Raw genomic sequence first — 57671 nt, 5'->3', positions numbered from 1 at the left:
CGTATTTAATATAAAACCTATTATAAGCCGACTGAGCAGATATTCCAAGTCTTATCATAAATCCATTGATGCCGAAGTATATGCCTTCTCTTCTAGCACCTGTTCTTAGTTCATCTTCATCAACAACATCAGAAATAAATACATCGAGGAGGAGTATTCCAGAAAGACCTATACCAAGAAAAGCTGTTGAAAGAACAGCAGATGTAAAAGTATTTGAGAACCAAAGCGGTATAAGTGCAACTGCATAAAACAGTGATGATATTATCAATTGTTATATTTAGATCCTTTTTTATTAGCAATCATACTCCAAAATCCTATGACAATCAATGCTACAACAAATGTAGAGCCAAGGAGCAACGATACTTTAAATCCACGAATACATAACAAAACTTATAATAAAGCAAAAGGATTATGAAAAGAAAAAAGCAAAATTAAAAGACTTAAAAACTTTTAGTAACCAATAAAAGTGGTTTAAAACTATATCACTTAAGAGAGGACATAAAACTACCTGAGCCACCTGAAGGGGTAGTATACAGGCATTTAGGTATTATGGAGCATAATGTATGCGATATATTGGTGCAAAGGATGAAAGGACGCAAGATGAGCTGGCCAGAAAAAGGAGTAAACAATTTGTCAAAGATGTTAGCATTAAAAGTAAGTGGGAAGCTTTATAATGTAATAGCCACGTACTTTAACGGAATATTACCAGAAGAAAAATTAAAAGAAATAAAAGAAGAAATTAAACTATCGGCAGCAGATTTAAATATATAGCCCAAAAAATCGAAAATATACCATGAACATAAGGGTAGAATGCCATTTGAAGGATGCTCAATGAAAAATTGTAGAAAAGTAATAAGAGAAATGCTAAGGAACAGGTGTATAAGTGAATTAAAAAATTATATAAATGAGGAAAATTACTAAAGAAGTTACAAGACGTATGAAGAATAATGCAAAAGAAATTGCATGAAAACTTATAACATACTAAACATTAGATGGATGATATTGACATAAAAGAATTTGCCAACAACTACTTGACACTAACAAAAATCAATAATGTGTTTCAATGTGTATTAATTTATGATATAATACCTTTTGTAGGGGGTATTTTTTATGAAGAGGATTGATAAGGTTTACGATAAGCTGAGAGAAATTTGTTTAAAACAATTAAAAAATGAAGGAAAAATATCAGGATGTTCTGCTATAGACTTAGCTAATGCACTTAACATACAGAGAACAAATGCGTCTAGTGATTTAAACAAGTTATTTAAGAATGGAAAAATAAATAAAATTGAAGGGAAACCTGTTCTATATAGTATAAAATTTGATGATTTGAATAAAAATGATGAGCTAATAGATAAAGATGTATTCAATAAGATAATAGGTTATAATTTAAGTCTTAAAAATGCTGTTCAACAAGCTAAAGCAGCCATAATGTATCCTCCACATGGCCTTCATACACTTATCTTGGGAGAGACAGGTACAGGTAAGTCAATGTTTGCTGAGATAATGTATGAATACGCTAAAGAGATAGGAAGGCTTAAGGCAAATGCACCGTTTATAACGTTTAATTGCGCAGATTATGCAAATAATCCGCAGCTTCTTATGGCACAGCTATTTGGAGTGAAAAAAGGGGCGTACACTGGTGCGGATAGAGACAAAGTTGGAATAGTAGAAAAAGCGGATAAAGGGATATTATTTCTCGATGAAGTCCATAGGCTGCCACCAGAAGGGCAAGAAATGTTGTTTTACTTAATCGACAAAGGGATGTTTAGACACTTAGGCGAAACAGATATACAGCATAAGGTAGATGTTCTTATAATATGTGCGACAACTGAAAATGTAGAATCCATACTTCTAAAGACATTTACTAGGCGTATTCCAATGGTGATAAATCTTCCATCATTGAAGGAAAGGACATATGATGAAAGATATGATATTATTAAAAGCTTTATAATAGAAGAAGCATCTGTCATTAAAAATGATATCCTTGTTACACCAAATGCCCTAAAAGCACTTTTATTGTATGATTGTCCAAATAATATTGGTCAATTAAAAAGTGACATTAAATTATGCTCCGCTAAAGCGTATCTTGGATTCATGATGAACAGGGATAATGATGTATGTATACACACAGAGGACCTTCCGCAGTATATAAGAAGAGGTCTTTTTAAGTATAAGGAAGAAAAAAATGATATAGATAAATTTATTAAAGATGATAAAATAAGATTTTCCACAGAACAAAAAACTGTTATTACATCGGATAACAGCAAGACATTTAATTTTTATGAAGCTCTAGAAGAAAAGAGAAGGTCTTTAGAGGAAAAGGGCATAAGTGAAAATGATATAAAGCTTATTATGAGTCTCGATATTGAAACATATTTAAAAAGATATATTAACGAAGCAAAAAGATATAATTTGGAAGAGCTTTATAAAGTTGTTGACAAAAGGATTGTCGATATTGTGGATAATTTTCTGAATCATGCAAGAAAAATATTAAAGAGGGATTTCAGTGAAAAAACTCTGTATGGACTTTCTATGCACGTTGCAAGCTCCATTGAGAGGATATTAAGCGGAAAGAAAATAGAAAATCATCAATTAGATGATATAAAAAGGATATACAGGGACGAATTTAAAGTTTCTAAGGAATTAAAAGATTCAATTGAGAAAGAGTTTAACATTGTCATACCAGAAGATGAAGTAGGTTTTATAACGATGTTTCTCTGCCTTGATATAAGGCAAGAAAAAGATGACGAAAAAGTAACTGTAATAGTTGCAATGCATGGAGAATCGACAGCTACGTCTATAACAGATGTTTCAAATAGATTGTTGGGAGAAAATTTTGTCATTGGGTACAATATGCCCCTCGATCAAAAACCTGAAATTGCGTTTAATAATTTATGCGATTTAATTAGGAAGACAAATAAAGGTAAAGGTGTACTGCTGCTTGTAGATATGGGCTCATTAGTATTCTTTGGAGACATGGTCTACGAGAAAACAGGTATTCCAGTCAAGACGGTTGAAATGGCATCTACACCTATGGTGTTAGAAGCCGGAAGAAAAGCCTTATTAAATGCAACTCTTGATGAAGTATACGATTCTGCGTTAAATCTAAGTCCGTATATAGGAAGAATATATAAGGATAATTTTGAGATACAAAATGGTTTTAAAAATGACGTCATAATAACTGCTTGTATAACAGGCGAAGGTACTGCTTTAAAATTGAAATCTATTTTAGAAAAAAAACTTGATTTAAAATCAGCAGGAATTGATATCATACCTCTAAATATAGAGGATAAAAGAGAGTTTAAACGAAAACTGCAAAATATAAAAAGGGAGAAAAACATATTAGCTGTAGTAAGTGCTTTTGACCCAGGCGATGATACACTTAAATACATTTCAACTACTGATATATTTGACAATCGAAAATTATGTTCTTTAAAGGCTATGATTGATTCAAGAGACGCACTGGACACCATAAACAACATGAAAGAGATAATCGCAGAAAACGTAGATATTGATGCAGATAAATACATCAATGCTTTTAAAGAATTTTACCTAAACATCGCGGAAAACAAAGTAAGTCTCGACAACGATAAAATAATCGGGTTAATACTGCATCTGGCTTGTGCAATAGAACGTGTATTAAAAGGTGGAGAATTAATACGGATAAAAAATTGCAAATCAATCATAGAAGACAACGCATCAAAATACGAAATGATAAAAAATTCCATAAAACCTGTAAACGAAGCATTTAACGTGACTTTATCAGATGACGAATACGTTAGCATAATGATGATAGTTTTTTCACTTTAATACACATAAGTGTATTGATTACGGTTACAAGCGATACAGATTAATACACATAAACATTAATAAGTGAAAAGGCTTACTGATATTGCAATAACATACCTAATTTTAATTTGGCATGATTTTTGCATGAATAAAAAGCAAAGAAATCATTATTGAAATATTTTTGATAGTGATTTTGACTTAAGAAACATTACTTTTCTAAGAAAGCGAGGGATAATATATGGATGACGAAATCAGCTTGGTATCGATGACAATCATTGCAAACTCAGGAGATGCACGTTCTTTTGCATTTCAAGCATTAAATGAAGCTAAAGCAGGAAATTTTGAGAAAGCGGAAGAATTATTATCTAAATCAGAAGAAGTAGCACATGTAGCTCACAAAGCTCAAACTGAGTTGCTATTTAAGGAGGCTAACGGCGAGAAACAAGAAATTAATGTATTGCTTGTGCATGCGCAAGACCATTTTATGACAAGTATGCTTGCGTACGAACTTATTAAAGAAATTATATTCCTTTACAAAAAACTATATAGTTATGAAAAGGTAAAGTAATTAACTATTCAAAAATATCATGATAAATATGTTTATAGATGACAAATATTAAAAAATTTGTAAGTTAGTAAAAAGGAGGAGAAAAGTATGAAAATTTTATTAGTATGCGCTGGCGGGATGTCAACAAGCATTTTAATGAAAAAGATGGAGAGCTATTGGAAGCAGGCTGGGGAAGAACTTGATATTAAGGCAGTAGGATTGGGAGAGTATCAAGATGTATATCAAAATTATGATATAATTCTAGTTGGTCCTCAAGTATCATATCGTTTACAAGAAATAAAAGAAAATACAGGTTTGCCATGTGCTGCAATTCCATCATTTGATTATGCTGTTGGAAACTGCCCTAATATTATGAAGTTAGCTAAAGACCTATATTCAAAAAAATAGATTAAATTTGAAGCAAAAAAAGAAAAAGACATGCACAATATAAAATTATCATAAAAAACGTAAAATGGTTATTAAAAGCTTGTTTTATAAGGATACCTCCTATGTCTCCTATGTGTTAATATAACACATTATATATTAAATGTCAAAATTGGAGGTTAATCGGTTTGTGTCAAGTAGTTGTTGGCAAATTTTTTTCTTCAAATTTTATCCGCATAATGTTTAATGTATTGTGAATTTTCGTGCAATTGTTTTTACTCCATTCTTATCTTCATATTGCGCCTTTTATATGACTTTTAATTCACTTAAACATTTGTATCTGAGTATTTCTCTTATTGCTTTTCGACTGTTTGTCATTGCACAACCTTCAAACGGCATACCGCCTCTTTGTATGCGATATGTTTTTGCTTTTTTCTGCTTTTTGTTTACATCCGCTGCTGATAGTTTTATTTCTTCTTTTATCTCTGTTAATTTTTCTTTTGATATTATAACATTGAAGTATGTTTCTACTACACTATAAAGTTTTCCACTTGTCTTTAAGGCTAATATCTTTGCTAAATTGTTTGCACCTTTTTCTGTCCAACTCATTTTTCCTGCATTCATTCTGCTTGCTAATGTGTCAAATATATTGTTTTCCATTGTTCCTAAATGTTTGTATTCTATTCCTTCTGGGGCTTCTGGTATTTTTATTTCTTCTCTCTTTTGGTATGGTTTTATCCCTTCTTTATTGGCTACTAAATAGCTATATAGTTTTTCTAATTTCTTCATTTGCTTTTCATCATCTTTTTGCTCTATCATTAATTTTGCTATGTATTCTAGGCTTTCTTCTGCTTTTCCTTCATCTAGCATTTTCATTAATTTGCGGGCATCTTTTTTGTTCTCTACATTCCTTATTACTGCTTGGCTTTTATGAAATGGATCTAATTGAAAATATACTCCTTCTTCTCCCAAGCTTTCTTTAATCCAACTTGCTCCATCCCCATTTATTATCTTTATTTCTATTTCGTCTATGTTGTATTCTTTTGCTATCGTTGCATCTACTAATTCTTTAAATTCTTTGCTGCTTGCAAATCCTGCACATGCTATTTTATTATGTGTTATATATTCATTACTTCCTGGGCTTCTTTTTACCCATCCGTCGTATGCTACTGCTAATTTTATTTCTTTCTTCCCTCTGCTTTTTTTGCCTTTTGGTCTATCTTTGCCTTGCATAGATAACCATAATCCATCCATTTCTTGAAATAACATTTTTGTTTCTTTTTCTCCTCTTAATTTGTTTTCTTTGAATAGTTTTATATCTTGTTTTTCTAATTCCGCTATTTTCTCTCCAATCTTTTGTATTATATTCCATGCAGTTGTATGGCTTATGCTTTGATTTGTTAATGATTCTATATTTTTCGCTGCTTCTCTATATGATATTTCTGTTACATTTTCTACAACTTTTTCAATAAGATTTGTTGATATATGCCCTATTGTATCCATTTTTAAATACTCATCTAAAAGATAAACATATTCCTTTTTACCTTCACTATTTATATGTCCATAAATTCTTTTATCAAATTCAACAGTGCCCATAATTGTCTTTACGTTTGTATGCTTTTTACCTTTACACCTATATTCTTTTTTGTCCCTTTTTTCTAGTAGCATATCATCTATTTTCATAAGGATTTGAGCCATTATTTTACAAGCTTCTTCGCAGACTAATTTGTAAATTTCTACTTCTAAATCCTTGAAATTTATTTCATTTTCGTTTAAACTTATTTCTAGCATGTAATCACCTCTATAACGCTTTTTTGTTTTTTCTATTTAAACATTATAGCGGATGATTCATGTGAATGGAAGGTATCTTTTGGATGCCTTCCTTTTTCTATTTTTTACCGCCTACTAAAATTATACACTAAGGGTTAATCCTTTATAAATATAGTAAAACCCGTGTTTAAATTATTATAGGGTTTTACAAATGCAAAAATAAATTATATGAAAAGGAGTGGTATAATGGAACATTTATTAGAAAGCAAATTTATGATTAAACTTCAGGACTTTGGCCAAAAGCTAGGACGAAATAAGTTTTTAACTGCATTACAAGGTGCCATGATGTCGTTAACGGGTATTATCATGGTTGGTGCTATATTCCAAATTCTTTCTGCGGTAGGCAGCGAAAGCATGTTAAACCTTTTTAGCACAAAGAGTAAAATTTATTCAATTCTCTATCTACCGTATCAATTCACAATGAATTCTTTATCATTGTGGGTTGTTGCAATACTAGCATATAATTATGCTAAAAATTTAAAAATGAAATCCCCTATAATGAATGCTGTTGATGCATTGGTAAGCTTTCTATTGGTATCTGGAACTTTAATTACAAATAAACAAGGAATTACAGGCATTGATATGACTTATCTTGGTGCTCAAGGCATGTTTATTGGTTTTGCGGTTGTGTTTATATCTGTGCATATTGAAAAATTCTGTGCTGATAAGAATATTCGCATAAAAATGCCTGATGTTGTACCTCAATTCCTACAAGACGGTTTTGCATCAATTTTACCATTATTATTTAGTGTTATTTTCTTCTTGACAGTTTCTACGATTGTTTCAGCAGCTACTGGAGGAGCTTACAATGTGCCTTCTGGATTTATGAAAGTATTAGGAATTCCATTAAATGTTTTGATTTCAGTTCCAGGTATGTTTATCCTCGGCATTTTTGCCGCATTGTTATGGTGCTTTGGAATTCATGGCAGCATGATTGTATTCTCAGTAGTTTTTCCTTTACTTATTCAGGCAGCAGTTTCAAATGCTGCGTTACATCAAGCTGGTAAACCATTGGTATTCTATCCTGTTGTATTATTTGGTGCAATATCAATTGCTGGTGGTACAGGCAATACTTTACCGCTTGTGCTAATGGGATTAAAATCAAAATCGAAACAAATCTGTGCTGTTTCAAAAATTGCCCTTGTTCCTGGATGGTTTAATATTAACGAACCTGTTACATTTGGTATGCCAATAATGTACAATCCTATTCTTTGCATTCCATATGTATTAAATATCCCTGTTGTTATGCTTTGCACATATCTTGGGTATAAATTTGGCTTCTTACAACCTCAATGGATACCTATATTTTCTTTGCTTCCGATGGGGTTTGGCAATTATCTGGGGACATTAAGATGGCAAAATGCAATTTGGGATTATTTAATGTTGATTCCTTCTGCGATTGTTTGGTATCCATTCTTTAAGATTTATGAGAGGCAATTAGTTGCTAAAGAAAAAGCTGCTGCTTTAGAAGAAGCAAAATACGAATAGGAAGAAATAACTTTAAATAAAAGATAGGAGGATTGTTATAATGAAAGGTTTTCCTAAGAATTTTTTATGGGGTGGCGCAACTGCTGCCAATCAGTATGAAGGTGGATGGAATGAAGGAGGGAAGGGCATCAACACAGCAGACGTTATGACAGCAGGTTCTATTACGGTTCCTCGTCGAGTGACTTATAGAAATGTAAAAACTGGTGAAACGGGTTCAGAGGTTGCTTTTGGAGATGTAAAATTCCCTAAAGATTGTATTCCTGCAGTAATTGATGGTGAATACTATCCAAGCCATGTTGCAAGTGATTTTTATCATCGATATAAAGAAGACATCGCATATATGGGCGAAATGGGCTTTAAGACCTTTCGTTTAAGTATGAATTGGGCACGTATTTTCCCAAATGGCGATGATGCAGAGCCTAATAAAGAGGGTTTGAAATTTTATGACGCAGTTTTTGATGAATGTGCAAAATATGGCATTGAACCACTTGTGACATTATCACATTTTGAGACACCTATTCAATTAACAATTAAATATGGCGGCTGGTCAAATAGAAAATGTATAGATTTATTTGAAAATTATGCAAAAACTGTTTTTAAACATTATGAAGGAAAAGTAAAGTACTGGCTAACCTTTAACGAAATTAATTGTATGGAGTTCGCACCGTTTGTTGCAGGTGGATTGTCTGATCCATCACCTCAAAACAAAGCACAAGCAGCTCACAATCAATTTGTTGCAAGTGCAAAGGCTGTAAAAGCTGCACATGAAATTAATGAAAATATAAAAGTAGGACAAATGCTGGCGTATCCGCCAATTTATGCTTATACATGTGATCCTAATGATCAATTAAAGGTTATGGAAATGACTCAGACAACATTATTCTATTCAGATGTACAGACAGGCGGACATTATCCAGCTTATCGGTTGAAAAAATATGAAAGAGAAGGTATTGTACTGGATACAGAACCTGAAGATTTTGAGCTTATTGAAAGGTATACAGCCGATTTTTTAAGTTTCTCTTGTTATGGTTCGACTACAGTTACAACACATGAAGAAGTTGACAAAAGCGGCGGTAATTTTATGATGGGAGTAAAAAACCCATATTTAGAGACAAATGCATGGGGATGGGCTACTGATCCAGCATGTTTAAGAATTGCATTAAATACTTTATATGATCGTTACCATAAACCTTTATGGATTGTAGAAAATGGCATTGGATGGGATGATAAAAAAGAGAAAGATGGAAGCATACATGATACTTACCGTATCGATTATTTGCGCAAAAATATTAAATCAATGAGAGATGCTATAAATATTGATGGTGTTGATTTGATGGGATATACGATGTGGGGATGCATTGACTTGGTTTCTGCTTCAACTGGAGAAATGAAGAAACGGTATGGATTTGTTTATGTTGATCGTGATGATTTGGGAAATGGAACATTGGAAAGAAGCAAGAAAGATAGTTTCTATTGGTACAAAAAGGTGATTGAAACAAATGGGGAAGATTTAGATTAATTGGAAAAGCTGATTATTGTATATTTATATTGAGAAAGGAGATTTACAATGAATCACTCAAAATTAAAACCATTTCCAAAAGACTTTTTATGGGGAGCATCCACATCAGCATATCAAGTAGAAGGGGCATGGAATGAAGACGGAAAAGGACCATCTGTCATTGATATGGGAAAGCATCCTGAGGGAACATCAGATTTTAAAGTAGCTAGTGATCATTATCATCGATATAAAAAAGATATAGCTTTATTTGCAGAAATGGGTCTTAAAGCTTATCGCTTTTCTATTGCATGGACAAGAATTTATCCGAAAGGCACAGGGGAAATAAATGAAAAAGGTATTGCATTCTATAACGATTTAATTAATGAATTGCTATCACATAATATTGAACCTATTGTCACAATGTACCACTTTGATTTGCCATATGCATTGCAAGAAAAGGGCGGTTGGTCAAATAGAGATACGATAGATGCTTATGAGAACTACGCTAAAACTTTATTTAAATATTTTGGCGATCGCGTCAAATATTGGTTAACAATTAATGAACAAAATATGATGATTTTATACGGAGCAGTTCTTGGAACTGTTGATTCTAAAATAGAAAATCCACAAAAAGAATTGTATCAGCAGAACCACCATATGCTTTTGGCCCAGGCAAAAGCGATGAAACTATGCCATGAAATGTGTCCAAATGCAAAAATTGGTCCTGCGCCAAATATCATATCAATCTATCCCGCTAGTTCTAAGCCTGAAGATGTATTAGCTGCTTCAAACTTCTCGTCAATTCGCAACTGGCTGTACTTAGATGCAGCTGTGTTTGGGCGATACAATAGTATAGCATGGAACTATATGGAGGAGAAAGGATATACACCGATAATTCAAGAAGGAGATATGGAAATCTTAAAAAGTGGAAAGCCTGACTTTATCGCATTTAACTATTACTCAACATCAACTGTAGCTGAGAGTAAGAATGATCCTTCCGATAAAAATTCCACAGGAGATCAGCAGATTGCAATTGGAGAACCTGGAGTATACAGAGGAGTTTCTAATCCGTATTTAGAAAAAACAGAATTCGGATGGGAAATTGATCCTATAGGTTTTCGCAGTACATTGCGAGAATTAAATGAAAGATATAATTTGCCTTTATTAGTAACAGAAAATGGCTTAGGTGCTTATGACAAGTTAGAGGAAGGCGATGTAGTAAATGATGATTACAGGATTGATTTCTTACGTAAGCATATAGAACAAGCTAAGCTAGCGATTACTGATGGTGTAAACTTAATAGGATATTGTCCTTGGTCAGCTATTGACCTTGTCAGCACACATCAAGGATTTAGCAAGCGTTATGGCTTTATCTATGTCAATAGAGACGAATTTGATTTAAAGGACTTAAGAAGGATAAAGAAAAAGAGTTTTTATTGGTACAAAAATGTTATAGAATCTAATGGAGATAAGCTATAATTATTTGTAAACTTAAATAATTAATAAATAGAAAGAGGAGATGTATAATGAAAATATTGTTAATGTGCGCAGCAGGTATGTCAACAAGTTTACTTGTAAATAAGATGAAAAAATATGCTAGAGAAAGTGGATATGCTGATAACAATAGATAGTGAACCTATTGAAAATTTAGAAAAATATGTTGATAATTATGATGTATTTTTGTTAGGACCACAAGTCAAATACAAAGAAAAATGGGCAAAAAAGATAATAGAGTCTAAAGGTAAAAAATGTACAACTATACCAATACAAGTATATGGTTTGGTTGATGGTAAAAAAACATTGGAACTTGCTTTGCAGCTTTTAAAATGAATGGAGGCGTAAATATGGATTTTGAACAAATTGTATTTACAATAATTTCGCATGCAGGTAATGCTAGGAGTTTATGTTTTGAGGCATTAAAATGTGCAAGAGAAGGAAATATACTTGGAGCTGAAAATTATATAAAAAATGCAAGTGAAGAACTACTAGAAGCTCACCATATACAAACAGATATGATACAAAAAGAAGCATCTGGCGATAAACAAGAAGTTACACTTTTATTGATGCACGCAGAAGATCATCTAATGACAGCAATTCTTGCTAAAGAATTGATTACAGAGATGATTGAAATTTATAAAACACTAAATAATAAGAAGGAGAATTCTTTAAATGCCTAAAAAGGGTTTAAAAATATCTACAATAGGAGGAGGTTCTAGCTATACACCTGAATTAATAGAGGGTTTTATAAAAAGATATGATGAATTACCCGTAAAAGATTTATATTTAGTGGATATAGAAGAGGGGAAAGAGAAACTAGAGATAGTAGGAAATCTTGCAAAGCGCATGGTTGAAAAAGCAGGCGTGGATATAAATATTCATTTAACTCTAGATAGGCGTGAAGCAATAAAAGATGCAGACTTTGTAACTACACAGTTTAGGGTTGGACTTTTAGATGCACGAATCAGAGATGAGAAAATACCTTTAAAATATGATGTAATAGGACAGGAGACGACAGGTCCCGGCGGATTTGCAAAGGCTCAGAGGACAATACCGGTCATACTTGATATATGTGAAGACATAGAAGAACTATCTCCAGATGCATGGCTTATTAACTTTACAAATCCTTCAGGTATAATTACAGAAACGGTTTTAAAACATACAAATGTAAAAGCAATTGGACTTTGCAATGTTCCAATAGGTATGGTATATGGCGTTGCAGAAATGTTAGATGTAGATGTAGAAAGAGTATCGATAGATTTTGCAGGGCTTAATCATCTTGTATGGGGTACACATGTGTATTTAGATGGTGAAGACATCACAGAAAAATTAATAGACAGTTTTGCTGGAGGTAAGTCAATGTCGATGAAAAATGTGCCTGACTTACCATGGGAGCCAGAGTTTATTAAATCGCTTGGCATGTATCCGTGTCCATATCATAGGTATTATTATTTAACTGATAAAATGTTGGAAGAAGAAAAGAAAGATGCAGCGACGGTAGGGACAAGAGGTGAACAGGTAAAAAAACTTGAAAAAGAATTATTTGAATTATATAAAGATCCGAACCTCAATATAAAGCCGCCACAACTTGAAAAAAGAGGCGGTGCACATTACTCTGATGCTGCGTGTTCGCTTATAAGTTCTATATACAACAACAAAAAAGATATACAAGTAGTTAACGTAAAAAACAATGGAACAATTTTAGATCTGCCTGATGATGTAGTAATAGAAACAAATGCGGTGATAGATAGAAATGGTGCACATCCAATAAATATAGGTCATGTGCCGACAAAGATAAGAGGATTAATGCAGTCTGTTAAGGCGTATGAGGAATTAACAATCGAAGCTGGTGTGACAGGCGATTACTATACTGCACTTCAAGCTTTAACAATACATCCTTTAGTTCCATCATTAACCGTAGCTAAAAAAATACTCGATGATATTATTAGAGAGAACATATATTACTTGCCGCAATATAAATGAAATAAGTAAATTTTAATTCAATACTCAATATGACTCTTACAAATAAATACCTCGAAGGCATAGGTTACAAGAGTTTATCAAAAAGATATCTAATTGTACATTAAATCTTAATGAACTGCTGTATACCGAACGGTACGTACGGTGGTGTGAGAGGACGCTGAATGAAATAATTATTCAGCTCCTACTCGATAATTTCATAATTACAAAAACTTTTCTTTTCATAATTTCTATACAACAAGTATCCTAATAATGAGGAATAGTGCAGTGCCTCTAACATAAAAACGAAGAATAATGCTATATTATTGCACAAAATCCCAACCGGTGGCATCCATACAAATATAAATGCGAGGACAAAAGGAATAGTGCAAAGAGGATAATATGGAATTCTCCTTTCCCATTTATGTCTTGTATTGTTGGAAATCTGACCTATTTCTTAAGAAAAATATTGTCATAAGATTGCCCGAAGGAATTATACCTGCCATAGCCAATTCTTTTATATCACTTTTGCCAGTTGCAGCTGTTATATTGTTAATATGGTTTATTCAAGTATCAATTGGCTCTGATATTACTAAATTTTTACAAATAATTTTTAGCCTTTTAGTATTTGGATTAAACACAATATGGGGATTATGTATTCATGTATTAATAATGTGTTTATTATGGACAGTAGGGATTCATGAACGACTTTATTGGATTCTGTTGTAGAGGTGTGCTTTTATTTGATAAAATATAATCAAATAAAAAAATTCAATAATGTTTTAATAAAAGAACTATTAAGGAGCTAATAAAATGAATATAGGAGTATCAATATATTCAAATGAAGAATTTACTTTAGAGAATAATATGAAATATATAAGATTAGCAAAAGAAAATGGTGTAGAAAAAGTATTTACATCACTCAATATGCTAGAAATAAATTATAAAGAAAAATTAAAAAAAATAAAAAAGCTAATAAAGTATATAAAATCATTTAATATGCAAATAACAGTAGATATATCTCCTAAAATTTTAAATATTGTTGGTTCGACTTATGATAATTTATCTGCATTTTACGAATTAGGATTTGATTACCTCAGGCTCGATTATGGATTTTTACCAAATGAAATTGCTATAATGACTAAAAATAAATTTAATATTGGAATTGAATTAAATGCAAGTACTATAAAGAAAGAATTAATCGAGGATTTAATAAAGAAAGGAGCAAATATAAGAAATCTAAGAACATGTCATAATTTTTATCCAAAACCATATACTGGTCTGTCATATAGGTTTTTCGTAGAACAGACAAAGATGATTAAAGGATATGGATTAAAGGTATCTGCATTCATACCGTCGCAGAAAGGCAAAAGAGGACCAATATATGAAGGTTTACCAACAATCGAGAATCATAGAAATTTAAATCCTGAAATAGCTGCAAAATATTTTATATATTCTGGATTAGTTGATGATATATATTTTGGGGATGCATATGCTCACGAAGATGAAATAAAATCAGTGACTTCGATTGATAAAAATGTAATTGAATTAAAGATTATTACTTACGATTGCTTGTCTGAAATTGAAAAAAATATAATATTTAATACCATTCATACGAATAGACTCGATGCATCTGAATATGTAGTAAGATCAAAAGAATCAAGAATGTGTTTTAAAAATACTTCAGAAATATATGCTCATAATTGCATAGGAAGAGAAAAATACAGTGTTACTATAGACAATAATGGCTTTAAGAGATACTCGGGTGAACTAAATATATGTATGTCGAATATGTCAAAGGATAATAGAGTTAATGTAGTTGGTTATATACCTGATGATGAGCATATTCTGGTTGATTTAATTAAACCAGGAACAAAATTTAGGTTTAAAAAAATTTGAAAGATTAAGCATTTTATATTTTTAATGGAGTATAAGAAAAAAATTCGACAATTTAGACTAGAAGAAGTTCTAAACGAGAAAAATGCTGATTAATAAGTATATGATTTAGTTATTAAGCGGTTTGAGTTTACTTATGAATTGGTGTGGAAATTGATGAAAGTATTTATAAAATATGAATGTGGTGAAGATATTAGGTTTCCGAGAGAAATATTCATAGAAGCTATTACAACAGGAATTGTTGAGGATGGTGGAATTAAATAGATATTGATGATGTTGTAGGTATTTGTAAAGTAGATATAAAAGTAGATATAATAAGATGTTAACAAATGGCATAAAAAAAGCTTCTTGAAAACATCTAAAAAGAAGGTGTAGTTATATATAGTAAGCAAAACCGATAAAGGTGAGAAAATTTGCATAGAATACTTGACAAGCTTACAATATTATTATATAATCAAATTAAATAAATTAAATAAATTTTTATGAGCGATGGCGCCCTAAAACGTTGGTATGTTTTAAGGCGTTTTTATTTTATCTATTACGAAAAAAAACTACAAAAAAATTTAAATAATAAGAAGGATTTTTACAAAATGTGTCGAATATCTATTATATAGATAAAATGTTTACAAAATGTAAAGGGTGGTATATATGCAAGACATTTTAATGGCCATTAAAGAACTTGGACCATCTTACAAACCATCAGAAGAAAAGATTGCAAAATACATCATGGAAAATGTTGCAACTGTGACAGAACTAACGATTAATGAGCTTGCAAAGGCTTGTGATACAAGTGAAGCAAGCATAGTCAGATTTTGCAGGACAATTGGGCTAAAAGGGTTTCAAGAGCTAAAAATTCGCATAGCAGCATCTTTATCCAAACAGGCAAAAAAGCTTGATGGCGGTATTACAGATGACGATAATATTGCAGATGTTATTCAAAAAATAGCGAATTTTAACAAACAGGCAATTGATAGTACTATCTCTTTGCTTGACGTTGATAGTATTAATGATGCTGTTGAGGCATTGTCAAATGCAAAGAAAATAGACTTTTATGGTGTTGCTGCATCGGGTATTGTTGCATATGATGCAATGCTCAAATTCCTGAGGATTAATATACCATGTACAGCATATCAAGATACACATGTTCAACTAACATCGGCAGCAAACTTAGAGAAAGGTGATGTAGCATTTGGGATTTCATATTCTGGCTGCACTAAAGAAATAGTAGAGGCAATAAAAGTAGCTAAAAATTCAGGTGCAACAACTATTAGTTTGAGCAAACTTGGACAATTTCCTCTTATTAAAGTAGCAGATATTAATCTCTTTGTATCATCTGAAGAAGCGATGTTTAGGTCTGCTGCCATGGCGTCAAGAATTGCACAATTAAGTGTTATTGACATACTATTTATACTTGTCGCAAGGAAAAAATACAATGATGTTGTAAAATATCTTGAGAATACCAGCGAAGTACTATCAATGCGAAAGACATATAAGTAAATTTACTTTCTTCCATGAAAGGGCTGATGTAATGAATCTTGAAAAATTAATAACTGAGGGTAGAAACCCAGATACTATGGATATTGATAAACTTGATACCATAGATATGCTAAAAAAGATAAATAATGAAGATAAAAAAGTTGCAATAGCTGTAGAAAAAGTAGTACCTGATATTGCTAAGGCAGTCGATGGTATTGTTGAGAGGATGAAAAGAGGGGGACGGCTTATATATATAGGGGCTGGTACAAGCGGGAGGCTCGGTATTTTAGATGCATCTGAATGTCCACCAACATATGGCACAGATCCTAATCTTGTTGTTGGAATAATAGCAGGTGGAGATAAAGCTATTAGAAATGCAGTGGAAGGTGCCGAAGATAACAAAGACGCTGGAAAGCAGGATTTGATAAACATAAATTTAACTGCAAATGATTCAGTTGTTGGAATAGCCGCAAGTGGAAGAACGCCATATGTAATAGGCGCTTTAGAGTATTGCAAAATGGTTGGCACATTTACAATAGGTTTATCGTGTAATCCAGAGGCAGGTTTTTCAGATGTAGTTGATGTTATGATAACACCTGTTGTAGGGCCAGAGGTGATAATGGGATCAACGAGAATGAAGGCAGGTACAGCACAGAAGCTAGTTTTAAATATGCTATCAACATGTACAATGATTAAACTTGGCAAAGTTTATAGCAATTTGATGGTGGATGTACAGGCAAATAATGAAAAATTATTAGAAAGGGCAAAAAGAATTGTTAAACTTGCAACAGGAGAGGATGATGAAATAATAAAAAAAACTTTACAAAAAACACACTACAATGTTAAACTTACAATTTTAATGATAGTAACTGGTCTTGATATGATGAAAGCCCAGGAACTTTTAAAATTGTCAGATGGATATATAGCTAAGGCAATTAAACTTAGTGAAAGGTGGTGATTTGAAAGATAATGTTGGTTTTTAAGTTTAATTGAGTTGTTAATGGATGTAAAGTTTTACTATATTTAATCATGTCAATAACCGGATATCCGGTTAAATAATATAAGGGGGTTTAAAAATGAAGTTAAAAAAAATATTAGCAATTCTATTAGCTATGGCGATGATAGCATCAATACTTGCAGGTTGCTCAAAGACATCAGAAAACTCGCAGGGGGGTACAACATCGACAAAGAAGGACATTGTTAAGGTATGGACATTTCCAGTAGAAAAAGATTATGTGCAAAACTTTGAAAAAATAAAGGCAGATTTTGAAAGCAAAAATCCTAATATAGAGATACAGAGAGAAGACCTATCATGGGCAGAAGGTGTAACAAAATTTGATACAGCTATAAATGCAGGTGACCCACCAGATTTAATGTTTGTAGTACCATCAGCAAAATATGTTCAAACAGGTCTTGCTGTTCCCATTGATAAATACATAGACAAAAAAGCACTAAGTGATTATTATCCAACAGGGTTAGAATACATGAAAGTCGGAGGTAAACTTTACGGATTACCACTTTACATGAAAATCCATACGATTGCTGGAAATAAAAAGCTTCTTGAAGAAGCTGGCATTGATTGGAAGAAGATTCAAGAAAATGGATGGACATGGGATGAATTTAAAGAAGCTGCTAAAAAAGGAACGAAAATAAATGCAGATGGAAAGAAGCAATATGGGTTTGTATTCCATGGTGCTGGTACTGATATTACAGAACTATTAGATCATATGAATGCAAATAATGGTTTGCCATATATAATGGACAAGAATGGTAAATTCATGTATACAGATCCTAAATTCTTAGAGACATTGAAATTTATAAAATCAATGATAGATGAAGGAATTATGCCGAAAGAATCGAATCAGATCACACCACAGAAGAGAATGGAGTATTTCTACACAGAGCAGGCAATGATAATTGGAAAAGCAATGCCATATTATGAAGTTGTTATAGGTGATAACAATAAAAAAGTACAAGATAAGACAGCACCTGCCGGACAAAAAGAAGTTGATTTTGTATTACTTCCCGAGCCACATGCACAAGGACAAAAAGCTGTTACTATTGGTGGTGTTGATGGCTATTCAATGTACAAACAAAAGAACTACAGCGGCCCTGTAAGTCAAGAACAGCATTTAAAGAACGTAGCAAAAGTACTTGTTGCCCTGACATCAGGCGAAGCAGGTGTATCTGCGAAAGTCCTCTGCTTACCACAAGTTACTAAATCAGGTGACGCAATGTGGAAAGATAAATACACGATGAAACCAGAAAATAAGGCAGAAGTTGATAGATTATTTAAGAATGTATTACCACCTGTACAAATCGATCCAGCAAAAGCACAAAAAGCTCAAAAATTATATGATCAGGTAATTAAGGCAGAATATCCAGCATTACTAGGCGGTGATATTACACCAGATAAGATGTATCAAGATGTAAAGAATGCTGCACAGGAAATGTTAGGCGAATGATATTAATAGCTTAAGGGCGTAAGCCCTTAAGCTGAATATTAATATAAGGGGAGTTTATTATGCAAAATATTATTAGATATCCCGCGAAATCGGAAAAAGTTAAGCAATTTATAATAGACTATGGATGGTGCTATATTTTTATTGCGCTTCCAGTTTTATTATTTCTTACATTTACACTATATCCTCTATTAAGAGCTTTTATTATGAGCTTTCAACAATATCAGGTAATGGGATCACAATGGATTGGATTTGAAAATTATGCGCGAATATTAAGAAGCAAATTGTTTTTAAAGGCGCTTTATAATACATTTATTTATACTGTAGGTACAGTACCGGTTAATATTATGATATCATTAGGACTTGCACTTTTAATATTTCAACTTGGCAAAAAGGCACAGACATTTTTTAAGGCATCATTTTATCTTCCCGCAGTTGCCTCAGGTGTTACAATGTCTTTAGTATGGCTAATTATGTATGATCCTACACCAGACGGATTATTAAACAAAGTTATTCACTTATTTGGCATGCCAAATATTAATTGGCTTGGAAGAATGGATATCGCGTTATTTTCATTAATGCTTATGACATTTATAGGTGGCCATGGTAGTGGAATAATTCTATATCTCGCTTCACTTGGAGGTATTCCAAAAACGATATATGAAGCAGCAGAAATAGATGCCGCAAGCACATGGTCAAAATTTAGAAATATAACATGGCCATTATTAAAGCCAACTACATTATATATGTTTGTAACAGGGATAATTGGATCATCTCAAGTATTTATGACAGCATATCTTATGACAAGTGGTGGACCGAACCATGCTACAACAACAATAGCATATCTTATATATCAAGATGCATTTGAATATTTTGACTTTGGCTTTGCAGCGGCAGAGTCTTTCGTATTGGCAATAATTATTGTTGGTGTTTCAATCTTGCAGTTTAAATATCTTGGCTCTGACGTTGAGTATTAGGAGGAATTTTTATGAATACTTCTGTTGAATTAATTAAAAAAGATAATGAAATTCCTATATTTAAAGAGAAAAAGGGTACTTCTTTTTACGTGAAAAGAACATTGATATATACTTTGTTAATATTGTGGTCAATATTTACAATATTTCCTCTATATTGGATGATTACATCATCTTTTATGGATCCAAATTTATCAGCTAACATGACATTTAGTATTATACCGAAAGAATTCACCTTAGCCTCATATAAATACTTTTTTACATTCAACAAGTATGTTATGAGATGGCTTTTTAATTCACTTTTTATAGCATCGGTTATTACTCTATCGAATGTATTATTTGCATCTATGGCAGGTTACGCATTTTCTAAACTCAGATTTCCAGGAAGAAATACTATATTTTGGATATTGATGTGTGCAATAATGATACCGGGACAAGTAACTTTGATACCATTATATGTTCTTGTTGTAAATGTATTTAATTTGTCTGATACGTATTTTGCAATTATTTTACCGAGCCTTGTTTCTATATACAATATATTTCTTATGAAACAATACATGACATCAATACCTTCTACATTGATTGATGCAGCAAGAATTGATGCATGTACGGAATTTGGAATATATAGAAAAGTCATATTACCACTTGCAAAACCTGGTTTAGCAGTAATGGGTATTTTTACATTTGTTGGACAATGGAATGATTTTTTCTGGCCATTTCTTGTTACAAAGACAAGTGCAATGAGGACAATACAGGTTGGTCTTACATCATTTAAGTTTGCGGACAGTACACAATATGGACCAATGATGGCAGGCGCTGTGATTGCATCAATACCAATGTTTATACTATTCTTTGCATTACAAAAGTATTTCTTACAAGGTATTACTATTGGAGCAATAAAGGGATGAGGAGGACAAATATATGGCTAAGATCATATTTGAACATGTAACAAAAGAATTTATTGATGAAAAAAGAGGGAAAGTTAAAGCTGTTAATGATGCTAATTTTACAATAAATGATAAAGAGTTTATGGTATTTGTAGGGCCATCAGGTTGCGGTAAGACTACATCGTTGAGGATGATAGCAGGTCTTGAAAAACAGACAATGGGGAATATATATATAGGTGATAGACTTGTGAATAACTTGCATCCAAAGGAAAGGGATATTGCGATGGTATTCCAGGATTATGCATTGTATCCCCACATGACAGTTTATGAAAACTTATCATTTGGATTGAAGAATTTAAAAGTGCCTAAAAAGGAAATCGACGAGAAAGTAAAAAAAGCGTCAGAAATACTTGGTATTGGGGATCTACTTGACCGCAAGCCGAGAGAACTATCAGGTGGACAAAGGCAAAGGGTCGCTGTTGGCCGTGCCATAGTCAGGAATCCTAAGGTTTTTCTCTTCGACGAGCCATTATCAAATCTTGATGCAAAGTTAAGGGTACAAATGAGGGTAGAAATTGCGGAGCTTCACAAAAAGCTTCAGACAACAATAGTCTATGTAACACATGATCAAGTTGAAGCGATGACACTGGGACAACGAATTGTTGTTATGAATAAAGGTGTAATACAGCAAATTGCAACACCTGACGAACTTTATAATAGACCTGTAAATATATTTGTTGCAGGATTTATCGGTGCACCATCTATGAATTTTATAAATTGCAAGATAGATGATGGTAAAATAGTAATAAATAACACAGTATTAAATTTACCTGATAAATACAAAAAAATAATATCAAACATAAATAGAAAAGAATTAATTCTTGGCATAAGGCCTGAAGATATTTACGATGCAAATTTAGTACAGAATGTAAAAAACAGAGCAGAAATTGATGCATATGTGAAAGTTGTAGAGAAGTTGGGTTCTGAAAATCTCTTATACTTTGATAAATATGGTACAACTATTACGGCAAAAGTTGATCCACAAAGCAGAATTACTTCTGGTGACGACGCGAAAATAGTATTTAATATGGATAAGATATATTTGTTTGATAAAGCTACTGGAAATACATTGTTGTAAAACTATATCATGTATTTAAAATTCATAAAAAATATTAGGTATGGAGGAATAAAGATTGAATAGTCTTAGCAATGTACTTGTAAAAAGCGGCCATGATATTTATGAAAATATAATTAATGTAGTTTTAATAAGTATTATGTGGTTTATATTGATATCTCCGGCAATATTTTTATTTACACCATATATTGCACCATTTTATCTCATATTAACAGCAGTACCATCATTTGCAGGTGTAATGTATGCATTAAAGCAAAGGATAGATAGAAAACCATTTAAATATAGTATGTTTTTTACCGGGATAAAGAAATTTTATTTTAGAGCTTTTCTTTACAGTATATTGCTATTTTTCTTTGTTATGATACCCGTGTCATCATGGTGGTATTATTTCAAGGTAAGGACAATTTTCGCATTTATTATTGCAGTTATCCAAACATATCTCTTTTTGTTTATCATTCTATCACAAATATACTTTTTACCATGCCTTATTAATGAAGACAAAAAAATGATTGTGACTATAAATACATCAGTCAAACTGTTTCTTGATAACGGCTTGTATACAGTTGGTTCGCTTGTACAAATTATAACGGTTAGTGCATTGTTATTAATAACAATTGTAAGTGTGCCATTATTATTCGCTGGAATGCTTTCGATATTCCTTTTAAATTTATATAATAATCTGCTTTTGAAGTATAAAGACAATAACGAAGAATAATCTTTTACAAATTTATTTTAAGTGAAAGTAGGAAATTAATATGGAGATAGTCAGATTTGAAGATAAATATATACCCGGAATTGTATCATTATGGAATAAAAGTATAGATGAAGACTTCGTTTACAAGCCCTTCACAAATGAAAGTTTTTTAGATAAATTTATAAGAAATCCTAATTTTGATTATGAAAGTACATTTGTTGCTATTTTGAATTGTGAAATTGTAGGCTTTGCAAATGGTATCTATAGAAAGACATATCTACCAGGCGAGACTTTTGATACAATTCCCGGATATGTTACTATGGTGCTTGTTAAGAAAGAACTGCAAAACAAAGGGATTGGAAAGAGCTTATTGAAAAAAGTTGAAGATTATCTTGCCGGTAAAGGCAAAAAGGAAATTCATATAGATTTCTTTAATCCGATTAATCTTGAATGGTATATTCCAGGTACAAATAAACATGACCATCCAAATGCTCCAGGCGTCGATGTTCATGGTAAAGGCTATGGCTTTTTTAAGAATATGGGATATATTGAAAGGACTAAAGAAGTTTCAATGTATCTAAACCTTGAAAAGTTCTCAATAAAAGATGAAATAATTGAGAAATATAAAATACTTAATGAAAAAAACATTACGATTGAGTACTATGATAGTAAAAAACATTATGGTCTTGAGGAATTCTTTGATAACTTAAAAAATGAATACTGGAGAAAAGAAATAAATGATAACCTCGCTTTACCAAAGCCGTATCCTGTATTAGTAGCAGTTAATAATAAAAAAGTAATCGGTTTTACAGGACCTATTGAAGTCCAGGAAAGCGGTAGAGGCAAATTTACAGGAATTGGTGTAGATCCCAACTATCAAGGTTATGGTATAGGAAAAGCCTTATTCTTTAAACTTTGTGAGAGTTTTAAAAATGAAGGTGCGTCATTTATGTCAATATTTACAGGTATTGAAAATTATGCAAGAAGAATGTATGATGCAGCTGGTTTTAAAATAGTAAGGCAATGGGCTTTATTTAAAAAGAAGTTTGATACAAAATACAAAGAAATGGGAGATATGAAGAATGGATAGAAAAATACACATTATGGCAATTGGTGCACATGCGGGTGACATGGAGCTTACATGTGGTGGCGTTTTGACTAAATATGCTATGGAAGGGCATATGATTACACTTCTTCATATGACAGCAGGTGAAAAAGGACATCCTAAATTGACAGATGATGAATATAGAAAGCAAAAAATAGGAGAGGCAAATGCTTTTGCCGAAAAAATAGGTGGAAAAGCTATAGTTCTTGATTACAAAGATGGCGAATTGCCTGATAATGATGATGTAAAGTTTCAAGTATGTGATATAATAAGGGATAAAAAACCTGATATCATAATAACGCATTGGAAAAACAGCATGCATAAGGATCACGCGACAACGTACAGGATAGTACAGGATGCATATTTTTATGCTGCAATTAAATCTTTCAAAAGAAAACTTCCGGCTCATTTTGTACAAGGGTTATATTTTGCAGAGAATTGGGAAGATCCATATGAATTTAAACCATATGTTTATGTTGATATTTCAAAGTCATTTGATAAATGGATAGATGCATTAAGATCTTATGAATTTGTAGTAAAAAGCCCTTCCTTTAAATATCTCGATTATTATAGTGCATTAAGTGTTGTAAGAGGTGCTGAATCGAGGAAAACTTATGCTGAAGCATTTGCTGTAGATCCACTTGGAATGAAGCAAGTATATGACTATTTTCCGGTAAGATGATATTACCGAAATCATGATTGAATATGATGCATTTATAAATTTTTATGCTTAATCAGAGAAAGGAATGAAAGTTATTATGAAGTTCGATGAAAAAAAGCTCGATAATGCCTTCAGTTTGATAGATAAGGGGATAGAGAATGGAGTTTTCTCATGTGCGGCAGCAGCTGTTGGCGACATCAATGGAACAGTAAAGATTAAAATTGCAGGTAACAAACGCATTGTGCCATATAAAGAACCTTTGCAAAGATATTCCTTGTTTGACCTTGCGTCATTGACAAAAGTTGTTGCGACAAATACACTGCTTATGAGAATGTTAGAAATGGGTTTAATATCTATGCATGATAAGATTTGTGAATACCTTCCGGATTTCAATAGTGATGGAAAAGAGGATATAACTATATTTAATCTTGTGACACATACATCAGGCCTGCCTGCATATGTACCTTTTTACAAAATTTGTTCTGATTTTGAAAGCTCAATAAAGTATATATGTGAAGAAGTAAAATTAAACAAAGTAGGCGTTGTTGAATACAGCGACCTTAATTTTATCTTGCTCGGAAAAATAATCGAGATAGTTTTAGGAGGGCGTCTCGATAAATTAAGCAAAGAATATATATTTAATCCACTTAATATGCAGCATACATCTTATAATCCTAAAATAGGAGATTTTGTTCCAACTGAGAAATATAAAGATTCTGATGATATTATTTGTGGTGTCTGCCATGATGAAAACGCGAGGTTTTTTGGAGGAATATCCGGTCATGCGGGGTTATTTTCTACGATTGATGATATGATAAAATTTGCTGAAATGCTATTAAATAAAGGGAAGGCAAATGGAGAAGTATTCTTGTCATATCCAACATATGTGAGGATGATAAAAGATTATACTAAAGGAAATAGCGAAAGTAGAGGCTTAGGATGGTGCATAAAGGGAAATACAAGTGCAGGTGGTGATTTGTTTTCAGAAGAAGCTTTCGGACATACAGGTTTTACGGGAACCTCGTTATGGGTTGACCCGTTTTATGGTGTATATATAATACTTTTAACAAACAGAGTGCATCCAACAAGGAATAATATAAAAATTTTAAGGTTTCGTAGAATTTTTCATAATGCAGTTATGGCTTCTCTTTATGAAGAATAAATTGAGTCTCGAAAGGAATGAAATGTTTTGGTTAAATGTGGTATAGATGTTATTGAAGAATATTCGAATATATTTGGAAATAAAAGAATTGGACTTATTACAGGACCTTCTGGTGTTGACAGGAATTTAAATTCTACCATTGATATCATAAATAAGAATTTTAATTTAACTGCATTATATTCACCTGAACACGGTGTAAGGGGTAACTTCCAGGCAGGAGAAAAAGTAGGGGATTATATAGATGAAAGAACGGGTATTAAAGTGTTTAGCCTTTATGGTAATAATAAAAAACCAACTAAGGAAATGCTTCAAGACATAGATATCATGGTAATTGATGTCCAGGATGTTGGCTCAAGATATTATACTTTTCTTTATACAATGGCATATGCGATGGAAGCCTGTAAGGAAAATGATAAGACATTTGTTGTTCTTGATAGGCCAAATCCAATTGGAGGGTCTAAGGTAGAAGGCAATATTCTAAATACGAAGTTTAGTTCATTTGTAGGATTATACCCTATAACACAGCGATATGGGCTTACAATAGGTGAGATAGCAAAGTTTTTTAATGAAGAGTTTAACATAGGATGCGAACTTAATGTTGTTAAGTTAGAAGGTTGGAAAAGGGATATGTACTATGATGAAACAGGACTTCTTTGGGTTAATCCATCACCAAATATTCCGCTGATTGATTCAGCTGTTTTATACAATGGAACATGCCTTTTTGAGGGGACAAATATATCAGAAGGAAGGGGGACAACAAAGCCGTTCGAGATGATTGGTGCACCATGGTTGGATGGTTATAAACTTTCAGATGTAATGAATGAAATGGGCCTTGAAGGCGTTATCTTTAGACCCGTGTATTTTGTTCCGTCATTTTCAAAACATAGCGGTCAATTATGTGGTGGCGTACAGATACATGTTAAAAATAAGAGAACCTTAAATTCAGTTGAAATAGGTGTAAAATTGCTTTATGAAGTTATAAAAATCAGTAAAGATAATTTTAAATGGGTGAAAACATCTAAAGAAGGTGGGCAATATATTATAGATCACCTTGCAGGAACTGATGAATTAAGAAAAATGAAGTATTCGGCAGAAGAACTTCTTGATAAGTGGAATAGTGACAGTAAAGAATTTTCAAAACTAAAAGTTAAATATCATTTATATTTAAATAAATAATCTTATATAATTTATAATAATTTATATTATTGAGGGAACATATTTGTTTTTAATAGTTGAGAATTAACAAGGAGATGAATTTAATTGATTGATTTAAATGATATGACAATTGATGAGAAAATTGGACAGATGTTGATGGTTGGATTTCCAAGCAATGTATATGATGATCATATTAATGATTTAGTTATAAATTGTAAGATAGGCAATGTAATACTTTTTTCAAGAAATGTAAATGGGAAGTATCAATTAGCAAAGTTAAACAGCGATATACAAGATAATGTTATTAGAAATACAAAGATTCCAGCTTTTATTGCTATCGATCAAGAAGGCGGGATGGTTACAAGGATTTATAAAGATGCAACATATTTACCTGGAAATATGGCAATTGCGGCAACAGATGATAAAAAATATGCATATTTAATAGGAAAAATAGCAGGAGAAGAATTAAGAGCTCTTGGTATAAACATAAATTTTGCACCTGTATTAGATGTCAACAATAATCCTCGTAATCCGGTAATTGGTGTTAGGTCATATGGTGAAGATCCTAAGAAGGTAGCAGAATTTGGTGTGAATTATATAAAGGGTTTACAAGAAAAGGAGGTTATTGCAACAGCTAAGCATTTTCCAGGGCATGGAGATACATCTGTTGACTCACATCTTGACCTCCCTATTGTATCACATAATAAAGATAGATTATTCAATATTGAACTATATCCGTTTATAAATGCTATAAAAAATGGAATTGATGCTATTATGTCGGCACATATATTGTTTCCAGCTTTTGATGATAAAAAATTACCTGCGACATTATCATATAATATACTTAAAAAACTATTAAGAGATAAGCTTCGTTTCAATGGTTTAATCATGACTGATTGTATGGAAATGAATGCAATAGCAAAATATTATGGAACAGCAAAGGCGGCAGCTATGGCTATTCAGGCAGGTGCAGATATTGTATTAGTATCGCACACAAAAGATTTGCAAATTGGTGCATTTAGTGAGATAAAAAGAGCTATTGAATCTGGTGATATTTCTTTAGATAGGATAGATGAATCTGTTACACGAATATTAAATATGAAAGAGAAATATCATCTCTTTCAAAAATCTCATCCAGATCAAGATAAACTTGAAAATACGGTTGGATGTATTGAACATGTAGAAATTGCCAAAGATGTAAGTAGAAAAAGCATAACACTTGTGAAAGACGAACTCAAGCAAATACCTATAAGAGAAACAAATATTTTATCAATATCACCTGAACCCGTTGTATTATCAGGGATAGACGACAGACTTACTGAGAGAATATCTTTTGCAAAAGCATGTTCAAAGCGATTTGGAGGTGCTGATATTACTATACCTGTTAATCCCGATGATGATGTTATTAATAATATAATGGATTTAACAACTGATAAAAAATTAATAATAATTGGCACATATAATGCGAATTTAAATATTGGTCAATGTAAGCTCATTAAATCCATTATGAAAATAAATAAAAACATTATTGTAGTTGCTTTAAGAAATCCATATGACGTTATGATGTTCAGAGATGTACCAACATATATTTGCACATTTGAATATACCCCACTTTCAATAGAAAGTGTTTTAGATGCTTTAGAAGGAAAATATATACCTTCTGGGAACTTACCCGTGACACTTGAAAGGATGTAAGTTATGAAGTATGTTATTGGAATCGATGGCGGCGGTACAAAGAGCATTTTGACGATAAAGGACGTAAATGGGAGTTTTATAATGAAGGGATATGGTGGTACTACAAATATTAGGGCTACATCGAAGGAAAATGTTGAAATATCTTTAAGTAAACTTATAGAAAATTCGATAAAAAATGCCAATTTAGATATTGATGATTGTGTTGCATTATGTCTTGGCACAGCTGGGGCTGGAGTAAAAGAAGATAAAGATACTTTAAAAGATATTATAAAGTCAATAGGCATAAAAGGAAATATAATAGTAACGAATGATGCGGAAATAGTAATTGCTGCAGGTACAGGTAAAATGGAAGGAGTTGCTTTAATTTCCGGAACAGGTTCTATTGCATATGGGATTAATAATGAAGGATTAAGGGTCAGAGTAGGTGGCTGGGGTCACGTGCTTGGTGATGAAGGAAGTGGATATTATATAGGCCTTGAGGCAATAAAAGCAGCATTGAGATATTATGATGGTAGGGAACCATATACTGAACTGCTTTCTATGACAATGGAAAAAGCTCATTTAGAAAAACCTGAAGACTTTGTGAAATATATCTATCGTGATGATCTTAAAAAAAGTGAAATAGCATCATTTGCAGTTTTAGTAGATGAAGCATATCAAAAGGGTGATAATAAAGCAAAGGAAATACTTATAAATTCTGCATGGGCATTATTTGAATTATCCAGTGCAGTGATTAAAAGATTAAAATTTGGGAATGAAAGAGTTACAATTGTTGCCAGTGGAAGCGTTCTTATAAAAAATACATTTATTTTTGAAACTTTAAAAGGGCTTATAAAAGAGGCATATTCGAATATAAATATTGTAAAATTGACCGGCGATGCATCAGAGGGTGCTTTATGTATTGCTTTGAATTCACTTGGTACATCATAAAATGAAAGGGATGCGCAACATGAATAGATTAAAAAGGATATATGAAAAAGATGAGAGATTTGTAATTGGGATAATGTCAGGTACATCTGTCGATGGTATTGACACTGCTCTGGTTAAGATAAAAGGAAGAGGTGTTAATACTAAAGTTGAGCTTATAGAATTTGAAAATTATGCATTTTCAAAAGCTATAAGAGAGAAAATATTTGAACTTTTTAATCCTAATACAAGTTCAGTTGATAAAATTTGCCATATGAATTTTTTACTTGGCGAATTTTTTGCTGATGCAGTTTTACGAATTATAAAAAAAGTGGGATTTGCGCCAGATGACATTGACTTAATTGGTTCACATGGGCAGACAATATATCATATTCCAATGGATATTGAAGATAGTGGGTATTCCATAAAATCCACATTACAAATAGGTGAAGCGGCAGTTATTGCAGAAAGGACAGGAATTGTTACAGTATCTGATTTTAGAGTTAGAGATATGGCGGCTGGTGGGCAAGGCGCACCACTTGTTCCCTATACAGAATATCTTCTTTATCGTGAAAAGAATAAGACGATAGCTCTTCAAAATATAGGTGGTATAGCAAATGTAACTGTATTACCAAAGAACTGCAAGCTTGAAGATGTAATGGCATTTGATAATGGGCCAGGAAACATGGTAATTGATGAAGTGACAAAAAGGGTAACAGAAGGGAATATGAGCTATGATAAAGATGGGCTGTTGGCCGAAAAAGGTAAAATAAATGATTTGTTGCTCAATAAACTATTAAACGATGACTATTTTAAAAAGATGCCGCCAAAGACAACAGGAAGAGAATATTTTGGTGTACAATATTCAGACAAATTAATGGAATTTGCTAAAAATTTGAGAATTGATAAATTTGATTTAATAGCAACTGTAACGGCCTTAACTGCAAAGTCAATTGCGTTAAGTTATAAAGATTTTGTCATTCCTAAGTATGGACTTGATAAAATTATAATAGGTGGTGGAGGAAGTTATAATAAGACACTTTTAAGGATGATAAAGAACTATCTAAACAAAATTGATGTGCTTACACAAGAGGACATTGGATATAATAGCGATGCAAAAGAGGCAGTTGCCTTTGCGGTATTAGCGAATGAAACAATAAATGGAAATTACAACAATGTTCCTAATGCGACCGGTGCACATCACCCTGTTGTAATGGGAAAAATTTCTTTATAATTGTGGATTTTGGTGATATTATGCTCCGCAAAGATAAAGTATATTTATATTTAAAAAAATGCAAATCATTAAATCTAAGAAATTTCACTAATGCCGGTTCTTCTGATTAATATATTGCACATAAATTAAATCTTGCAAAAAATAATGTGTCGACCGATAAAAATGATTTAGTTGAAAATTGCCGGGGCTCAAGGACAGAAATCTTAATGAGAGGCTAAAGATAATAACGGATTTTTTCAATAGAGAAGTTTTAAGAATTGGTGCACCATTTTTTAGAGCCTGAAAAAACATTATTTAAGGAACTTAAAAGAGATAAGTTATAGATGTGTGCAAGGAGAAGGTTATATTTACGGTATGTAGAACTGGCAAGTGAACTGTTAGATATTTAAAACAGGTAATCAGTAAAACACTTATGGAAAATAAAATGGATGGAATAGATATAATTGAAATGGGCATGAATGATAAAAAACTTCTGCATTAAATATAAAAAATATTGCCTCTGACAGAGAAATTATGTTAATTGCCGGAAGTGTTGATCCTGGCTATCCCAATGCACCATTTATGAGCCTTGTAGATATCATATTAGGTAACGGTATAGGAAAAGGAAGGAGAAAGTTGATGCCATATCTTAATAAAAAATCATCAATCACATTCAAAGATGGCCTATAGAAATATTCTTCTGACAGACAAAAAATAATCTCGGGTTAAATACGTATCAGATACGCTATACAAAATCGATATATAGGTTATTATGCCTTATATCATTTATACAGTATGAAGAGATAAATATTACAAATTTGGCGATAGAATAATAATAGCTCGCAAAGATGCAAATAAGCAGCGTATTCAATGGACTTATGATCTAAAAATACACACCTATTGATGAGATTTTTGAGCAATTAAAACTGGCATAAGCAAAGTGTATCTATCCAAGGTTATATCTACTTCAAATTTTCTGATCTATAGCAAATTTAAAAAAGATTAAGAGAATATTAGAATTTCTTCAATAAATCATCAATTTAATAAATTTTAGATATTGTAATTGTTTTATATATAATGTAAAATATTATTATAAGTTGTCTGACATCAGATATTATGCAGTTTATGTATAATTAATTACAACTTAACATTAAATTAACATTCACACTATATAATATTAATTGTCTTAATCAAAATAATGCATTTCAAAGGGGGAGGTTATTTAAATTATTTTCTGCTATATCCCATATAATAAACAAATAGGAGGGTTTTTATGTTTAAAAACAAAGGCAGGTTTATAAGTGTTTTTGTTGCTCTTTTCATGGTTTTCAGCATGTTTATATCAAGCATACCTCAGACTGCATTTGCAGCGACATCTAAGACTTTTGATTTCGTTGAGGTAACGGACTTTCATGGAAATTTACAAGCATCCGGCAAACTGAGTGATGGAACAGCAATAACACAGGAGAGGGGCTCTGTTCTTGCAAAACAGATAAAAGACATTAAAGCAGCAAACCCAGACACAGTCGTGCTATCTGGCGGAGATATGTTTCAAGGTACACCACTTTCTAATGTTTTAAAAGGTCAACCTGTCATTAACATGATGAAAAGCATAGGATTTGATGCGATGACCCTAGGAAATCATGAGTATGACTGGGGTATTGATTCTATCATTGATACTAATAATGCAACACTTAAAAATTCTTCAATACCAGTTTTAGCTGCAAATGTATATGACAAGACGACAGGTAAACCAGTTAATTACACTAAACCATATGTTTTGCTTGAAAGAGATGGAGTTAAAATAGGCATAATAGGCATTGTAGACAATAAAGAATTTCCAGATATAATAATGCCTGCGTTTATAAAAGATGTAGATTTTAAAGATCCTGTTCCTATCGTAAACGACCTTGCACAGCAATTAAGAAAAAATGGTGCACAGATCGTAGTAGTACTAGCACATATGGGTGCGATTACAGATAAAAATACTGGTGCAACAACAGGAAATCTCATTGATTTTGCAAAACAGGTTAAAGGTGTTGACGCAATATTTGGAGGACATACACATACTATTGTTGCAACAAAAGTCAATGGAATTCCTGTAGGGGTTGCAAATAATGCCGGATTTGGGTACATTGATTTAAAGATTACGTTGAATGCCGATGGAACAGTTACCACAGGTGATATGAAATATAACGATGATTACAACCTTTATAATACAAAAACACCTGTAGTTGATCCAGATGTACAAGCTATCATTGATAAAGCGGTTAATGATGCTGGTCCTTTATTTAAGCAAGTTATAGGCACAGCAGATATAGATTTAACAAGAGCACAGAGTGCTGAGCCTTATGGTGATTCAATACTTGGCAATTGGGTATCAGAAGTAACAAAAGACGCAGTTAAAGCAGACATAGGATTTGCCAATAATGGAGGACTTAGAATTGATGTTCCAAAAGGTGATATAACAGTCGGAACAATGTACACACTTATGCCGTTTGATAATACAATTGTTACCATGAGCATGACAGGCGCACAGATTAAAACAGTACTTGAACAAGGAGTACAAGATGGTGGAAAGGGCATACAGGTAGCAGGACTTAAATTTAAATATGATCCATCTAAACCATCAATGCAAAGAGTATTTGATATGAAAAAATCTGATGGTACTCCTATTGATATGAATGCAAAATACCTCGTTGCAACAAATAACTTCATGGGAGCAGGCGGAGACGGATTTAAAGAATTTGTAGATCCGGATGTTCAAAAGACTTATATAGATACACAAAAATTAGTTAGAGATGCTTTGATTGACGCAGTAAAAGCTCAAAAGAACGTAACATCAAAGATTGATAATAGAATAGCACCGGCTACGATGCCTGTATCAAACGGTACAACAGTGACCGTTCTTGCAACATCAGACTTACACGGAAACTTGGTACCTTGGGATTACAGCAGTGCAAAATCAGCAAATCAAGGTCTTGCAAAAGTAGCTACATATGTAAATCAGGTAAGGTCTCAAAATCCGAATGTAGTATTAGCTGATAATGGCGACACAATACAGGGAACACCCCTCTCATACTACTACGATAAAATAGATACAACCACAGAATATCCAATGGCAAAAGCAATGGGTGCTATGAAATATGATACATGGACACTTGGAAACCACGAGTACAACTACGGTTTTGATGTATTAAATCGAGTTATAAAAAATATGCAGAAAGAAAATATACATGTATTATCAGCAAATACTTATAAAGATGATGGAACAAACTTTGTAGAGCCGTATTACATTAAGACAATTACAACACCACAAGGTGATGTTAAAGTAGGCATACTTGGTCTTACAACAAAGACAATACCGTCATGGGAAGACAAGGCACATTATGCAGGGCTGAACTTCAATGACCTTGTAGAAGAAGCAAACAAATGGGTACCGAAGGTAAGAGCCGCGGGTGCAGATATAGTAGTTGTTGCAATGCATTCAGGCGAAGAATCTGCATCAGATACAATACCAGAAAACCAGGTAAAGGCAGTAGCGACTGGCGTGAATGGTATTGACGCAATCATAGCAGGACATACACATGCGGTTATACAGCAGGATACCTACAAAAACCCAGCTGGACAAAATGTTATAGTAACCGAGCCAGGCAAATGGGGTCAATATGTATCGCAAATAGACTTCAATATCTCGAAAGATTCAAACGGTAAATGGGTAATAGACAATAAGACAAGTAAAGCCGTAAAAATGGATGATTCAATACAAGCAGATCCAACAATAATGCAGCTTGCAGAATCTTATCAAGATGCAACATTAAAATATGTAGGGACAAAGATAGGAGTGGCATCTGGCGATTTTCTTGGAACAGATCAATTAACAAAAGAGACAGCTTTGATGGACCTTATAAACAAAGTTCAGAAATACTATGCAAAGACTGACCTTTCAATTGCAGCACCACTTAGCAGTTCAGCGCAGATACTAAAAGGCGATGTAACAATACAGGATATGATGAGAGTCTATGTATATGAAAACTACTTATATGGAATAAAGATGACAGGTAAGCAATTGAAGGATTGGATGGAATGGTCAGTAAGGTATTATCAGCAGGTAAAATCACCACAAGATCCAATAACAAAGGACAAGACATTGAATATACCAGATTATAATCTCGACCAGTTATATGGTGCATCATATACAATAGATTTAACACAGCCAGCAGGAAGCAGAATAAAAAATCTATCTGTTAATGGCAAACCTGTCAAAGACAGTGACGTATTTACCGTTGCTATTAATAACTACAGGTTTAATGGTGGCGGTGGATTCATGAAAGCAGCAGGAATAACAAATCCAGAAGTAGTCTTTGATTCAGCAAAAGTATATGGTGATGATGGACAGGTTAGAAATTTAATGATAAAGTACATTCAAGAAAAAGGCACAATAGACCCAACAGTTGACAACTACTGGACAATATCTAAAACATCTGAATCTGGAGAAAACCCAGTACCAGCTCCAACACCAAATCCTGTACCGACACCAAGTACAGCACCTTCAAATTACGGCGTTGTTACTGCATCAGTTCTAAATGTAAGGTCTGGCGCAGGAACACAATATAGCGTAGTAGGTTTATTATACGCAGGAAAAGTAGTAAATCTTATAGGCAAAGTAAATGACTGGTATCAAATTGATTATAACGGAAAGACAGGATATATATACAGTAAATATGTAGCTGCAACGCCGAACCCGTCGAATGTAGTTGTTCTTAAGAAAGTAAGAGTAACTGCTAAGAGCGGATTAAATGTTAGAGTAAATAATTCAACAGCTGCAAGAAGAATTGGCGCTGTACCATATGGAACGGAATTAAAGGTAGTAGGTGAATACAATGGCTGGTATCAAGTAGAATACAATAATGGATATGGCTATGTATATGCCGGCTATACAAAATAAATAAAATTATAAACCGCGGGAAACCGCGTTTTTTTTTATGCTTTATGATTAAATTTAAGATTTATCACTGGTGACAATATTATATAAGTGATAAAATATATAAAGTATAAAGATATTTAGTGAGGCTGATATTTTTGAAGATAGGTGACATAGAAATCAAAAACAATGTATTTTTAGCACCTATGGCAGGTGTTACAGATAAACCGTACAGGCGCATATGCAGTGATATGGGATGTGGCTTTCAATACACTGAAATGGTTAGTGCTAAAGGTCTTTACTATGGAAGCGAAAATACGGAATTTCTTACAGACATAGATGATGAGGAAAATGTGGCACTGCAGATATTTGGCTCTGATCCTTATATAATGGGTGAAATTGCAAAGAGATTAAACACATCAAAAGCAAAGACAATAGATATAAACATGGGATGCCCAACTCCGAAAATAGTAAAAAATGGTGATGGCTCAGCTTTAATGATGCATCCTGATGTGGCAGAAAGCGTGATTAAAGCAGTAGTGAAAAACTCTATTAAGCCTATCACTATAAAAATAAGAAAAGGATGGGACGATGATCACATAAATGCTGTGGAGATTGCTAAAATGGCTGAAAGCTGTGGCGTAAAAGCGGTTGCTATACACGGCAGGACGAGAGAACAGTTTTACTCAGGTCGCGCCGACTGGGATATTATAAAGAAAGTGAAAGATAATCTAAAAATACCTGTAATAGGCAATGGAGATATATTTACACCGGAAGACGCAAAAAGAATGATAGACGAGACGGGCTGCGATGCAGTAATGGTTGGCAGAGGGGCAGAAGGGAATCCGTGGATTTTTAAAAGAATTGTTCACTATCTAAATACAGGTGAAATTCTGCCAGAGCCTACCGTAAGCGAAAAAATTGATATGATTTTAAAGCACCTTGACATGATGATAGATTACAAAGGAGAACATGTTGGAATATTGGAGATGAGAAAGCATATAGCATGGTATCTAAAAGGTATCCGCGGCGCATCTAAGATAAAGCAAATGGTATTTACGATGTCTAACTATAAAGAGGTTAAAGACCTGTTACTTAGTGTTAAAAGTTTTACATAGAATCAAGTCATATAATTTGGAGGAAGATATCTTGTCATTAGAATATATACTATCATTATGCGTAATAGGATTTATTGCTGCATTTATTGATTCTATAGCAGGTGGGGGAGGCATAATAAGCCTTCCAGGGCTTATGGTTTTAGGCGTGCCTCCTGCATATGCTCTTGGGACCAATAAATTCGCATCAACGTGTGCGTCTTTTACAAGTTCTATGACTTTCATAAAATACAAAGTATATGATATCAATTTATTGAAATACCTTGTTTTCGGGACATTAATAGGAGCAATTTTAGGTGTTAAGGCGGTTTTGTTATTAGATAGTTCAAAATTGAGAATCATCATAATAATATTAATGATATTTGTTGCAATATATACATTGCTATCGAAAAATGTCGGAAATGTAAATAATTTTAAAGGTGTTTATAAAAAGACGATAGTAATTGGACTTATTATATCTATAGTTTTGGGTTTCTATGATGGCTTTTTTGGACCTGGCACAGGCTCTTTTTATATTTTTTTGTTTATAATATTATTGGGGTATGACTTCAGAATAAGCGCTGGGAATGGAAAGATACTTAATTTTGTAAGCAATGTTACATCATTAGTCCTATTTGCTATGAACAGTAAGATAATTTATTCTGCAGCAATTCCTATGGCAATTGCTATGATAATTGGTGCCAGATTTGGTACGAAAGTGGCAATAAAAAGTGGTGCTAAGTTAATACGACCTATACTTGTATGTGTTACTATAGCATATGCTATTAAAATGGTATTTGATATTATAAAATGAGACATGCACAAAACCCTTCAATACTATCATAATTTAAGAAGAAGGGGGATGTGTGTATGGGCGTACAAGCAAGCACTAAATATTCACCAAAAAACAAAGATATCTTAAAAATCAGTGAAATATCTAGTGTAAATGTTGAAGAATTTAAATTTAAAGAAGTGATGAAGAAAAAAAGTATTTTAAAGAAAAAAGACTTTTATAAAAGATTTCTTATGCTGAATGGTGCTATTATGATATCGAAACCTTTTGAGGCTGATGAGGTAAAAAAATTTTATGTAAGTTTATATGACTTAATTAGAAATATCAACTCTGAAGAAGTATTTGGAATAAAACTTCCTGTTAGAAGTAATGATACAATTAATTACAAAAACAGTATTTCATTTGACAAGTTTACGATAGGAGACATAATAGTAGCAACAAGCCAAGGATTTCACGTGCAAGGTGCAATAAGGCATGCTGCAATATTTGACAGCAGAAGATATCATGGAAGCATCGATGATAAGTGCCTTTTAACGGCAGAACCAGACCAAGGCGTGATTTATGAGACCATAAGATTTTACAGAGAGAATTTTAGCGAAGCATGGGGACTGACAGTTCCAAAGGCCACAATAGAAGAGAGAATCAAAGCCGTTGATGAAGTATCTAAGTTTGTTGGAAAACCTTACAGTTGGAGAGCTGATAAAAACGATGATGATAACTGGTATTGCTCAAAAGTCCCATGGGCCGCATACAAAAAGGCATCAGGAATAGATATAGACGGAAATGGAGGCTTTTGGGTGTTGCCAATTGACATCTTTACTTCAAAGGAAACAGAGGTATTTGAATATTCTAATTCATAAATATAATGCAAAATTAAATTAGATGAATAATATAAACTGGCTTGAAGATTTCAAACGCCAGTTTATTTTTTTATAGAAAGATGCTGAATTAATAATTTAAAATGTAGTTTAAAAAATTACATATAAAATATATAGTATACTTCATATTTTTTGTATAAAAATATAAAGTATGTGTTATAATATTATATTAGAGGTGATAAAAATGTCTATTACAAGCTCAGAAAATATATTAAGGATTTTGTACTCGTATAACCCATGGTGGAGAGAAGGATATTTCCCTCAGGATTTGTCAAAACCCGTAAAGAGAGTAGTCTATCATCAGGCATTTGAGTTACTAATGCATCCAGCTATCAGAAGATATGTTATACTTTCAGGTGCACGTCGTGTAGGTAAAACTACTATTTTATATCAAATGATAAAAACCCTTTTAAAAAATCAAGTGAACCAAAAAAAGATACTATATATATCTTTTGATCATCCTTTGTTTAAATTAAGTTCTTTTGACCAAATTATTAACCTTTATGAGACCACCATAAATGAAGAAAAAGAGGCTTATATATTTTTAGATGAAATTCAATATGCAAGTGATTGGGACAGATGGCTAAAAGTCTATTATGACACCAAACCAAACTGGAGAATCATTGCTACAGGCTCGGCTTCTCCTGCACTTATTGAAGGTACAAAAGAAAGTGGTGTTGGCCGCTGGACTGTAATTTCTGTACCTACTCTTTCTTTCTATGAATTTTGCGAAATACTTGGTGTTCCAGAAAGACCAAGCAATCTGCCAAATTTAAACTTAAATGAAATTTCAAATTTAAATGACTCTCAATTAAATGAGCTTATGTTTTTGCTTATGCCATTGCAAAAGTACTTTTATAAGTATTTAACAATAGGAGGATTTCCCGAATTTGTATTCTCGGAAGACCAATTTTTAGTGCAAAGAATGTTAAGAGAAGATGTGGTTGATAAAGTTATTAAAAGAGATATACCTTCCTTGTTTAATGTAAGAAATTTAGCAGTGTTAGATAAGGTTTTTTTGTACTTATGCTTTAATTCTGCAAATGTTATAAGTATTTCAACGCTAAGTAAAGAAATTGGAGATGTTTCAACAGTAACAGTAGAAAACTATATTCATCTTCTTGAAAATGCAAATTTGATTTATAAAAGTTTACCTATAGAATTAGGCGGGAAAAAAGTTCTAAAAGCAAAACCCAAAATTTACGTTTCCGATCCTGCCCTAAGAAATGCAGTTTTAATGATAGACAATATACTCTTAGACAGTAAAGAACTTGGAATAACGGTTGAAACAGCAGTTTTTAAACATATCTATAATTTTTACCTGCAAACAAATGCTAGAATAGGTTATTTTAGAAAAGCTAGTGACAATCAAAAAGAGATTGACGTAGTGGTTGAATTCCCACATAGTAAATCCTTAATCGAAGTGAAATTCAGAGAAGATACGACACTTTCCGAGAATGATGCCATTGTTGAGATGAGCCAAAAAGAAAAAAATATTGATTCAGCAATATTAGTAACAAAAAGACCAGAAGATTATGGGAAAGTTAAGGTTTCGACAAAGGTACCAATAATAAAAATTCCTGCTTATGTATTTTTGTATTTGTTTGGAAGACGCTAACTTATTTTTCTCAAAAGAATATGAGAACCATTTAAGAGGTAGCCCGTAGTACGTTTGTCTCTTGAGGTGTGGACAAAAGTGACAAATGCATAGTGGCTTGAACAAAGTGAAAGCCAGCGTCTAAAGGCGCTGGCTAAAAATAGAAGTTTATAGCTTCAGAGAAAATTACCCGTTTTACTGGTGGTTATGATTTTAAAAAATTTTTTATAAAAAACTGTAACAAATCTTTTAAAAAATTGTCTTATATTATGAGAGAATAATTTGAAAGTTTTGCGGGGGATTTATATGGGAAATATGAAAAAATATGATGAAATACTTAATTCATATAAAAGATGCGTAGAAGCAGGGCTTACAAGTTCGATTGCACATCCTGCAATAATTTTAAAAGGAAATAATTTGCAAATCAGATTAAAGAAAAATATGACATTGATTAAGATATTTAAAAATGTCATTGGCAATATTTTAAGAAGCTTACAGGGTAAGTACATATTTTTATTAACTGACGATGAAGGATATCTTTTGGATACGATGTGTTATAAGAAAATGCTATGTCACATCAATTTTGACTGTTCAATTGGCATATCTTTTAAAGAAGAAGCCATAGGTACAAATGCTATATCAATGGCGATGAAACTAAAAAGATTAGTATATTTAGAACATCAGTATCATTATTGTGACATTCTAAAAAAATGGCATTGCTGCTCCTATAATTATAGATGAAAAGATAATAGGATATTTAGATGTTTCAACGATAGAAAGAGACATGACAGAAGAAATGAATGTAGTTGTTGAATTACTTTCAGATAAAATTGCCAATGAATATAAAAACTGTTTGAAGAATTCTGAACTAGTAAACAAAAATATAGATTTTACAGACAAACAAATAAAAATATTGATAATGCTTGCAAAAGGCTATAAAGAATTGAACATATCAAGGGAACTTGGGATTAAACCAGTCACTGTAAAATATCATAAGAAGAAAATAATTGAGAAACTTTGTGTAAAAAGCATTCAAGAAGCAATAGTAAAGGCAACAAAATTAAATTTAATAGATATTGATTGAACTTAGGACTATATCTTTGTATAGTTTTTTGGTTTTTATGTAAAAACTATACAAAGATATAGTAGACATTGGAAAATTCTCAATGTAAAATGAAATTAAGAAATCAATTCGTTAAAGAATTGATAAAGAATGTTTAATAAATTAAAAGAGAGGAGAAAGAAAATGCATAGAATTGTTAAATTATTTACTACAATGATGGTTATTATGATCTTGGTTACAACTTCAGCTTTTGCGCAAAGTACTGTCTCTGAAAAAACTAATAATTCAATAATTACAGGTGAAGAAAACAGTGAAATAGAAAGCTCATTAAAACAACTTGAAAGTAAATATGATGTAACATTTATTAAGACAAGTGTAACTGGTTCAGAGACTTTAAAATTTAAAGACGTAAAAGAATTGGAGAACTTTTTAAAAAACTTTAAAAATTCCCAAAATAGGTTGGTAAGTATAAAACTTAAAACAGCAGGTTTAAATTCAACTTATAATAATGAAGGATTAGTTAGTACATATAGTACAACATATAGTGATAGTGATAGAATAACTTGGTGGGCACCATTTGCTGGAGGAAATGGATTAGCATGTTGGAAAAATGTTACCTTTAATTACAAATATACATTTGTAAATGGAAATCCACAATTCGTAAGTGTATCAAATATAAATTCATATGTTTCTGGATTAGTTGAAGCTACGTGGCATCAAACAAATTCTTCTTACTATATTGGAACAACTGATACTTATAATGATACAGCTTTTATTAAAGTAATAGGTTATTTTCTTTTTGGGATACAGGTTGGTAATTACCCAGTTGGAATGGTAGTAAGTGACACATGGAATTGCTCGCTTGATTTAGATTAAAAATTATTAAAATTACAAAAGATATAAAGCGGTTTTATCACCGATTTTTTAATATCATAAACATATAAAGTTTAATAGTGCAAAAGAGAAATTTTGAAATTTGCACACAAAAGGAGCTTTAACAATGATTTTACTTCCTCCTCCATTATTTTAGTGTGTCTATAAATTAAAAAATATCGCTCAGTTGTACAGTTTCATTACGACTTGTACCTGAGTAAAGCAAAAGGAAGGTGGGTTATAATGAAAAATTCTAAATTATTAGTTATTAGTATAACTATCACTTTATCAACAATATTTTTTGATAAATTTAAAGATTATTCAAACTTTAAACACGGATTAGGATTACCTTTCAAATTTTTAGAGTACTACGATTATAATATACCAAAAAATAATTTAGAATTACTTTCTTTGAATAACATAACTAAAATAAGCTTTAGAGTTGATATATTTTTATTTTCTGTTTTAATCATATTCTTAATTTTAAAATATTCTATTAAACTATATTATAAAATTGTTAAATAATTAATTATAAATTAAAAATATACCTTAATAAGATAAATTGAATCATATGTGAGTGTGAAAAAATCATTGGGAAAGGATGTGATTGCAATAAAAAGATCAATATCAATATCAATATTTGTAATTATTCTCATGAGCATAATAATCTTCATAGTTTTACTCAGTGTATTTCAAAATTATAAAAGCTTTTCCGGATTAAAAGGTGAAATCATGCTTATGGAAGGTAATGGTTCATCATTTCCCGTTTTAATATACGATATTAAAAATAACAAAAAAATATGAAATCAGGAATATATTTTACGATGTCAAGTATGATGCAAATAATGGAAATAACTTGATTGCTGTCATCAATAATGAAATTTATAAGATAAATGAATACCAGCACACAGGTTTTGCAAACAGGCAACTATTATATACAGGAATAGGTGATATTAGTGAATAGTTTAATTCGAAATAATAAATACATTATCCATATAGTTCTATTAGCTATTTATATTTTATGGATATTGAATTTAGATTACTTTTATCCTTTTATAAGATTTAAGTCTTTAAAATTAAACGATATTTTTTCTTTATGTATTCAGATAATTCCATTAATGCTGTTAATAAATGGTTTTAGATTTAAACATATTTCTGCAAAGATAATCAATAGCATATTTTCGTTAACTTTATCTTTGATAAGTATAGCAGTTGCAATAGTGATTTTATTTAATATTTCTACTCTTAATAAAAATGAAGCATTCATGCCGGTTCATAAAATAATGATTGATTCAAGTTCTGTTGTGGTTTATAGAACAAATTTTGGTGCCACTACAGATTATGGAATTGTTGTAAGACAGGAAAAAGAAATTATAAAAGGTATCTTAGTTGTTAAAAATTTACTCCGTCAAGATCATATATATGATATTTCAATAAAGAAATTAGGTGATAATGCGGTAGAATTAATGGGCAAAAAAATATATTTAAAGCGAAATGTGTATTTCCCATAAAATCGTTAGATGTTTTGAATGAAATATTATAATAATTGCTTGTTGGTGATATTAAAGGAGGCTTTCTTAATGAAGAAAAAACTTTCAGAAATTTTTATTGCCATTATGATAATAATTTCAATATTTATGTTAAGTGCATGTACGCCGCTTATCCTCCAGATACTACAGTAAATTTAAAAGGTGCAAATCATTATTGGATAGTATTTCTGAGCATAGATGTACCGTATAACAGTGAATTAATGATTCAACCTTTTAATGAGGATTTTGTGATACCTGATGAAATCAATGTTGACATTGTCATTAACAATAAACGTTTATTTACTGGTAGGCTAAGATACATTCCTGATCCAAAGTTTAAATTTGGACAATACAAAGTTGAATTAAAGTCAGACGAATTTTATAAAAAATATAAAAATCAAAAATATACAGTGATTATAAAATACGATAATAAAAGCAGTACGGTATTGCTAAATCAATGTGAGATAAATTGAACTTAAGACTATATCTTTATATAGTTTTTTTGGTTTTTATGTGAAAACTATACAAAGATGTATCTGGAACGGTAACTAATTAAATTAGAATTTACAGTAACTTCCCATTAAATTTTCTAGGAGGATGCTCTTGCAATATGTTGGAATTTAATATTCTTTTTAAAGTTTTATTTTTTATTATTTATGTAATAATAGCTCTTAAATTATATTATAAAAAAGCTAAATTTGAAAAATATATTAAATATGCGGTTTTAGTTGCTTATATTGCAGTTTTAATAAATGCCGTATTTTTTCCTATACCAATACAAAGTGATATGATTCAGTTTTTAAAAGGCACAAAAAATAAATCATATAATTTAATTCCGCTATTACCAATGCTGCGTTATACAAAAATACAAATAATAGGGGATATTGTACTTTTGATGCCTTTGGCATTTTTAATGCCTTTTATTAACTATAAATATATTTCATTTAGAAAAAATATATCTTTATGTGCAATAACATCTTTTTGTATTGAAATAACACAATTGCTTGTTTCATTAATATACGGTTTTGCATATAAAATTTGTGATATAAATGATTTTATATTAAACGTATTTGGAGCATTAATTGGTTATATCTCTTTTAAAATTTTGCTACCTATATTCAAAAAAGATAATCATTTATTTTGTGAATCGCCACAGCATGACTTTCAATAATTTTTGTTGAGAAAATATTTTCACAGTTAGTAGGTTCTAATAGTTGGATTAAAAAAAGAGATTGTTAAAAATTGTCGGGATATTATTTATCATCATTGGCTTATTTTGCATTATTGCGATCATTAAATCTATTGTATCTATGGACATAGAGCTTTTTGCAAATATATCTAATATAATAGATGTAATTGCTACTTTGTTGTTTTTGTATGTGGGATATATATTTTTAAGATATAGCTGATAGACAAAGATTTAAACGAAAACCTTAAGTCAGTACATTTCGTTATCCAAGTTAAAAACAAAAAAAGCAGGTTAGTTACCTGCCTTCTTTATACTTGCTAAACCCATGATTATGAGAGAAACTATTACGATGCTGCCGCCTGGTGAGAGATTGAGATAGAAGGAGAGGATTATTCCGGCGAATACAGATACAAAAGAAAATAATACTGCAAAAAAAATAGTCTGCCTGAAGTTTTTGGCAATTTTAAGGCTTGCTGCTGCAGGTATGACCATTAATGCTGATACGAGTAGTGCCCCAACTATTCTCATGGATACTGCCACAGTTATGGCGACAATCATGGTAAATATTATATTTACCAGGTTTACTGGAATTCCTGATATTAAAGCAGCTTCTTCATCAAATGTAATGTATAGAAGTTCTTTGTAAAAAATATAAATTACAGCTATTACTGCAATGCTAAGTATGAGTGATAGCAATACATCAGTGTTATTAATTGATATTATGCTTCCAAAGAGATAATTCATTATGTTTGCAGGGCTTCCTTTTGAAAGACTAAGCAGTATTACTGCAATCGCCATTCCTGCAGACATGACTACAGCAATAGATATTTCTGAATATCTAAAATACGATTTTCTTAAGCGCTCGATTCCAAATGATGATAGTATTACAAAAATTATTGACCCTATTGTTGGATTTATTCCTATTAATAATCCACCGGCAACGCCTGCTAGTGCTACGTGTGATAGTGTATCACCCATTTGCGAAAGCCTACGTAGAACCAAAAAACTTCCGACAAGTGGTGCTATTATTGATATGAGTCCACCTGCTATAAATGCCCTTATCATAAAGTCATATGTAAAAATATTAAGCATTATTACACCTCAATCCATAAAATCAATGATTATTCTCATTGTGATGATGAATATCAATTTTGACATCATAGCCATATATCTCTGCCAATTCCCTACTTGAAAAGTCCAGAGTATCACATTTATCAAACAGTTTACCATTACCCATACATATAATCCTTGAAACTCTGTCTGTTATAGCCCATACATCATGTGTAACCATGATTATCGTAATTTTTCTTTCTTTATTTAATTTGTCGAGAATTTCATACAAAGTTTCTTCAGATTTGACGTCAATTCCTGTTGTTGGTTCATCGAGGAATAATATCTTTGGGTTGCTTACAAGAGCTCTTGCGATAAATACCCTTTGCTGTTGTCCACCGGATAAATTTCCTATTAAGCGGTCTTTATAATCAAACATGTCAACAGTTAAAAGGGCTTTATCAATTACATCCCAATCTTCTTTTGAAAGTTTTTTAAATAAGCCTACTTTTGCATAAAGTCCCATAGACACGACTTCTTTCACACTTGCGGGGAAGGAAGCATTGAAAGAATATGACTTCTGAGGAACATATCCAATTATAGACCTATTTTTTAGATTTTTTATATCTATGCCATTTATTAAAACTTCGCCTGATGAAGGTTTCAAGTCACCAATCATAATTTTTACAAGAGTGCTTTTACCGGAACCATTAGGACCAATAAGACCTACGAATTCACCATCATCTATAGATAATGTGATATTTTTAAGAACGTTTTTATCACCGTACGAGAAATTTACATTTTTTAACTCTATAATTTTGCTCATATACGTTTATTCCTTTCAATATATTTATAAAAAAGCTGGAGCAATAAGTATTTCAAGTATATCTTGAATTCAAAATGCGCTAATAATTACAATACAAAACTCTACTCAAGTGCCTTCACGAGATTTTCAATATTTTGATTCATAAGTGATATATAATCATAGCCCTTATTCATTTCATCTTTTGTCAAACCTTCAATTGTATTTAAAGGTAGTATTTTTGCACCGCTTTCATTTGCAATAGTTTGTATTGGCTTAGGAGATGTAAGTGGTTCCGTAAATATATATTTTAAATTATTTTCTTTTACTAGTTTAATAACATCAGCGATTTTGGCAGGGCTTGCTTCAGCTTCTTCGCTCATACCCACAACAGAAACCTGTTTAAGTCCGTAATCCCTTGCTATGTAGTCAAAAGCGCTATGGTAAACAACAAAGGTTTTTAATTTAGTATTTTTTAGTCTTGAAACATATTCGTTATCAAGTTGTGTTAAAGTTTTTTTAAGGCCTTCATAATTTTTTTCATAGTAATCTTTATTTTTATTGTCATTTGTTACAAGTGCATCCTTAATATTTTTGGCTAATATTAGGGATTCTTTTGGTGAAAGCCATACATGCGGATTTATTGTGTTTCCCTGTTTTATAGTATTTATATCTTTTGATACTTCTATAAATTTAGGACCTGATGTAGATGCTTCTATTTTGCTAATCCATGAATCCATACCGAGACCTAAATATATTACAAGGGAGGCTTTGCTTATATCAGCCACCTGTTTTGTTGTCGGTTCCCAATCATGTGGTTCAACACCTGGTGGAATGATATTATTTACGTTTATTTTATCACCGCCTATTTTTTTTGTAAGGTCATAAATGGGGTAAAAAGATGCGTATACTATCGACTTTTGCGGTTTTTTGGCTGTGACACTACATGATGTCAAACCGAATAAAAATATCAAAATTAATAAAAATGAAACTGATTTTTTCATAATTCAAACCCTCCTAATGATTTCTGCAATTTTTGCAGTATCCTGTTATTTCAATTTTGTGGTCAACTATTTCGAAATCATCTATTTTATTGATGCATAAGTCCAAAGGACAAATATCAAGCTCGAAAATTTTACCGCATTTTAAGCATTTCATAATATGTTCATGTATATTATTTTGAACCTCATACATTATATTGTTACCAATAGTTACCTCTCTTAATATATTAATATCTTTTAAAAGATTTAAATTCCTATAAACAGTATCTAAGCTAACCTGTGGGAAGGAATTTTTAACTTTTGAATAAATGTCTTTTACAGATAAATATCCTTGAGAATTTAGCATTATATCTATTATTAATTCCCTCTGCGGTGTAATTTTAAAATTGTTATTTTTAATTTTGTTTAAGATATCTTCCTTTGTCATGTTATCACTATCCTTTTTTAAATAAGAATATTTTACTATTTAGGATTTTATAACTATTTATATAAAATGTCAAGAGATTTCTAATCTAATTCTAATGATAAACTAATTTATTTTTAAATAATAGAACTTACAATAATACTAGAGGTGATGTGGTTGAATCTTACTTTATTTCAAATGATTAATGGAATGGCAGGTCATGGTGGGATAATCGACAAAACTATGATATTTATTGCTGTATATTCTCCAATCTTATATGGGGTTTTAATGATAATACAATGGTTTATTGGTGGTGATCGTGGAAAAAGTGCTTCAATGGATGCATTTTTTGCTGCATTGATAGCATTGAGTATAAATCAAATTATTTCAGTATTTTATTTTGAACCAAGGCCATTTGTGAGCCATAAAGTGCATTTACTTGTTAAACACCCACCAGATGCATCCTTTCCTAGTGATCATTCAGCAGGTGGATCTTCATTAACATTTACAGAACTCATGCATGACAAAGTTATCGGAAGCATTATGATGGTACTGACGTTAGTGTTACTGGTAGCAAGGGTTTATGTTGGTGTTCATTATCCTATTGATGTAATAGGAGGTTTTATAATAGGATACATTAGCAGTAAAATTGTAAAGCACATGAGTGTTGTATTAAAACCGATAGAGAAGTATATATTAACAATCTGGCATAGATGGATAACAGTTTAAAAAGAGTAAAGATAAACTTTACCCTTTTTAAATATGACTTAAGTTATGGCTTTTTCTTCTGTACCAATTGTATCGATAAATGCACCAAGGGCAATTAACCACGATCCTAATATATTGTATAAATCGAGGTACAGGCAAATTTATATTCATAATTGATATTGCATTTATATTTTCTTTTGGGTTTGTAAAAGATATTATATTTTATACAATTTAAAGCATACATGTTAAAGCATAAAGTAAGATTAGTGTAATGATATGTCATTGCGTTTTTAAAGGAAGCCATATAATAAATGTACTACCTTTACCTTCTCTACTTATAGCATCGATTTTACCGCCATGTACATTTGCTATCCATTGACATATAGAAAGTCCTAACCCGCTACCACCACTTTTTCTTGAGCGTGCTTTGTCAACACGGTAAAATCTCTCGAAAATATGTGGAAGATGTTCCGCCGGTATTCCTATACCTGTATCCTGTATCGATGTTTTGAGATATTTCCCCTTTGTTTCTACTGAAACAAAAATTTTTCCACCAGGGACATTGTATTTTATAGCATTATCTATAATATTGTATAGAAGTTGTGTTAAACGTGTCTGATCACCATATATATATGATATCTCACTTTTTATTATTTTAATGTCTATATTGTTATCTTGTGCAATTGGTTTTAGTTCATCTACAATGCCTTCTACCAATTCAGTAAAATTTAAATTTTCCATTTTAAGTTTATCTGTATTTGAATCACCTCTTGCCAAAAATAATAGGTTTGAAACGAGTTTTCCCATATGTTTTGCTTCATCAAGGATAATAGAAATTGATTTTTTATATTCTTCATCAGTGTATTTTGTTGCTAACATTGATTCGGCTCTGCTTTGTATAACGGCGATGGGTGTTCTCAATTCATGTGATGCATCATGTGTAAATTGCCTTTGCTTTTTTACAGATATATCTATTTTATCAAGCATCATATCAAATGTTTGAGCGAGTTTTCCTATTTCATCATTAGTATAGGGAAGATTCAACCTTTTTGATAAATCTCCCATACTTATTTCACGTGCGATTTTCGTCATATAGCTTATTGGTTTTAGTGCTTTATTTGCAAGTAAAAGGCCACCTAATATGGCGATAATAACTATAAATGGTATGAGATATATAAATAATACAAATAAATTGTTGATAGCAATGTAGGCTAGATTAAGAGGCTGTGCTAATATTAAAATGCCGATTTTTTTATGCTCAGAATAGATAGGTTCTGAATATATTCTCCATTTATTATCACCATTTGTAATTGTTTTATATTTCCCTATAAAACCAGAATCTTTAGGCATATATAATTTTAATATTTTATCAGATAAATTCGACTCTACTATTTTCATATCCGGGTATGACAATAGTGTACCATAGAAATTTGTATTTGCATAAAATGGTGCCTCACTAGGTTTTAATCTGCCATTTTCCACATCTAATGTAGCTATAGTTTGAGCTACTTGCGATTTCAGAAGAGTATCTTCATTAATTATAATCATCCTTTGCAGGCTAAAATAAATAGTTACACTAAATGCTATTATAACTATAATCAAAAGTGTAACATACCATAACGTTAATTTTAATTTTATAGGAAAATATATCTTTTTCATATTAATTCTCCTTAAGACAGTATCCGCTACCGCGAATAGTATGAATTAGTTTTTGCCCGAAACCATCGTCAATTTTTTTTCTTAGATACCGTATATATACATCTATTATGTTTGATAAACCATCAAATTCATAATCCCATACATGATCTACTATCTGTGTCCGTGTAAGAACTCTCCCTGCATTTCTCATCATATATTCAAGTAAAGAATATTCTTTACTTGTAAGTATGATATTTTTGTTACCTCGTTTTACCTCATGTGTTAGAGTATTAACTTCTAGATCAGAAATCTTTAATATAGGTGATTTTGATGGTTGGTCTCTTCTTAATAATGCTCTTATTCTTGCCATTAATTCTGATAATTCAAATGGTTTAGTCATGTAATCATCAGCACCCATATCAAGCCCATTTACTTTATCTTCCAATGCGTCTTTTGCAGTTAACATCAAAACAGGTGTATTAATACCCATATTTCTTAAATTTTTTAGTATCTGAATGCCATCAATACCAGGCAGCATAATATCCAGTATTATTACATCATAAACATTTAATTTTGCATATTCCATACCATCAATTCCGTCCTGTGCAATATCAACACTATAACCATCTTCCTTTAAAGATTTATATAAAATATCTGTAAGATAGGGTTCATCATCTACAACTAATATCCTCATAAAAACAGTCCTTAAAAGTTACATTTTTAATATATTTTATCAAAATATTATTAAATTCACATTAAAAATTTTTTTCGAAATTAAATCATTTTAATATTATATTAATTTTCGATTAATTTGGCTTTAATATATGAACTGTAAAATAAACTTGTAGTTGATTAAAGCATCAACTAAAAAAATAAAAGAAAGGATGATCTTAATGAACAAAAAATTGCTAGCATACTTTGTGACGGGAGCAATATCACTTGGTGCGATAGGAGGTGCAAGTACACTTTCAATTGCAAAAGCGGCGACAAACACACCTGCAAAAATTCAATCATCTGTGCAGAATAATCTAAACCAGCCTAATTATAATGGATCAATAAAAGTACCTAATCAAAATAATACAAAAGACGGTGCAAAGGGTGTAAAAGATAATGAGGCAAACGAAAGTGCAAAACTTAAATCACTTGCGAAAATAACAGAAATACAAGCAAAAGATGCGGCATTAAAAGCAGTAACAGGTACCGTAAACAAAATAGAGTTAGACAATGAAAATGGGAACTTAGTTTATAGTGTGGATATTAAAACAAATAAAGGATCCGTAGATGTGAAAGTTGATGCAGGTAGCGGAATGGTACTAAGCCAGGATAACGGTGGTGATAATGAAAGCAAAGGAAAAGAAACATCAAAAGAGACAGAAAAATCAAATACTCCTGATAAAGATAATATTCAGGTAGAACAACAAGGTGAATATCAAAACTAAAAAAATATAGGCCTCCAAATGCGCGATAAAGGTGGTTACAATATGTAATCACCTTTATTTTCTATATGATATCTCAACATGTTTTATCGATTTTAATCTTATTTTAATTGTCTATGGTTATAATTCACTATGTAAATTTAAAGTGGAGGTAAAGGATATGTGTGGAATATGCGGTTTTTCAGGTGATATGACTATGGATTTCCTATCCCTATTAGTTCATTATTAAACACTGAATACGAAGAATTTGCTAAAGATATACTATTATCGCAAAGTACAATGAATAGGGGCTATTTTAACAAATCATATATTGAAGGCTTATTGCGGGAACAAAAAAAGTCATGCTATAAAGGAAGACAAATATGGATGCTTTTGACATTTGAATTGTGGCATAGAATGTTTATTGATGAAAATAATAAAAGTTCTGACGAAAAACAAATATATATTGCTTAATATATAAGATGTAACCTTTCAAGAATTCCTTTTTTAAAAATTTAATAAAAAAATATTGACATATGTTCATAGCGATGACATTATAATTATGTAATAGCCATATGGCAATAAATATTAAAAGGAAGTGATTTATATGCCGAGAGGTTGAAAATAGAAGATATAGTAGAAGATGCAAAAAAGAGAGCAGAGGTAGTAACAATAAATTATTTAGATAAAGTAGTATAAGGTTTCGTAAAATTTTTTGTTTAGCAGTATTAAGAGATTTTATGTTATAATATTTTTATTGATAATAGTTTTATAAAAGTATAAAATATATTTCAAATGAATTTTAAATATAATAGGATGTGATAATATGCCGAGACCGCAAAAATGTAGATGGGTTAAAGGTGAACCAGATATAACTTATTTTAAACCAATGGGTGTTCCAATGCATTCCTTAGAAGAGGTTGTGCTATCTGTAGAAGAATTGGAAGCAATAAGACTTAAAGACCTTGAAGGACTTGAACAGGAAGAATGTGCAGATAAAATGAAGATATCAAGACCTACATTCTTTAGAATAATAATGTCCGCAAGGGAAAAGGTTGCAGATGCTTTAGTTAATGGTAAAGCAATTAAAGTTGAAGGTGGAAATTATAGGATATATAACGAAGATAACATAGAACAACATGGGCATGGGTGTTGTCATAGGCATGGACAGTTAAATAATAAGATATAAAAATGTAACAAAACTGATATGTATATACAATGTTATCTTGTAGGTACAGTTTATACAAAATAGGAAAGGCCCACTGGGGCCCTATTTTAAATGTGTCTCAATTATTTTCCTTAATGATGCCTCAAATTTCTCATCATTTTCTTTTGTTCGCTTTTTAGGATTTGAAGTTCTACCACCTGATCTACGTATTTTTTGAGAAATGTGTTTTTCAAATAATAACCTATCCATATTTTTATTTGAGAATATAAGCCCATTTTGATTTAAAGCATATGAGCCTCTTGCAAGTGCCATTGTTGCAACACCAAAATCCTGCGTTACAATGATATCGCCTCTTGCCGCCTTATTTATTAAAGCAATATCAACGGAATTAAAACCTTTGTCAACAACAATAATTTCAGAATAACCGTCATCTAGTATATGCGTTGTATCGATAAACATTATTACAGGCAAATTATATTCCTTTGCGACTTTTACTATAATGTCCTTTACAGGACATGCATCCGCATCAACAAGTATTTTCATAATTTTCTCCAATCTACAATATTTATATCTATTGTAACATTAATATTAAAATATTTCATCAAATTTGCCTAATAAAAGTTAATACAGTAGACGGCACTATGGCTATATGATAATATTAACAACAAAAAGAGGTGGTCTTAATGGATTTATCAATAAGAGGCATGTCAAAATGATTATAGTCCAGGTATTCATAATTAAATGGTGGGGAAGAAATTCTGAATTGATGTTACAAAATAAAACCGAATTGACAAAATAAGAGGTGGCATTCCACCTCTTAAAATATTTTCTTTGCAAAGCTTTTTATCCTTTCAAGCGCTTTCATAATTTTATCAAGTGAATATGCATAAGATACTCTTATATATCCGTCACCACCCGGTCCAAATGCATCACCTGGTACAACTGCAATCTTTTCTTCTTTTAAAAGCCTTTCACAGAATTCCTGTGAATTTAGTCCGGTCTTTTTGATTGATGGGAATATATAAAATGCGCCCTTAGGTTCAAAACAGTCAAAACCTATCTCACGAAAACCACTAACTATAAATCTCCTTCTTTGGTCATAGGTTTTACGCATCTTTTCGATGTCTTCTTCACATTCATATATGGCTTTGATACCAGCGTACTGTGACATGATTGGCGAACAAATTGTTGTATATTGGTGTATCTTATTCATCGCATCTATAAAGCCATGTTCTGCAGCAATGTATCCCAGCCTCCATCCAGTCATTGCAAACGCTTTTGAAAAGCCGTTTATAAGAATCGTTCTTTCTTTCATTTCTGGAAGTGATGCAATGCTTACGTGTTTACCATCATATGTAAGTTCACTGTATATCTCGTCAGATATAACTATTAAATCATGTTCAATAATTATATCTACGATGGCTTCTAAGTCTTCCCTTTTCATAATAGCTCCTGTGGGATTATTTGGATATGGAAGTATTAGTGCTTTTGTTCTATTTGTTATTTTTGATTTTAAATCATCGGGTGTGAGAATAAAATTATTTTTATCATCCGTTGGCACGTAAACTGGGATACCTCTTGTAAGCGCGACACATGGTGCATATGAAACATAGCTTGGTACTGGTACAAGTACTTCATCATTATTATTTAGCAGGCAACGAAGTGCAAGGTCAATAGCTTCACTAGCTCCAACAGTTACCATAATTTCTTTCTCTGGGTCATAACTTATATCATAATGTGTTTTAAGGAAATGTGATATAGCAATTCTGAGTTCTGGTAAGCCAAGATTTGAAGTATATGTCGTGCTCCCGCGATCAAGAGAATCAATACCTTCCTTGCGTATTGCCCACGGTGTTACAAAATCTGGTTCACCTACACCGAGTGATATAATATCCTTTGAATTTGTTACAAGGTCAAAGAATTTCCTTATCCCAGATGGAGGAATGTTTTTAACTATGTCTGAAATATATTTGTCTTCTATCATGGCGTTACCACCAATCTATTATCTTCAGGTCCGTCTGTAAAGAAAACACCATCCTGTTTATATCTTTTAAGTATAAAATGTGTTGTCGTACTTAGGACACCATCAATAGGTGCGAGTCTTTCCGCAACAAACATAGCTATTTCTTTCATTGTTTTACCTTCGACTTCTACAGATAAATCGTAACCTCCAGATATCAATGATACAGACTTTACTTCTTCATACTGGCCAATTCTTTCTGCGATGGCATTAAATCCATGCCCCTGTTGTGGAGTTATCCTAACATCAATAAGGGCATGAACTATTTCTTTTTCAGTCTTTTCCCAATTGACAAGTGCACTGTACTTTAATAAGATTTTCTCTTCTTCGAGATTTTTGATCGTATTTTTTACATCTTCTTCATTAAGGCCTGTAATTGTAGCTATCTGTTTATCGGTAAGACGGCTGTTTTCGCGTAAAAGCTCAATAATATCAATCTTTTTCGACATTAAATACACCTCCTGAATTATCATGTTATGCACATTATAATATAAATATTATAATAATTCAATCAGATAAAGCATTAATTATTAAAATGAATTACATTTCGATTTACATCTTTCCTTTGAATTTGTATATCATTTTGATTGGGTGATATGATTGCTTTGCTTTTCTGAGGCCGGGCAATCCTAAATCTTGTTCTCTATTTATATAGTTGTAATTCGACATAATTTTAGCAAAGGACATGTTTATAAATGCATATGCATCAGGCACTTCCGAATTTGCCTTTTCTATATGTGTGACAGCCGTATCGGGATTTAATCTTTCACCAAAGGAGTATGCTTCTATTTTCCCATCTATTCTTAATACAATTCCCTTTATATTAAAATATTTATAATTATCAAATACCCTTTTAATTGCTTCAAATTCGGATAAAATTCCGGAGTTTTCATTTATGCCCTTTGAAGAAATCCAGTTTTCAGTAAATTTAAGACATTCATTTACATTGTTAATAGATATTTCTTCAATAGAATAACCATATGTTTTTAAAAATTTATTTATATGATTTTTCTTTGAATGATATTTTCTTCCGAACAAATTAATAAGGTCATTTGTATTATAAACATAATCAAAGTTATCCTCATCATGTAACATTTCTATTCCATATATTTCCGAAATTTTACAAGCGGTATCTTTATCAAATCTTTCAAGATATATTTCATTATTATCAGATTTTAACATCTTATAAAATTTATCAAAAGCACTTAAAATATTTTCAGCCGGTCCAACAGGCGGAAAAATCGTATTATCTGACGCCATACAAAGGCAATCATCTATTATATCGTACTTAATATTATACTTATGATTCCACATATATAAATTAGTAAAAGTGTATTCAGATATTAATGGTGGATACTTAGTAAAATAATTTTCAAATAAATTTTTATCATCTAAGGACAAAGATTTCAAGATAAACACCCCATAATAATTATTATTAATAAAATAATTTTTTCCATATAGCATAGTATATTATAACATACACTTTGTTTACAACCAAATTGACATTGTAATATTTTATTATTAAAATTCAAATATGATATAATAAACTTATTAAAGCTTATAAAGAGGTGTAATAATGTACGAACAGTTTGCACAATTTTACGATAGACTAGGTTGGGACACATATGCAAAAGAACTGTGGCCTGATTTTAAATCATACTTAGACAAAATCGGCTTCAAACCACAAACACTGCTTGACATAGCTTGTGGAACGGGCGCTCTATGTATATGTGCCTCGAAGGGTGGTATAATTGCTGAAGGACTTGATATATCAGATGAAATGCTTAAGAAGGCGGGTGCAAATGCTAAAGAAAATGGTGTTGAGATAAATTTATACCATAGAGATATGAGCAATTTTAATCTTTATAAAAAATACGATCTTGTTACATGTACATTTGATGCAATAAATCATATGATAGACTTTCAAAAGTGGTTATCCATGTTTAAATGTGTCAAAGAACATCTTAATGATGGTGGCCTTTTTATGTTTGATATGAATACATTAAAAGATTTAAAGGAAAACTGGAATAATATCCATATAAAAAAATATCCTGCAGGTGATTATCATATTTCAAAAAGCATATCTTTTGGTGACATGGCATGCGTTACTTTTACAGCATTTGTTAAGAAGGATGATTTACTTTTTGAAGGATACGAGGAAACAGTTAGAGAAGTTAGCTTTCCGCTTGATGATATAAAAAATGTACTTTTAAATTTGGACTTTAAGGATATTAAAATAATGGATAGAAGGTTTATTGAAGTAGATAATATAGATATGTTGACACGAGCATTTATTATTGCTACTAAATAAATTTAGGAGATAGTGATATGTCAAAATTAGAGCTTGTAGCACCAACGTTATTTGGAATAGAATCTGTAGTTGCAAAGGAACTAAAGTCACTTGGCTATGATGATATAAAAGTTGAAGATGGGAAGGTGACATTTATTGGTGATGAAACTGCAATATGTAAAGCAAATGTCTGGATAAGGTCTGCCGAGAGAATATTAATTAAATTAGGAGAATTTGATGCGACAACATACGACGAATTATTTGAAGGCGCAAAGGCACTACCGTGGGAAGACTGGATACCAGAGAATGGGAAATTCCCCGTTGATGGTTATTCACTTAAATCGAAATTGCACAGCGTTCCAGATTGCCAAGCAATAGTAAAAAAAGCTGTTGTTGAGAGGTTAAAAAAGAAATATAAGAAAGAGTGGTTTGAAGAAAATGGCCCATTGTACAGAATAAAGTTTTCTTTAATGAAGGATAAAGCATCATTGATGCTTGATACAAGTGGTGAAGGTTTGCATAAAAGGGGTTATAGGGCTATATCAAACAAAGCGCCTCTCCGAGAAACGTTAGCAGCTGCCATGGTTATGTTAAGCGATTGGAGATATGATAGGCCTCTTCTTGACCCGTTTTGCGGTTCTGGTACTATAGCAATAGAAGCAGCACTTATTGGTTTAAATATAGCACCGGGATTAAATAGAGAATTTTCAGCTGAAAAATGGGGAAAGATTCCTAAAAAATTGTGGTTGGATACACGTAAAGAAGCCTTTGATTTAATAAAAAAGGATGTTGAGCTAAATATAAAAGGATATGATATTAA

General features: G+C 31.7%; 58 protein-coding genes and 1 pseudogene (2 of these 59 cut by a window edge). 47 read left to right on the top strand and 12 right to left on the bottom strand.

Going from position 1 to position 57671, the window contains the following annotated elements; translation table 11 throughout:
• Window positions 1-268, bottom strand: the 5' portion of a protein-coding gene (locus tag CPG45_RS04160) for an MFS transporter (protein ID WP_096230761.1). The gene continues 5 nt to the left of window position 1, outside the view; only the first 268 of its 273 coding nucleotides appear in the window; it begins with the start codon at window positions 266-268; its stop codon lies beyond the left edge, outside the window.
• A 332-nt stretch (window positions 269-600) separates the two neighbouring features.
• On the opposite strand from CPG45_RS04160, the gene CPG45_RS04155 reads away from it, so the two are divergent.
• The 4 genes from CPG45_RS04155 (at window position 601) to CPG45_RS04140 (ending at window position 4747) form a co-directional block, all read left to right on the top strand.
• Complete coding sequence (locus tag CPG45_RS04155; RefSeq protein ID WP_172856471.1) at window positions 601-771, top strand: hypothetical protein; 171 nt, start codon at window positions 601-603, stop codon at window positions 769-771.
• A gap of 339 nt (window positions 772-1110) precedes the next feature.
• Window positions 1111-3813: a sigma-54-dependent transcriptional regulator gene (locus CPG45_RS04150; RefSeq protein WP_096230759.1), complete on the top strand. Its 2703-nt coding sequence runs from the start codon at window positions 1111-1113 to the stop codon at window positions 3811-3813.
• A 217-nt stretch (window positions 3814-4030) separates the two neighbouring features.
• On the top strand, window positions 4031-4360 hold the full coding sequence (locus tag CPG45_RS04145; protein ID WP_096230758.1) for a PTS lactose/cellobiose transporter subunit IIA: 330 nt from the start codon (window positions 4031-4033) through the stop codon (window positions 4358-4360).
• Between the two features lie 87 nt (window positions 4361-4447).
• On the top strand, window positions 4448-4747 hold the full coding sequence (locus CPG45_RS04140) for a PTS sugar transporter subunit IIB (RefSeq protein ID WP_096230757.1): 300 nt from the start codon (window positions 4448-4450) through the stop codon (window positions 4745-4747).
• Window positions 4748-5029: 282 nt separating this feature from the next.
• Here the strand turns inward: CPG45_RS04140 and CPG45_RS04135 are convergent, their stop codons facing one another.
• Window positions 5030-6514 carry an ISLre2 family transposase gene (locus CPG45_RS04135; protein ID WP_096230756.1) on the bottom strand — a complete coding sequence of 495 codons (1485 nt, stop codon included), beginning with the start codon at window positions 6512-6514 and terminating at the stop codon, window positions 5030-5032.
• A gap of 225 nt (window positions 6515-6739) precedes the next feature.
• Here CPG45_RS04135 and CPG45_RS04130 point away from each other — a divergent pair, with 225 nt between their 5' ends.
• The 37 genes and pseudogenes from CPG45_RS04130 to CPG45_RS03960 all read left to right on the top strand — a co-directional run bounded on the left by CPG45_RS04130 (window position 6740) and on the right by CPG45_RS03960 (window position 44338).
• The gene (locus tag CPG45_RS04130) at window positions 6740-8041 is read left to right on the top strand and encodes a PTS sugar transporter subunit IIC (RefSeq protein ID WP_096230755.1); all 1302 of its coding nucleotides are present in this window, start codon (window positions 6740-6742) and stop codon (window positions 8039-8041) included.
• 40 nt (window positions 8042-8081) lie between these two features.
• Window positions 8082-9560, top strand: a complete 1479-nt coding sequence (locus CPG45_RS04125; protein WP_096230754.1) for a family 1 glycosylhydrolase — start codon at window positions 8082-8084, stop codon at window positions 9558-9560.
• Window positions 9561-9608: 48 nt separating this feature from the next.
• The gene (locus CPG45_RS04120; RefSeq protein WP_096230753.1) at window positions 9609-11018 is read left to right on the top strand and encodes a glycoside hydrolase family 1 protein; all 1410 of its coding nucleotides are present in this window, start codon (window positions 9609-9611) and stop codon (window positions 11016-11018) included.
• A gap of 47 nt (window positions 11019-11065) precedes the next feature.
• The gene (locus CPG45_RS17875) at window positions 11066-11170 is read left to right on the top strand and encodes a PTS sugar transporter subunit IIB (protein ID WP_255405134.1); all 105 of its coding nucleotides are present in this window, start codon (window positions 11066-11068) and stop codon (window positions 11168-11170) included.
• Window positions 11133-11369 (top strand): PTS sugar transporter subunit IIB, encoded by a 237-nt coding sequence (locus CPG45_RS04115; RefSeq protein WP_255405133.1) that lies wholly within the window; start codon window positions 11133-11135, stop codon window positions 11367-11369. Before CPG45_RS17875 ends, CPG45_RS04115 begins: the two co-directional genes overlap by 38 nt.
• A gap of 14 nt (window positions 11370-11383) precedes the next feature.
• Entirely contained in the window at window positions 11384-11716 is a 333-nt protein-coding gene (locus CPG45_RS04110) for a PTS lactose/cellobiose transporter subunit IIA (protein ID WP_096230752.1), read from the top strand.
• Entirely contained in the window at window positions 11709-13019 is a 1311-nt protein-coding gene (locus CPG45_RS04105; protein WP_096230751.1) for a 6-phospho-beta-glucosidase, read from the top strand. Before CPG45_RS04110 ends, CPG45_RS04105 begins: the two co-directional genes overlap by 8 nt.
• A gap of 378 nt (window positions 13020-13397) precedes the next feature.
• Window positions 13398-13724 carry a PTS transporter subunit EIIC gene (locus CPG45_RS18130; protein ID WP_096230750.1) on the top strand — a complete coding sequence of 109 codons (327 nt, stop codon included), beginning with the start codon at window positions 13398-13400 and terminating at the stop codon, window positions 13722-13724.
• Window positions 13725-13808: 84 nt separating this feature from the next.
• A complete protein-coding gene (locus CPG45_RS04095) occupies window positions 13809-14894 on the top strand; it encodes a DUF871 domain-containing protein (RefSeq protein ID WP_096230749.1) in 1086 nt (361 codons plus the stop codon).
• A 111-nt stretch (window positions 14895-15005) separates the two neighbouring features.
• Entirely contained in the window at window positions 15006-15155 is a 150-nt protein-coding gene (locus CPG45_RS17345) for a nucleotidyltransferase substrate binding protein (protein WP_255405168.1), read from the top strand.
• Window positions 15156-15539: 384 nt separating this feature from the next.
• Window positions 15540-16388 carry a MurR/RpiR family transcriptional regulator gene (locus CPG45_RS04085; RefSeq protein ID WP_096230748.1) on the top strand — a complete coding sequence of 283 codons (849 nt, stop codon included), beginning with the start codon at window positions 15540-15542 and terminating at the stop codon, window positions 16386-16388.
• Window positions 16389-16419: 31 nt separating this feature from the next.
• The gene (gene murQ, locus CPG45_RS04080; protein ID WP_096230747.1) at window positions 16420-17325 is read left to right on the top strand and encodes an N-acetylmuramic acid 6-phosphate etherase; all 906 of its coding nucleotides are present in this window, start codon (window positions 16420-16422) and stop codon (window positions 17323-17325) included.
• Between the two features lie 118 nt (window positions 17326-17443).
• Entirely contained in the window at window positions 17444-18832 is a 1389-nt protein-coding gene (locus tag CPG45_RS04075) for an ABC transporter substrate-binding protein (protein WP_096230746.1), read from the top strand.
• 59 nt (window positions 18833-18891) lie between these two features.
• Entirely contained in the window at window positions 18892-19806 is a 915-nt protein-coding gene (locus CPG45_RS04070) for a carbohydrate ABC transporter permease (RefSeq protein ID WP_096230745.1), read from the top strand.
• Between the two features lie 11 nt (window positions 19807-19817).
• Window positions 19818-20711 (top strand): carbohydrate ABC transporter permease, encoded by an 894-nt coding sequence (locus tag CPG45_RS04065; protein ID WP_096230744.1) that lies wholly within the window; start codon window positions 19818-19820, stop codon window positions 20709-20711.
• Between the two features lie 13 nt (window positions 20712-20724).
• A complete protein-coding gene (locus CPG45_RS04060; RefSeq protein ID WP_096230743.1) occupies window positions 20725-21828 on the top strand; it encodes an ABC transporter ATP-binding protein in 1104 nt (367 codons plus the stop codon).
• Window positions 21829-21883: 55 nt separating this feature from the next.
• Window positions 21884-22540, top strand: coding sequence for a hypothetical protein (locus CPG45_RS04055; RefSeq protein WP_096230742.1), 657 nt, complete (start codon window positions 21884-21886; stop codon window positions 22538-22540).
• 40 nt (window positions 22541-22580) lie between these two features.
• Complete coding sequence (locus tag CPG45_RS04050; RefSeq protein ID WP_096230741.1) at window positions 22581-23609, top strand: GNAT family N-acetyltransferase; 1029 nt, start codon at window positions 22581-22583, stop codon at window positions 23607-23609.
• Window positions 23602-24306: a PIG-L deacetylase family protein gene (locus CPG45_RS04045; RefSeq protein WP_096230740.1), complete on the top strand. Its 705-nt coding sequence runs from the start codon at window positions 23602-23604 to the stop codon at window positions 24304-24306. The genes CPG45_RS04050 and CPG45_RS04045 overlap by 8 nt, the downstream gene beginning before the upstream one ends.
• A gap of 76 nt (window positions 24307-24382) precedes the next feature.
• Window positions 24383-25447 carry a serine hydrolase domain-containing protein gene (locus tag CPG45_RS04040; RefSeq protein WP_096230739.1) on the top strand — a complete coding sequence of 355 codons (1065 nt, stop codon included), beginning with the start codon at window positions 24383-24385 and terminating at the stop codon, window positions 25445-25447.
• A 27-nt stretch (window positions 25448-25474) separates the two neighbouring features.
• Window positions 25475-26623 carry an exo-beta-N-acetylmuramidase NamZ family protein gene (locus CPG45_RS04035; protein WP_096230738.1) on the top strand — a complete coding sequence of 383 codons (1149 nt, stop codon included), beginning with the start codon at window positions 25475-25477 and terminating at the stop codon, window positions 26621-26623.
• 102 nt (window positions 26624-26725) lie between these two features.
• Window positions 26726-28297 (top strand): beta-N-acetylhexosaminidase, encoded by a 1572-nt coding sequence (gene nagZ, locus CPG45_RS04030; protein ID WP_096233459.1) that lies wholly within the window; start codon window positions 26726-26728, stop codon window positions 28295-28297.
• Window positions 28298-28300: 3 nt separating this feature from the next.
• The gene (locus tag CPG45_RS04025; protein ID WP_096230737.1) at window positions 28301-29227 is read left to right on the top strand and encodes a BadF/BadG/BcrA/BcrD ATPase family protein; all 927 of its coding nucleotides are present in this window, start codon (window positions 28301-28303) and stop codon (window positions 29225-29227) included.
• Between the two features lie 19 nt (window positions 29228-29246).
• Window positions 29247-30437, top strand: coding sequence for an anhydro-N-acetylmuramic acid kinase (locus CPG45_RS04020; protein ID WP_094396973.1), 1191 nt, complete (start codon window positions 29247-29249; stop codon window positions 30435-30437).
• A gap of 513 nt (window positions 30438-30950) precedes the next feature.
• Window positions 30951-31106: a hypothetical protein gene (locus CPG45_RS16755; RefSeq protein WP_157732326.1), complete on the top strand. Its 156-nt coding sequence runs from the start codon at window positions 30951-30953 to the stop codon at window positions 31104-31106.
• Window positions 31107-31689: 583 nt separating this feature from the next.
• A complete protein-coding gene (locus CPG45_RS04015) occupies window positions 31690-35364 on the top strand; it encodes a 5'-nucleotidase C-terminal domain-containing protein (protein ID WP_096230736.1) in 3675 nt (1224 codons plus the stop codon).
• A 134-nt stretch (window positions 35365-35498) separates the two neighbouring features.
• On the top strand, window positions 35499-36458 hold the full coding sequence (gene dusB / locus CPG45_RS04010) for a tRNA dihydrouridine synthase DusB (protein WP_096230735.1): 960 nt from the start codon (window positions 35499-35501) through the stop codon (window positions 36456-36458).
• A 31-nt stretch (window positions 36459-36489) separates the two neighbouring features.
• Window positions 36490-37248 carry a TSUP family transporter gene (locus CPG45_RS04005; RefSeq protein ID WP_096230734.1) on the top strand — a complete coding sequence of 253 codons (759 nt, stop codon included), beginning with the start codon at window positions 36490-36492 and terminating at the stop codon, window positions 37246-37248.
• Between the two features lie 56 nt (window positions 37249-37304).
• Window positions 37305-38087, top strand: coding sequence for a YiiX/YebB-like N1pC/P60 family cysteine hydrolase (locus tag CPG45_RS04000; RefSeq protein WP_172856469.1), 783 nt, complete (start codon window positions 37305-37307; stop codon window positions 38085-38087).
• 202 nt (window positions 38088-38289) lie between these two features.
• Window positions 38290-39723: an ATP-binding protein gene (locus tag CPG45_RS03995; protein WP_096230733.1), complete on the top strand. Its 1434-nt coding sequence runs from the start codon at window positions 38290-38292 to the stop codon at window positions 39721-39723.
• Between the two features lie 285 nt (window positions 39724-40008).
• Window positions 40009-40786 (top strand): annotated as a pseudogene (locus CPG45_RS03990) (helix-turn-helix transcriptional regulator).
• 162 nt (window positions 40787-40948) lie between these two features.
• A complete protein-coding gene (locus CPG45_RS03985) occupies window positions 40949-41641 on the top strand; it encodes a hypothetical protein (protein WP_096230732.1) in 693 nt (230 codons plus the stop codon).
• A 240-nt stretch (window positions 41642-41881) separates the two neighbouring features.
• Window positions 41882-42163 carry a hypothetical protein gene (locus tag CPG45_RS03980; protein WP_096230731.1) on the top strand — a complete coding sequence of 94 codons (282 nt, stop codon included), beginning with the start codon at window positions 41882-41884 and terminating at the stop codon, window positions 42161-42163.
• A 66-nt stretch (window positions 42164-42229) separates the two neighbouring features.
• Entirely contained in the window at window positions 42230-42442 is a 213-nt protein-coding gene (locus CPG45_RS03975) for a hypothetical protein (protein ID WP_096230730.1), read from the top strand.
• Between the two features lie 152 nt (window positions 42443-42594).
• Entirely contained in the window at window positions 42595-43149 is a 555-nt protein-coding gene (locus CPG45_RS03970; RefSeq protein WP_096230729.1) for a hypothetical protein, read from the top strand.
• 35 nt (window positions 43150-43184) lie between these two features.
• Window positions 43185-43640: a hypothetical protein gene (locus tag CPG45_RS03965; protein ID WP_096230728.1), complete on the top strand. Its 456-nt coding sequence runs from the start codon at window positions 43185-43187 to the stop codon at window positions 43638-43640.
• A gap of 137 nt (window positions 43641-43777) precedes the next feature.
• On the top strand, window positions 43778-44338 hold the full coding sequence (locus tag CPG45_RS03960) for a VanZ family protein (protein ID WP_096230727.1): 561 nt from the start codon (window positions 43778-43780) through the stop codon (window positions 44336-44338).
• A 309-nt stretch (window positions 44339-44647) separates the two neighbouring features.
• On the opposite strand, the gene CPG45_RS03950 is transcribed toward CPG45_RS03960, so the two are convergent.
• The 4 genes from CPG45_RS03950 to CPG45_RS03935 form a co-directional block, all read right to left on the bottom strand.
• On the bottom strand, window positions 44648-45448 hold the full coding sequence (locus CPG45_RS03950; RefSeq protein WP_096230726.1) for a metal ABC transporter permease: 801 nt from the start codon (window positions 45446-45448) through the stop codon (window positions 44648-44650).
• A 22-nt stretch (window positions 45449-45470) separates the two neighbouring features.
• Complete coding sequence (locus tag CPG45_RS03945) at window positions 45471-46232, bottom strand: metal ABC transporter ATP-binding protein (protein ID WP_096230725.1); 762 nt, start codon at window positions 46230-46232, stop codon at window positions 45471-45473.
• A 101-nt stretch (window positions 46233-46333) separates the two neighbouring features.
• Window positions 46334-47212 carry a metal ABC transporter substrate-binding protein gene (locus CPG45_RS03940; protein WP_096230724.1) on the bottom strand — a complete coding sequence of 293 codons (879 nt, stop codon included), beginning with the start codon at window positions 47210-47212 and terminating at the stop codon, window positions 46334-46336.
• A gap of 13 nt (window positions 47213-47225) precedes the next feature.
• Window positions 47226-47636 (bottom strand): Fur family transcriptional regulator, encoded by a 411-nt coding sequence (locus CPG45_RS03935; protein ID WP_096230723.1) that lies wholly within the window; start codon window positions 47634-47636, stop codon window positions 47226-47228.
• Between the two features lie 153 nt (window positions 47637-47789).
• Between CPG45_RS03935 and CPG45_RS03930 the strand changes: the two genes are divergently transcribed.
• Window positions 47790-48341 (top strand): undecaprenyl-diphosphatase, encoded by a 552-nt coding sequence (locus tag CPG45_RS03930; protein WP_096230722.1) that lies wholly within the window; start codon window positions 47790-47792, stop codon window positions 48339-48341.
• Between the two features lie 258 nt (window positions 48342-48599).
• Here the strand turns inward: CPG45_RS03930 and CPG45_RS03925 are convergent, their stop codons facing one another.
• Window positions 48600-49979, bottom strand: coding sequence for a sensor histidine kinase (locus CPG45_RS03925; protein ID WP_096230721.1), 1380 nt, complete (start codon window positions 49977-49979; stop codon window positions 48600-48602).
• A 1-nt stretch (window position 49980) separates the two neighbouring features.
• Entirely contained in the window at window positions 49981-50652 is a 672-nt protein-coding gene (locus CPG45_RS03920; RefSeq protein WP_096230720.1) for a heavy metal response regulator transcription factor, read from the bottom strand.
• Window positions 50653-50851: 199 nt separating this feature from the next.
• On the opposite strand from CPG45_RS03920, the gene CPG45_RS03915 reads away from it, so the two are divergent.
• The 3 genes from CPG45_RS03915 to CPG45_RS03910 all read left to right on the top strand — a co-directional run bounded on the left by CPG45_RS03915 (window position 50852) and on the right by CPG45_RS03910 (window position 52562).
• The gene (locus CPG45_RS03915) at window positions 50852-51397 is read left to right on the top strand and encodes a PepSY domain-containing protein (RefSeq protein WP_157732324.1); all 546 of its coding nucleotides are present in this window, start codon (window positions 50852-50854) and stop codon (window positions 51395-51397) included.
• A gap of 204 nt (window positions 51398-51601) precedes the next feature.
• A complete protein-coding gene (locus CPG45_RS18125) occupies window positions 51602-51847 on the top strand; it encodes an asparagine synthase-related protein (RefSeq protein WP_157732437.1) in 246 nt (81 codons plus the stop codon).
• 352 nt (window positions 51848-52199) lie between these two features.
• Entirely contained in the window at window positions 52200-52562 is a 363-nt protein-coding gene (locus CPG45_RS03910) for a DUF134 domain-containing protein (RefSeq protein ID WP_096230719.1), read from the top strand.
• Between the two features lie 81 nt (window positions 52563-52643).
• Here CPG45_RS03910 and CPG45_RS03905 read toward each other — a convergent pair whose 3' ends face one another.
• From CPG45_RS03905 to CPG45_RS03890, 4 genes are all read right to left on the bottom strand, one after another.
• Window positions 52644-53084 carry a YaiI/YqxD family protein gene (locus CPG45_RS03905; RefSeq protein ID WP_096230718.1) on the bottom strand — a complete coding sequence of 147 codons (441 nt, stop codon included), beginning with the start codon at window positions 53082-53084 and terminating at the stop codon, window positions 52644-52646.
• A 274-nt stretch (window positions 53085-53358) separates the two neighbouring features.
• Complete coding sequence (locus CPG45_RS03900) at window positions 53359-54525, bottom strand: aminotransferase class I/II-fold pyridoxal phosphate-dependent enzyme (RefSeq protein ID WP_096230717.1); 1167 nt, start codon at window positions 54523-54525, stop codon at window positions 53359-53361.
• Window positions 54522-55010: an Lrp/AsnC family transcriptional regulator gene (locus tag CPG45_RS03895; RefSeq protein WP_096230716.1), complete on the bottom strand. Its 489-nt coding sequence runs from the start codon at window positions 55008-55010 to the stop codon at window positions 54522-54524. The genes CPG45_RS03900 and CPG45_RS03895 overlap by 4 nt, the downstream gene beginning before the upstream one ends.
• Before the next feature lie 103 nt (window positions 55011-55113).
• Window positions 55114-55980, bottom strand: coding sequence for a DUF2156 domain-containing protein (locus CPG45_RS03890; protein ID WP_231969073.1), 867 nt, complete (start codon window positions 55978-55980; stop codon window positions 55114-55116).
• 157 nt (window positions 55981-56137) lie between these two features.
• Between CPG45_RS03890 and CPG45_RS03885 the strand changes: the two genes are divergently transcribed.
• The gene (locus tag CPG45_RS03885; RefSeq protein WP_096230714.1) at window positions 56138-56872 is read left to right on the top strand and encodes a class I SAM-dependent DNA methyltransferase; all 735 of its coding nucleotides are present in this window, start codon (window positions 56138-56140) and stop codon (window positions 56870-56872) included.
• Between the two features lie 17 nt (window positions 56873-56889).
• Window positions 56890-57671 carry the 5' portion of a THUMP domain-containing class I SAM-dependent RNA methyltransferase gene (locus tag CPG45_RS03880; protein WP_096230713.1) on the top strand. It continues 355 nt past the right edge of the window, so 782 of the gene's 1137 nt are visible here — the first part of the coding sequence; the start codon lies at window positions 56890-56892; the stop codon falls past the right edge of the window.

This window comes from Thermoanaerobacterium sp. RBIITD (assembly GCF_900205865.1).
In the GTDB taxonomy this organism is placed as follows: domain Bacteria; phylum Bacillota; class Thermoanaerobacteria; order Thermoanaerobacterales; family Thermoanaerobacteraceae; genus Thermoanaerobacterium.
The sequence above is the reverse complement of the archived record's forward strand: the minus strand, read 5'-3'. Positions and strand labels throughout refer to the sequence as shown.

Excerpts from the sequence above, each read along its gene's own strand:
- CPG45_RS04155 (WP_172856471.1), top strand. The coding sequence starts at position 601 with ATGAGCTGGCCAGAAAAAGGAGTAAACAATTTGTCAAAGATGTTAGCA.
- CPG45_RS04150 (WP_096230759.1), top strand. The coding sequence starts at position 1,111 with ATGAAGAGGATTGATAAGGTTTACGATAAGCTGAGAGAAATTTGTTTA.
- CPG45_RS04145 (WP_096230758.1), top strand. The coding sequence starts at position 4,031 with ATGGATGACGAAATCAGCTTGGTATCGATGACAATCATTGCAAACTCA.
- CPG45_RS04140 (WP_096230757.1), top strand. The coding sequence starts at position 4,448 with ATGAAAATTTTATTAGTATGCGCTGGCGGGATGTCAACAAGCATTTTA.
- CPG45_RS04135 (WP_096230756.1), bottom strand. The coding sequence starts at position 6,514 with ATGCTAGAAATAAGTTTAAACGAAAATGAAATAAATTTCAAGGATTTA.
- CPG45_RS04130 (WP_096230755.1), top strand. The coding sequence starts at position 6,740 with ATGGAACATTTATTAGAAAGCAAATTTATGATTAAACTTCAGGACTTT.
- CPG45_RS04125 (WP_096230754.1), top strand. The coding sequence starts at position 8,082 with ATGAAAGGTTTTCCTAAGAATTTTTTATGGGGTGGCGCAACTGCTGCC.
- CPG45_RS04120 (WP_096230753.1), top strand. The coding sequence starts at position 9,609 with ATGAATCACTCAAAATTAAAACCATTTCCAAAAGACTTTTTATGGGGA.
- CPG45_RS17875 (WP_255405134.1), top strand. The coding sequence starts at position 11,066 with ATGAAAATATTGTTAATGTGCGCAGCAGGTATGTCAACAAGTTTACTT.
- CPG45_RS04115 (WP_255405133.1), top strand. The coding sequence starts at position 11,133 with ATGCTAGAGAAAGTGGATATGCTGATAACAATAGATAGTGAACCTATT.
- CPG45_RS04110 (WP_096230752.1), top strand. The coding sequence starts at position 11,384 with ATGGATTTTGAACAAATTGTATTTACAATAATTTCGCATGCAGGTAAT.
- CPG45_RS04105 (WP_096230751.1), top strand. The coding sequence starts at position 11,709 with ATGCCTAAAAAGGGTTTAAAAATATCTACAATAGGAGGAGGTTCTAGC.
- CPG45_RS18130 (WP_096230750.1), top strand. The coding sequence starts at position 13,398 with ATGGAATTCTCCTTTCCCATTTATGTCTTGTATTGTTGGAAATCTGAC.
- CPG45_RS04095 (WP_096230749.1), top strand. The coding sequence starts at position 13,809 with ATGAATATAGGAGTATCAATATATTCAAATGAAGAATTTACTTTAGAG.
- CPG45_RS04085 (WP_096230748.1), top strand. The coding sequence starts at position 15,540 with ATGCAAGACATTTTAATGGCCATTAAAGAACTTGGACCATCTTACAAA.
- murQ (WP_096230747.1), top strand. The coding sequence starts at position 16,420 with ATGAATCTTGAAAAATTAATAACTGAGGGTAGAAACCCAGATACTATG.
- CPG45_RS04075 (WP_096230746.1), top strand. The coding sequence starts at position 17,444 with ATGAAGTTAAAAAAAATATTAGCAATTCTATTAGCTATGGCGATGATA.
- CPG45_RS04070 (WP_096230745.1), top strand. The coding sequence starts at position 18,892 with ATGCAAAATATTATTAGATATCCCGCGAAATCGGAAAAAGTTAAGCAA.
- CPG45_RS04065 (WP_096230744.1), top strand. The coding sequence starts at position 19,818 with ATGAATACTTCTGTTGAATTAATTAAAAAAGATAATGAAATTCCTATA.
- CPG45_RS04060 (WP_096230743.1), top strand. The coding sequence starts at position 20,725 with ATGGCTAAGATCATATTTGAACATGTAACAAAAGAATTTATTGATGAA.
- CPG45_RS04050 (WP_096230741.1), top strand. The coding sequence starts at position 22,581 with ATGGAGATAGTCAGATTTGAAGATAAATATATACCCGGAATTGTATCA.
- CPG45_RS04045 (WP_096230740.1), top strand. The coding sequence starts at position 23,602 with ATGGATAGAAAAATACACATTATGGCAATTGGTGCACATGCGGGTGAC.
- CPG45_RS04040 (WP_096230739.1), top strand. The coding sequence starts at position 24,383 with ATGAAGTTCGATGAAAAAAAGCTCGATAATGCCTTCAGTTTGATAGAT.
- nagZ (WP_096233459.1), top strand. The coding sequence starts at position 26,726 with ATGACAATTGATGAGAAAATTGGACAGATGTTGATGGTTGGATTTCCA.
- CPG45_RS04025 (WP_096230737.1), top strand. The coding sequence starts at position 28,301 with ATGAAGTATGTTATTGGAATCGATGGCGGCGGTACAAAGAGCATTTTG.
- CPG45_RS04020 (WP_094396973.1), top strand. The coding sequence starts at position 29,247 with ATGAATAGATTAAAAAGGATATATGAAAAAGATGAGAGATTTGTAATT.
- CPG45_RS16755 (WP_157732326.1), top strand. The coding sequence starts at position 30,951 with ATGTTAATTGCCGGAAGTGTTGATCCTGGCTATCCCAATGCACCATTT.
- CPG45_RS04015 (WP_096230736.1), top strand. The coding sequence starts at position 31,690 with ATGTTTAAAAACAAAGGCAGGTTTATAAGTGTTTTTGTTGCTCTTTTC.
- CPG45_RS04000 (WP_172856469.1), top strand. The coding sequence starts at position 37,305 with ATGGGCGTACAAGCAAGCACTAAATATTCACCAAAAAACAAAGATATC.
- CPG45_RS03995 (WP_096230733.1), top strand. The coding sequence starts at position 38,290 with ATGTCTATTACAAGCTCAGAAAATATATTAAGGATTTTGTACTCGTAT.
- CPG45_RS03985 (WP_096230732.1), top strand. The coding sequence starts at position 40,949 with ATGCATAGAATTGTTAAATTATTTACTACAATGATGGTTATTATGATC.
- CPG45_RS03980 (WP_096230731.1), top strand. The coding sequence starts at position 41,882 with ATGAAAAATTCTAAATTATTAGTTATTAGTATAACTATCACTTTATCA.
- CPG45_RS03960 (WP_096230727.1), top strand. The coding sequence starts at position 43,778 with ATGTTGGAATTTAATATTCTTTTTAAAGTTTTATTTTTTATTATTTAT.
- CPG45_RS03950 (WP_096230726.1), bottom strand. The coding sequence starts at position 45,448 with ATGCTTAATATTTTTACATATGACTTTATGATAAGGGCATTTATAGCA.
- CPG45_RS03945 (WP_096230725.1), bottom strand. The coding sequence starts at position 46,232 with ATGAGCAAAATTATAGAGTTAAAAAATGTAAATTTCTCGTACGGTGAT.
- CPG45_RS03940 (WP_096230724.1), bottom strand. The coding sequence starts at position 47,212 with ATGAAAAAATCAGTTTCATTTTTATTAATTTTGATATTTTTATTCGGT.
- CPG45_RS03935 (WP_096230723.1), bottom strand. The coding sequence starts at position 47,636 with ATGACAAAGGAAGATATCTTAAACAAAATTAAAAATAACAATTTTAAA.
- CPG45_RS03925 (WP_096230721.1), bottom strand. The coding sequence starts at position 49,979 with ATGAAAAAGATATATTTTCCTATAAAATTAAAATTAACGTTATGGTAT.
- CPG45_RS03920 (WP_096230720.1), bottom strand. The coding sequence starts at position 50,652 with ATGAGGATATTAGTTGTAGATGATGAACCCTATCTTACAGATATTTTA.
- CPG45_RS03915 (WP_157732324.1), top strand. The coding sequence starts at position 50,852 with ATGAACAAAAAATTGCTAGCATACTTTGTGACGGGAGCAATATCACTT.
- CPG45_RS03910 (WP_096230719.1), top strand. The coding sequence starts at position 52,200 with ATGCCGAGACCGCAAAAATGTAGATGGGTTAAAGGTGAACCAGATATA.
- CPG45_RS03905 (WP_096230718.1), bottom strand. The coding sequence starts at position 53,084 with ATGAAAATACTTGTTGATGCGGATGCATGTCCTGTAAAGGACATTATA.
- CPG45_RS03900 (WP_096230717.1), bottom strand. The coding sequence starts at position 54,525 with ATGATAGAAGACAAATATATTTCAGACATAGTTAAAAACATTCCTCCA.
- CPG45_RS03895 (WP_096230716.1), bottom strand. The coding sequence starts at position 55,010 with ATGTCGAAAAAGATTGATATTATTGAGCTTTTACGCGAAAACAGCCGT.
- CPG45_RS03885 (WP_096230714.1), top strand. The coding sequence starts at position 56,138 with ATGTACGAACAGTTTGCACAATTTTACGATAGACTAGGTTGGGACACA.